Here is a 57,671-nt window from a genome sequence, read left to right as displayed (position 1 = left end):
GGTGGAAAAGGTGGAGCAAGGCTCGGCGCTGGTGCAGCAGGCCGGCAGCACCATGACCGAGGTGGTCAGCTCGGTGAAGCGCGTGACCGACATCATGGCCGAGATCACCGCCGCCAGCACCGAACAGAGTGCCGGCATCGAACAGGTCAGCACCACGGTGATGCAGCTGGACGAAATGACCCAGCAGAACGCCGCGCTGGTGGAAGAAGCCACTGCGGCCGCGCGCAGCCTGGAAGACCAGGCCGCGGATCTGACGCGCGCGGTGGCGGTGTTCCAGCTGGCACCGGCGCAGCCCGGATCGATGCAGCGCCATCGCGTCGAGAAGGCTGCGTAGTGCCGCAGCACCGTCACTTCAATGAGGCCGCCTGGTCATGCAGCAGCTCTACTTCGAGTGGACCGATGAGTGATGTCGCACCACCGCGTCTAGCAGGCTAAATCGTGGCGATGTAGCCGCACGTCGGGCAAAGCCTGGCAGGAATGGTTCGAGGGCGCACATGTCTGACGCGCCCTCATCCGCCCTTCGGGCACCTTCTCCCGAGGGGAGAAGGAACCGCGCCATACGCTTCGCTGTTCAAGCCCCTCTCCCGAGGGGAGAAGGAACTTCGCTGTTCAAGCCCTCTCCCGAGGGCAGTAAGGAACAGCGTCACCCGCTTCACTGTTCAAGCCCCTCTCCCGCCGGGAGAGGGGTTGGGGTGAGGGTGCCCCCGTCGGCCATGACACGTCGACGAAGAACGATGCGCACTGCGAGTCGGCAGAAGTGCGCCGGCAATCGAGAGATCGACAAACACCCTTATCACAGGTGTATCCAAACTCGTTGACCAGCCCTGGCGCAGCCTGCATCGACAGCGCTGCCGCATCGAGCAGACTGCAGTGCGATGCAGCACCACAACTTCGAGCAGGCGCGTCGTGAGGTGGCGCGCCACATGGAGCGAGCCGCGTGCTGCTGCAGCAGCACGTCGGGCAAACCGCAGAGTCATGGCTGGCGGGGCACCTGACCGACGTGCCCTCACCCGCCCTTCGGGCAGCTTCTCCCGTGGTGAGAAGGAAACGCGGTTGCCGCCGACCTCAACGCGCAGCGTCGCGGCGGTTCATTGCGGCGTCCTTGCTGCAGCGCGCGTTCTTTGCGGCGTACATCGCCTCGTCTGCGGCATGCATCAGGCTTGCCGCCTCGGCCTGGTCGCCGTGTTGCCAGGCCACGCCGATGCTGGGTTGGATCGGTAGCCGCTGCTCGCCGAACAGGGCGCCGGCGGAGGCCGCATGGCGGATGCGCTCGGCAACCCGGGCGCAGTCGGCCTTGGGCGTCTGCAGATTGTCCAGCAGCACCACGAATTCGTCGCCGGCCAGACGCGCGACCAGGTAACGGCCTTCCACCGCGCGTTGCAGGCAATGACCGAACTCCACCAGCACCGCGTCGCCGGCGCGGTGGCCGTAGGTGTCGTTGATGCGTTTGAAGCCATCCAGATCCAGAAACATCACCGCCACCGCGCGTTGCAACTGATGCGCCTGCAGCACGGCGTTCTGCAATGCCTCGGTCCAGGCGTGGCGGTTGGGCAGGCCGGTCAGCGCATCGCGGGTGGCGCGCTCGTGCATCAGGCGGTGCAGCGTCTTGTGCGCGGTGACGTCCTGCGCCATCAGGAAAAAACCGTGTGCCTGCCCCGGCAGGCGCCGGTTTTCCGGCACCAGGGTGATCTCCATATCGCGTGCGTTGCCACCCATCTGCAACACGTGCTCGAAGCTGGCGCGCTGCCCTTGGGCCACCTGTGCCAGTGCGGCGCGAGCGGTCGCGCTGAGCGGCGCGCCCAGCAGATGCGTAATCGGCGACCCGACCAGGCTGGCCGGCTCCACGCCCAGCCAATCGCGGTGCGCTTCGTTGGCAAACAGGCAGCGTTGGCCGGCATCGAACTGGCTGACCAGCGCCGGGGTGGCGTCGCTGATGGCGCGCAGCCGCGCTTCGCTCTCGGCCAGGCGTTCGGCGGCGACATGGCGTTCGGTGACGTCCTGGATCTGCGAAACGAAATGCACCGGTGCACCGCTACCGTCGCGCACCAGCGACACCGACAGCTGCGCCCAGATCACTGCGCCTTGCTGGCTGATGTAGCGCTTGGCCAGGCTGTAGCTATCGCGCTTGCCGGCGATCAATTGCTGCACCAGCTGCAGGTCCATTTCCAGATCGTCCGGGTGGGTGATCTGCTGGAAGGTGGTGCGCAGCAATTGCTCGCGCGGGTAGCCGAGGATGCTGCACAAGGACGGATTGACGTCGCGCCAGGCGCCATCCAGCGAGACGATCGCCATGCCCTGCGGTGCGGTTTCGAAGGCGCCGGTGAAGCGTTCGGCGGCCAATTGCGCGGCGGCCTGCGCCTGCAGTTCGGCGGTGACGTCGATGGCCATGGCCAGATAGCCGGCCAGGCCTTGCTGCGCATCGTGGATGACGTTGAAGCACAGCCGCACCCGGCGCAGCTCGCCGTTCTTGCGCACCAGGGTCCACAATTCTTCGGCCAGCACATTGCCGGCGGCGGCCGCAGCCAGTTCCACATACGCCGGTGGCGACAACGCCAGCGTGGCCATGTGACGCTCCAGCTCGGCCTGCAGGTGGAACCGCGACGGAGAGCTGCCCAGCACTTCGTCGGCCGCGTAGCCCAGCAGTTGTTCGGCACCGGGATTGAACAGCTCGATGCGCCCCTGCGGGTCGAAAGCGATGATAGCCACGTCCTGCGAGGCATCCACCAGCGCCTGCAGCCGCGCGCGCTCGGCAGACAAGGCCGCCGACGCGTCCTTGAGCTGGGTGATGTCGTGCATCACGCAGACCGCGCCCAGCGCAGTGCCCTTGTCGCCGACCACCGGATCTGCATTGCACAGCACGCTGCGCGGAGGCTGACCGTTGGCACGGATCACCAGTTCTGCATTGCGCACGTGCTCGCCGCGCCAGGCGCGCAGCAGCGGGATGGCGTCGGTGGGCAGCAGCCGGTTGCCGTCTGCGCTGTACAGGTCGAAATGCTGCGCCCATTGCGCCGGCGGCAGCACGCGCGGGTCGGTGCCATGCCATTGCCGCGCGGCGTGGTTGAACTCGCGCAGCAGACCATCGGTGCCGCAGGCCACCACGCCGTCGGGCATGGCTTCCAGCAACATGCTCAGGGTCTGCCGCTGCGCCTGCGCATCGAGCCGGTCGCGGCGCGCTTCCAGCTGGCTGACCGCCTGCCGCGCCAGGCGGATCAGTGCCTGTTTCTGATCGTCGTCGAGTACGCGCGACTTGGTGCTGAGCGTGCACAAGGTGCCGTAGGCATAGCCTTCGCGGCCGACCAGCGGCACCCCGACATAGGAGCGCACACCCGGCGCGGCGGCCACCAACGGGTTGTTGACGAAGCGTGGGTCGGCCTCGGCGTCGGGCACTTCCATCAACTCGGTCCCCATCACCGCGTGGGAGCAGAACGACACGCTGCGCGGCGTGCCCTCCAGGTCGGTACCGCAGCGCGCCTTGAACCATTGCCGGTCGGCGTCCAGCAGCGACACCAGTGCCATCGGTGCGCCGGTGACATGCGCCGCCAGCCAGGCGATATCGTCGAACTCGGCCTCGGCCTCGGTGTCCAGCACCCCCAGCCGGCGGACCGCGTCCACGCGCAAGGCGTCGTTGGCGGGAATCGGCACGGGCGGCAACAGGGCGGTCATGGGGTGATCGGCGGGCGGCGTATGGCCAAGAAGGTAGGTCGCCCCAAGTAACGGCGAGGCGATGATCAACTTGAGCATGTCCGGCCGGGCCCGCTTACGGCCCGCTCGACCCGTGGCGGCCGGTGCGGGAGGGCCACAGTGGCGGGACGATCGCGCCAGCCTCAGCGACCGCCCGCTACAGCCGCGCGTCGTGCATGTACGCCGTGCCGGCGCGTGGCGGGCCCGGCCACCAGCCCTTGCAGCGCCTCCGCCGGATCCCGGCGCGTCCGTGTACCGATGGCGCGCCGCCTGCGCGGCCCGGGCAAGCCACCCGCCACGCGGGGCTTCCGGCGCACAGCACCTGCAAGACCTTAGTTGCCGGGCCCCAAGCCGGGCAGCTGCCCGCTGCGGCCCGCGCACATCCCATTTCACGGCGCGAACTCAGCCCAGACGAAGTTCTGTCGCCGTTTTTCGGATTTCCGGCAGCGTGCTACTGCCGCCCGCCGCCTCCGTGCCTAACAGCATTTGCGGCCTCGCCAAGCAGCCACTACCCTCGGCCGATTGTCCTGCTCTGGAGTGTCACATGCTGCGTCCGTTGTCCTTGTTGATCGCCGGCGTGCTCGGCGCCGCTGCCGGTACCGTTCCGCCCGCCGCACAGGCCGCCCCGGCCAGCCTGTCCAAGACTACGGACAACAGCGCCATCCCCGACATCGCCTACACCCGCTTTACCCTGCCCAACGGCCTGACCGTGGTGGTGCACGAAGACCACAAGGCGCCGGTGGTGGCGGTAAGCATCTGGTACCACATCGGTTCCGGCGACGAGCCGGCCGGCAAGACCGGCTTTGCCCACCTGTTCGAGCACCTGATGTTCTCCGGTTCGGAAAACAACAAGGGCAGCTTCTTCGCGCCGCTGGAGCAGGTCGGCACCACCGACATGAACGGCACCACCTGGTTCGACCGCACCAATTATTTCGAAACGGTGCCGACCACCGCGCTGGATACCGCGCTGTGGCTGGAATCGGACCGCATGGGCCACCTGCTCGGCGCGATCGGCCAGGAAGAACTCGACACCCAGCGCGGCGTGGTGCAGAACGAAAAGCGCCAGGGCGAAAACCGCCCCTATGGCCGCGTGGACCAGAACATCCTGTCCAACCTGTTCCCGGCCAACCACCCGTACCAGCACGACACCATCGGCTCGATGGAAGATCTGGACGCGGCCTCGCTGGCCGACGTCAAACAGTGGTTCAACGACAACTACGGCGCCGCCAACACCACCCTGGTGCTGGCCGGCGACATCACCGTGGCGCAGGCGCGCGCCAAGGCCGCGCAGTACTTTGGCGATATCCCGTCCGGCAAGCCGGTGGCGCGTCAGCAGCCGTGGGTGACCCCGCTGGCGGCGCAGAAGCGTGGCGTGCAGCACGACCATGTCTCGCAGCCGCGGATCTACCGCACCTGGGCCGCGCCGCAGCTGGGCACCGACGACTTGATCCAGCTGGATCTGGCCACCACCGTGCTGGGCGGCGGCAAGACCTCGCGGCTGTATCAGCGCCTGGTCTACCAGGACAAGCTGGTCGATGACGTGTCCGCCGCGGTGCAGCCGTTCGCGCTGTCCAGCCAGGTGCAGATCCAGGCCGACGTCAAGGACGGTGTGGACCCGGCCAAGGTCGAGGCGGTGATCGACGAAGAGCTCAGGAAATTCATCGCCCAGGGCCCGACCGCCGACGAACTTCAACGGGCCCAGGTGGCCTATCGCGCCGGCTTCGTGCGCGGGCTGGAAAAGGTCGGCGGCTTCACCGGCAAGGCGGTGCTCCTGGCCGAGGGCCAGGTCTATCGCGGCGACCCGGGCGCCTACAAGAAAGACCTGCAGCGCGGCCAGGCCGCCACCGTGGACAGCGTCAGGCAGGCCTCCGCCACCTGGTTCGGCAAGGGCGACTATCTGCTCACCGTGCTGCCGGCCGGCAAGGATTTCGACCCGGCTGCCGAAGACAAGGCAGTGGTCGCACGCGCCGCCGAACCGGGCAAGCCGGCGCCCAAGCTCCCCGCCGCCGGCAAGTACACCGTCGCCGCCTCCAAGGTGGACCGCAGCAAGGGCGTGCCCAAGACCACCCAGTTCCCCGACCTGAGCTTCCCCAAACTGCAGCGCGGCAAGTTGAAGAACGGCATCGAGGTGATCCTGGCCGAGCGCCACACCATCCCGGTCACCCAGGTCGAGCTGCTGTTCGACGCCGGTTATGCCGCCGACCAGGGCAAGAAGCTCGGCACCGCCAGCTTCAGCGCCGCACTGATGAACGAGAGCACCGCCTCGCTGGATTCGGTGGAGGTGGCCCAGCGCAAGCAGCGCCTGGGGGCGATCACCGGCGTCGGCTGCGATCTGGATAGCTGCAGCGCCTCGCTCAATGCCCTCAACGACCAGTTGCAGCCGTCGCTGCACTTGTTCTCCGACATCGTGCGCAACCCGGCGTTCAACGCGTCGGACATCGAACGCATCCGTGGTCAGTGGCTGGCCGGCATCGCGCAGGAAAAGACCAAGCCCACCAGCCTGGGTCTGCGTGCGCTGCCGCCGCTGCTGTACGGCGACAAGCATCCGTACGGCATCCCGCTCACCGGCAGCGGCACCGAGGCAGCGATCAAGAGCCTCGATGCCAAGGACCTGCAGGCCTTCCACAGCCAGTGGCTGCGCCCGGACAACCTGCGCATCCTGGTCGCCGGCGACACCACCCTGGCGCAGATCATCCCGCAGCTGGATGCGGCCTTCGGCGACTGGAAGGCCCCGGCCAGCCCGCTGCCGAAGAAGAACCTGGTCGATGTGGCCGCCCAGCCCAAGCCGCGCGTGTACCTGATCAACCGGCCGGATGCGCCGCAGTCGGTGATCCTGGCGGGCCTGCTCGCACCGTCGACCAAAACGCAGGACAACCTGGCCATCGGCGTGGCCGACGATGCCTTCGGCGGCACCTTCACCTCGCGGTTGAACATGAACCTGCGCGAGAGCAAGCGCTGGGCCTACGGTGCCGGCACCCGCCTGATGGATGCGCAGGGCCAGCGGCCGTATCTGTTCTCCGCACCGGTGCAGACCGACAAGACCGCCGAGTCGGCCAACGAGATCCTCAAGGAGGCCCGCGCCATCGTCGGCGACAAGCCACTGACCGGCGAGGAGATCGAAAAGATCAAGAACCAGAGCATCCGCGCCCTGCCCGGCAGCTACGAAACCACCACCGCCGTGCTCGGTGCGATCGAAGGCATCGTGCAGTTCGACCGCCCTGACGACTACGTGCAGACGCTCAAGCCGCGCCTGGAAGCGATCGACCAGCCGGCCGCGCAGAAGGCCATCGCACAGATCATCAAGCCCGACGCGATGACCTGGGTGATCGTGGGCGACCTGAAGAAGATCGAGGCCCCGGTGCGTGCGCTCAAGCTGGGCGAGGTGCAGGTGCTGGACGCCGACGGCAAGCCGGTCAAGCGCTGACACTCGCCTGATGTCCTGCCCGCCTGCGCGATGCAGGCGGGTGGATGGACAGCGATGCTGCGTTGCCCGGTGCGGGACGGTTTGGGGGATTTGCCGGTTGATCCGGTTGATCGGTTGATGGCCGGCTGTTCCAGTGCTCGATCGAGTGATTGGCGGGCGCGCAGTCCGATCGCGCCGCTACCGGCATCGCGCCACCCCGGCTGCGCGATTGCCGGCGTGTTGCATTGACTGGCGATTGCAGCAGTACACGCCGGGCCGTGGGCGATCATCATTGCACCCCGCACGTCGCTGCATCACTTCGATCTCCAGCGGCGGCGCCCATCCTATCCACGCCACGTTATCGGCCAGTCCTTTAAGGTTGGCCGCTCTCCTCGACAGGTGTTTGGCTGATCCGATGAAAGAGATGCCGACGGCAGATGAAGCCTCCCGCCAGCAGGTCCTCGATGGGTATCGCATCGTCGACAGCCTGCCGGAAGATACGTATCAGGACATCGTGCAGGTGGCCGCATCGCTATGCGATACGCCCATTGCACTGATGTCGCTGGTGGACCGCGACCGTCAGTGGTTCAAGGCCCAACTTGGACTGGGGCTGCAACAGACCGACCGCAGCCAGGCGGTGTGCGACCACGCCATTCGCGACCCGAGCCAGCTGATGGAAGTGCCGGACCTGACCCAGGACCCGCGGTTCCGCGATATTTCCGTGGTCACCGGCGACACCGGCGCACGCTTCTACGCAGGCATGCCGTTGGTGACGCCCGAAGGCGTGGCGCTGGGCACCGTGTGCGTGCTCGATACCGAACCGCGCACGCTCAACGAACACCAGCGTACCGGCCTGCAGGCGCTGGCCCGCGTCACCATGCACCTGCTGGACGCACGCCAGGAGGCGCTGCACCAGGAGCGTGCCGCCATCCTGCAGCCGGCCGCGGCTGCCGCCGCGACCGCGCTGGCTGCCGAGGCGCCCTACCAGCTGGTGATCCTGGAAGTGCAAGAACTGGCCGCATTGGCCGAACGCCAGAGCGAGCGCCTGCTTGGCCGCAACTTGCAACAGCTCGATCAGGCATTCGCCGCACTCGTGCAGGGGCCGGGCAACAGTATCGACCGGGTCACCGACAGCGCGGAATTCATCGCCGTCCTGCGTGGCCCCGATGCCGACCGCACGCTGCAGCAGCTGCGCGACGTCGCGCAGCTGCAACAGGGGCTGGGACTGACGGTCTTGCTCGGCCACGCGCAAGCCACCCGCGCCGACGAGCCGATCGGCCAGGTCTTTTTACGCGCGGAAATTGCGCTGAGCGCAGAGAAGGATCGCTACCGGCAGAGTCTGGCCTAGGCCGCTGCTTCGCTGCCGTAGCCGTAGCCCCACTCCCGGCGGGAGAGGGGCTCACAGTAGCGCTCGGCGGACCGCCGTGGCGCCGTAGCGTTCCGTCGGATTTACGCCGTAGCGCAAACGTCCCACCTACCCCACCGCGCACTGCTTCAATTGCCGGTCGGCATACCACAGCGCGCGACGCGCCAGGTCGTAGGCACTGTCGGCCTGACGTGGCAACAGCTGTGCAGCCATCACCGGGTCGGCGCCATTGTTGAGCGCGTGTTCGGCGCGCTCCAGGTCGGACAGATGCGTGCGGACCGGCGATAGCAGCAATTTGCGCCTGGACCCATCGCAGCGTGCGCTGCGTTGTTCCAGCGTCGCCAATGCCTCGCGGATGCGGCGGCTGGCTTCGCCCTTGAGGTCGGGCAAGGTTTCGTGTGCGATCGGCGCGGCCTTGTACGCATCGCCGGTGGCTTCGCTGCCCATGTCGGCCTGATTTGCGGCCAGCGCCGGATTGAAGCGCACGTCCGGCGGCGGGCGCGCCTTGGCCACCTGCGTCTGCGGCCCGTTGAGCATGTCGTTGAACTTCTTCATGCCGCGATTCATTTCCTGCATCGCCACGTCACCCAGCGTGCCGTCGCTCTTCCAATCCTTGGCAAAGCGCGTGTCCTGGTACTGCACCGGGTTGACCCGCTCCATCACGTTGCGCGCCTTGCCCTGCGCGCGCGCGTCGGTCATCCCCGGCGGCACTGCGCCGCCTTGCGCCATCGGGTCCACCTTGGTGTCGAGCGGCATGCGCAGACGGCCCTCGCGGGTATACAGCTGCGCTGCCATCGATGCATCGGCCGGCGCGTTGGCGGCCGCGACCTGACGCTGCGGCGGCGGGGTGCGCGTGGGCGGCGGCGCACGACGGGCGGCCGATGCGGAAGCGGCGCTGGCGCGTTGTTGCCGCCTGAGCTGCTCCTGCGGCGGCGGCTCGACCGGCGGCGCCGGCGGCGTCACCTGCGGACGCGGCAGGAAATACACCTGCAGGCTTTCATCCTGCTGCACGGCCAGACGCGGAGCCGGCATGTACAGCAACAGGCACGCAAGAAAAAATAGGATGGCGCCCGTGCATGCGGCTGCAGCAACATGCGCGACAAGCGCTTCCTTCCTGCGGGTGATCACAATGCGGGAGACCGATAAGGTAAGAGACGGGCACCGCACCACCAACCCTGGTGCGGAGCGCGCAAATCTAGCGGTCGCGGCGTTTATGCGCGTTTGAAATTCGTTGTCTGCTCGACAGGGACCAGTCGCCATTCACATTGAGCGCAGGCCCCGGCTCTACCGATCACCCATCGCGCAGCCACGGCGCGCTGGCCGGTGCCCGATGATCGGCCGGGCAGTCCCGGGCCCGGCACTGACGCAGACAAGCCGACGTCGGCACCTGCGCGCGCGCAGCGCCATCATCCGCGGGCATGTCGTCGACCTCGGCCATGCGCGCTTGCCGCTTGCCTGTCGTGCGCTGGCGCACTTCTTGCAGCGATGGCATTGGACTCAGCACGCCGGCGCGCCGCTCAAGCTGACTGGATCGGCGCCGATACGCCTGGATTGGCGCACGTTGCGGCGGCGCGCCGGATCACCTTGCTGAATCCCGTTGTCACTGCGCGAAGTCTGCCGGCGTTGCGGCAGCGCACGCGGTCCCGCCTGCCACTTCGGTCGTTTACCATGCCTGACGCCACTGCCCGTTCTGGAGATGCCATGAGTTCTGCCGCGCCCCCGTGCTGCACGTCGCTGCTTGGCCTGTCGCTGAGCATGTTCGTCGCGCCATGCACGCTGACTGCCGCGCCGATGGACACTCCGGTCGTCAATGCGCCTGCGTCCACGCCGCCGACGCCCGATGTGGCCTACCCGGAACTGTTCCAGGCCGTGCAGAGCGGCGAGCTGTTCGACGACCAGAAGCATTTCGTCGACTTCCTGCCGCTGCGCGACCCGGCCCTGATCAATGCCGACTATCTGGCGCAGCACGATCACCCCGGCTTCGATCTGCGCAAGTTCGTGGATGCCAATTTCGAAGAATCGCCGCCGGTGCAGACCGACGCCATCCGCCAGGACACGGCACTGCGCGAACACATCGACCTGTTGTGGCCGAAGCTGGTGCGCAGCCAGACCCACGTGCCACCGCACAGCAGCCTGCTGGCGCTGCCGCACCCGTACGTGGTGCCGGGCGGGCGCTTCCGCGAGGTGTACTACTGGGATTCCTACTTCACCATGCTCGGCCTGGTGAAGAGCGGCGAGACCACGCTCAGCCGTCAGATGCTGGACAACTTCGCCTACCTGATCGATACCTACGGGCATATCCCCAACGGTAACCGCAGCTACTACCTCAGCCGCTCGCAGCCGCCGTTCTTCTCCTACATGGTGGAACTGCAGGCCGGCGTGGAAGGCGAGGCGGTCTATCAGCGGTATCTGCCGCAGCTGCAAAAGGAATACGCGTACTGGATGCAGGGCAGCGACGGGCTCCAGCCCGGCGAAGCCGCGCGCCATGTGGTGCGCCTGGCCGATGGCAGCGTGCTCAACCGCTATTGGGACGAGCGCGACACGCCGCGTCCAGAGGCCTGGCTCCACGACACCCGCACCGCAGCCGAAGTAAAGGACCGTCCCGCCGCCGAGGTTTACCGCGACCTGCGCGCCGGTGCCGAGAGCGGCTGGGACTACACCAGCCGCTGGTTGGCCGATGGGCAGAACCTGCGCACCATCCGCACCACCGCCATCATCCCGATCGATCTCAACAGCCTGCTGTATCACCTGGAGCGCACCCTGGCGCAGGCGTGTACGCAGCCGGGCGCCGAGTGCACGCTCGATTACGCCGCACTGGCGCAGCAACGCAAGCAGGCCATCGAGGCGCATCTGTGGAACGCCGCCGGCTACTACGCCGACTACGACTGGCAGAACCGCACGCTCAGCGACCAGGTCACCGCCGCTGCGTTGTATCCGCTGTTCGCAGGCCTGGCGTCGGATGCCCATGCCAAGCGCACCGCCACCGTGGTGCGCGCGCGTCTGCTACGCCCCGGCGGCCTGGCCACCACCGCGGTGAAGACCGGCCAGCAATGGGACGAGCCCAATGGCTGGGCGCCGCTGCAGTGGGTGGCGGTGGACGGCTTGCGTCGCTACGGCGAAGACGCACTGGCGCGCACCATCGGCGAACGTTTCCTCACCCAGGTGCAGGCGCTGTTCGCGCGCGAGCACAAGCTGGTCGAAAAATACGGCCTGGATGCCGATGCGGCCGGTGGCGGCGGCGGCGAATACGCCTTGCAGGACGGCTTTGGCTGGACCAATGGCGTGACCTTGATGCTGTTGAATCTGTATCCGGACTCAGCGACCCAGGCGGCGCCGGCCAAACGCGTGCGCAAGCCCGAAGCGGCCACGCGCTGAGCGTGCGCCAGCGGATGCCGGGCATTGCTCGGCGGCGCTGGCGGCAGCGTAGTTTCGGCAGTCGGCAGCGCCGGCAGATCACGGCAACACGCATCGCCCGATCGCTGCGCCATTGCAGGGAGCAGCAGCGTGCCCATTGATCGCTGCTACTGCACCACCGGCCATGCACTGCCGTCATACCCCAGCCGATTGATGCCCAGGCGCGCGTCGCCGCGGTCGTCGTAGTAGTGGTAGACCAGGATGTCGCCGTCGCCATCGCGGAACACCGATTGCCCGCCTGGCCCATGCATGCTGCCCAAGCCGGACTGGATCACCGTGCCGCCGCCGTTGCGCATGTCCACACCGGCGCGATCCAGATACGGCCCGGTCACCGAGCGCGCACGCCCCACCGCGATCTTGTAGGTGCTGCTGGCGCCCTTGCAGCACGCATCGAACGACACGAACAGGTAGTACCAGCCATTGGCCTGCTGGATGAACGGTGCCTCCACCGCGCCCGGGGACGGCCGGCTCGCCAGGCTGTAGCGCGTCGTGTTGCCGGACAGCTGCTTGCCGGTGCCCGGATCGAGCTGGATCAGCTTGATGCCCGACCAGAACGAGCCGAACGCCAGCCACCACTTGCCGTTACCGTCCACTACCAGATTGCCGTCGATGGCGTTGTAGTCGTCGCTGCTTTTGGAGGTGTAGACGATGCCTTGATCCTTCCACGAGCCAGGCTTGCCGGTGCTGCTGCTGGCAAGCGCAATCGCCGAGGTGTTGGTGGCGAACTTGGAGGCGGTGTAATACATCAGGTACTTGCCGCCGTGGAAGGACACATCCGGCGCCCACAGCTGGTTGTCCGGGTTGTAGCTGCGCACCCAGCTCGGCATGCTGCTGAAGATCGCACCCGCATTGCTGAACTTGGTCCGGTCGGTACTGGTGACCACGCCGGTGGTGGCATAGATGTAGTAACGCCCATCGCTCAACTTGAGCATCGACGGATCGTGCACGATGGTGTCGCCGCTCACCACACCCGGCCCCACTGCCGCCTGCACGGGTGCGCTGTGCAAGCCGGTCGCAGCAGCGGCCAGGGTCAACAGTGACGCGGTTGCGCCGCCACGCAGCGACATTCCAGACCAGCCCCCATCCACTCCACTGCCACGAACAACGCGCATCGGCCCACTCCTTGAACAACGTAAAGACGTTTTCTGCAGGACCAATCTAGCCAAGCGGCAATGCCACGAATCCGACGCTGATCTCAGAAGCACGGCGCAGGCAACCTGGCAGCGTGTTTTGCGACGCACCTTCAACGCGGAGCGTGCGATGCAGCTGAGTGCCGGGCATGCATGTGGATCCAATCCCGATCGCAGCGACGTCATGCACAGCGGCCTACGCCCCGCATGTGTCACCGATGCGCTGCCTCGTCATCAACGCAAGGCCCTATGCGTCATTCCACCCGCACGCGCAGATCCCGATTGGCGGTCGCCGTGTTGCCGCTGTAATCGCGCGCGGTGATGCGCAGGACGTAGTCGCCCGGCGGCAGCGCACCGGCTTGCCACTGCCCGCTGCCAAGACGGCCATCGCGCACCGTGTTGCCGACCATGTAGCGGAACCGCGTCACCGCGCTGCCATGCACGGTGATACCGCTATCGGGCGCGTAGGCGGTCAAGACGGCATCCGGGTCGCTGGGCATGCGGTCGAACACGATCGTCATGCGCGGCTCCGCTTCGCCGGCCAGCGGCGTGCCCTGCGCATCCAGCACCTGATAACCGAGCGCGTACAGCCCCAGACGACGACGCGGCAAATTGCGATCCACCTGGTCCCACGCCTCGACCACGATCTGCACCCCCGCCGCGCGCGGTACCTGCACCACGCCGTTGGTCACCGGCAATGGCTGTCCCGCAGCATCGAGCAGACTCAGCTTGTCGACATGCGGCGCCACATGATCCGCGTAGCCGACAAACCCCAGCTGCACCGCATTGCGCTCGAAGCCGTTGGCACCAACAGTCAGATGCACATGCGCCATGCCATTGAGCGTGCCCAGTGCATCGCCGGCGCGAAATCGCGCACCGCGCAGTACGCGCATACGCTCGGGTTTGCCGTCGGCGTCGGCCAGCAGATGAAAGCGTTCCGGATCCAGCGGCTTGCCTTGCGCGGTACGGCCCACGCGCAGATGGATGTAGCCGATCGTGTCCAGTGCCAGACCTTCGCTCAATTGCCCCAGCCCCCAACTGGCGTTGGGACTGGACACCTTGGCATCGGCAACCGCAACGACCGTCTGGCCGACGTCGCCGCGGATATCCAGGCCCGCATGCAGATGATCGCGACTGACTCCCTGGTAGTTGCCGCGCACCTCGCCGAGCGTGCCCACCACTTCATGCCAGCCGGTCTGCGGCTGTAACGGCCAGCGGCCCTGGGTGACGGGTAAGGGCTGCGCATCGGCCGGCCCGACCACGGGCGCGGCATCCGCGTTGGCCGCAGTTGCCGGCACCAACCGATGCACGCGCGCGCTGCCCGCGTCGCTGACGTACACCACGCCCTGCGCATCCACCGCCATCCCCGCCGGGCGCGACAGGCGTTGCATCACGTCCTCGCCGCTCATCGTCACCACATGCCCGGCACGCGTCACCTGCAGCACGCGCCCGCTTGCATCGCCCACGTACAGCACGCCGTCATGCGTGATGGCCAGCGCCATCGGCCGATACAGCAGCGGACTGAGGTCGGCAGGATCGCCACCGACCAAGGTGCTGACGCTGCCATCGGGGGCGACACGGCGGATCGCGTCGTTACGCATGTCGGCCACCCACACCACACCGTGCGCATCCACCTCAAGGTCGGTCGGCGTATCCAGGCGCGCCTGATCGCCGACGCCATTGGCCATGCCGGGCAAGGCGCCGCCGGCCAGCGTGCGGACCTGTCCATCGGGCGCGATCACGCGGATGCGATCGTTGTAGGTGTCGGCGACATACACGCGCCCCTGCGCATCCACCGCCACGCCCATCGGCCCATTGAAGCGTGCCTGCGCCGGGGCACCATCGCGAAACCCGGCACGGCCGTCGCCGGCCAGCGTGGTCACTACGCCTTGTGGTGTGCGCTTGCGGATCGCATGATTGCCGGTGTCGGCGATATACAGATTGCCGGCCGTGTCGAAGGCGATCCCCGATGGCGTATTGAACGCCGCGGCCGCGCCCGTGCCATCGGCAAAACCTTCGCGCCCGCCCGCGAGCGTCTGCACGCTGCCGTCGGGAAGCATGGCGCGGATGCGGTTGTTGTCGCCGCCGTCGGCGATGTACAGCGCGCCATCCGCGTCGATCGCCAGGCCGTAGGGGTCGGCAAACTGCGCCTCGGTCGCGCGGCCATCCTGCGCGCCACGCACACCGTTGCCGGCCACCCACTGCAACTGCGCCCGCCATCCCAATGGCGTCGCAGCCGGACCCTGCGCCTGCGGCAAGGCCCTTGGCGCCGGCACCCACCACCATGTCGCCAGCAATGCGGTTGCGGTGGCCACCAGCACCGCACAGATCCACAGCTTGGGTCGTATTGCCATGCAAATCGCGTCTGTTCAGAGGAACCGCACTTTAAACGCGTTCGGCAACGTGCGAGGTTGGGTGTGGCATTGAGACGCCGCGTGCAACGCCGCATCGAGCTGCGGCAAGCGCAAGCTCCTGCGTGCGCAGGCGAGGGCTGCCGACATCCAGGCCGCGTATCATGCGCATTCTTTCACTCCAGGATGGAACGCATGGCCGTACGATCGCTCAACGAATTTCTTGCCCACTCCAAGGAAAAGGACCTCAGCCCGGATCCGTTCGAACTGGAAAACCCGCATCTGCTGGAAGTGCGCCTGGACGGCATGGTGTGGTCCAAGGCCGGCGCCATGGTCGCGCGCACCGGCAACGTCAAGTTCACCCGCGAGGGTCTGCTGGAACAGGGCCTGGGCAACCTGCTGAAGAAGGCCGTCAGCGGCGAAGGCATGCAGCTGATGAAGGCCGAAGGCCAGGGCCGTGTGTATCTGGCCGACCTCGGCAAGCTGGTAACGCTGCTGCGTTTGAATGGCGAGGCGATCTTCGTCAACGGCAACGATGTGCTGGCGTTCGAGTCCGGTGTCGAACACAAGATCACGATGATGCGCAAAGTGGCAGGCATGCTGTCCGGCGGCCTGTTCAACGTGCGCCTGAGCGGCCACGGCATCGTGGCGATCACCTCGCACTATGAGCCGCTGACCCTGCCGGTCACCGCCGCCAGCGGCCCGGTGTTCACCGACCCCAACGCCACCGTGGCCTGGTCGGGCACGCTGACCCCGGAGCTGGTGACCGACGTGTCGATCGGCACGCTGTTTGGCCGCGGCTCGGGCGAAAGCCTGCAGATGCGCTTCGCCGGCGAAGGCTGGGTGGTGGTGCAGCCGTACGAAGAAGCCAGTTTCCAGGCCAAGGGCTGATTCAGGCCACCCGGCAGCAAGAGACAATGCGCATCACACGCTACGCAGCTAGGCAGTTTTCCAGTCACGACGCGGTGCGCAGTGACAGCGGCACATCCCGGCCCACCCTGTAGGAGCGCCCCCGGGCGCGATGTGGCTTTACCGATAACGCCACATCGCGCCCGGGTGCGCTCCTACGGTTTCCTGCGTTCTGTCGCGGGCTGCGCAAATACCGAGCTGCACTGGCTTGGCAGTGCGTAGTCGCGACATCGTGCGCAACAGATGCTTGCGCACGGCAAGTCGTAGGAGCGCCCTTGGGCGCGAGGGACTTACCGGTAATGCCACGTCGCGCCCGGGTGCGCTCCTACGGGTTCCGGTCGTCTGGCGCGTGCTGCGCAGCCACCGAGCTGCACTGGCTTGGCAGTGCGTGGTCGCGACATCGTGTGCATCAGATGCTTGCGCTGGCGGCACGTTGTAGGAGCGCCCCCGGGCGCGAGGGCCTTACCGGTAATGCTACATCGCGCCCAGGTGCGCTCCTACGGTTTCCTGCGTTCTGCCGCGGGCTGCACAGCTTCCGAGTTGCACTGGCTTGGCAGTGCGTGGTCGCGACATCGTGCGCATCAGATGATTGCGCTGGCGGCACGTTGTAGGAGCGCCCTTGGGCGCGAGGACCTTACCGGTAACGCCATATCGCGCCCGGGTGCGCCCCTACGGTTCTCATGGATCACACCCAGCCGCGCTTGCGGAACCATGCCAGCGGAATCACCACGCTCAGCGCGATGACGCCCAGCGCCCAGAAATAGTTGTCGTGCCCCTTCAGTTCGGGCATGTAGGCGAAGTTCATACCCCAGATGCCGACCAGCACGGTGGGCGGGATGCCGACCACCGAGGCCACCGCCATCACCTTCATCACGTTGTTCTGGTCCATGTTGATCATCCCCAGCACGCTGTCGAGCAGGAACTCGATGCGGTCGTCCATGTGCTGCTGGAATTCGCTCAGGGTGGTCAGGTCCTTGTGCAGCATTCCGATACGCTTGGCCGCATCGGCGGCGAACCAGTCCGGGGCAGCGCCATCCAGATAGGTGATCAGGCGCAGCATGCCCTGCCCTGCATTGTGCAGCCCGCCCAGCTGGCGGCCCATGCCGCCGACCTGGTGCAGCATGCGCTCCAGGTCACGGGTTTTGTGCGGCTTGTCGAACACCTGCTGGGTGGTTTCGGTGACCTGGGCTTCGAGCGCCTCCAGCCGGTCTGCCAGGCGCCCGACCAATTGATCGAACATGCGCAGCAGCAAGTCGTCGGAACTGTGGCAGGGCTCGTGCTCCAGCCGCGCGACCAAGGCGTCGAACGAGCCGATGCGCTGCTCGCGCTGGGTCACCAGCATGCTCGGCGATAGCGCAAAGCCCAGCGGCGCGGTCGGACCATCGTCGTCCTGAAAGCGCGGCACGTTGAGGAACAGCACATCGCCCTGGCGGCGCACCCGGCTACTGAATTCGATCTCGCCGATGGCGGCACGATCGGGCAGCGCAAACCCCACCCGCTTGGCGGTGTCGTCCAACTCCTGCGGGGTCGGCTGGCACAGGTCGACCCAGTACCCATGTGCGTGATGGGTTCCGGCAATCGGGTGGATCGTGATCATGCGGCAGGCCGTGGCGGTGGATGGCCGCGAGCATCCGGCCCCGCCTCATCGGCGTCAACGCCAATGCACCAGCACGCTCAGCTGACAGTGGCCTTCATCGCGGCGATGTGCAGCCGCAAACGCATCGTCCGCCCATGCGGAGCCTGCGTTGCAGCACTCGTCGAGCAAGCCCAACTAAAGCGGCGGCGCACATGGCGATATACGGACGGGCAGTGCAGTACCGCGCCGGTCATGCCGGCGGGTCACGCCGTGCCGGCCCTGCCACGCCGACCGCTCAGGCACGGATCTGCCGCTGCTTCACCGCATAGCCGATCGCCAGGATCAGGAACCACACCGGGCTGGCCAGCAAGGCCTGGCGCGTGTCCGCCTGCAGGGTCAGCAGCACCAGAACGAAGGCGAAGAACGCCAGGCACACGTAGCACATCAGTACGCCGCCAGGCATCTTGAATGCCGAAGCGGCATGCTGCTCCGGTCGCTTGCGCCGGTACGCGATGTAGGCGCACAGGATCAGCGACCACACGAACATGAAGAGCACCGCCGACAACGTCGTGACCAGCGTGAACGCAGTGACCAGGTTGGGAATCAGGTACACCAGCATCGCGCCCAGCAGCAGGCACACGCAGGAAAAGAGCAGGCCGCGTGCCGGTACCGCAGCGCGCGAGAGTGTTGCGAACCCCTTTGGCGCATGTCGTTCTTCGGCAAGACCATAGAGCATGCGGCTGGTGGAAAAGATGCCACTGTTTGCCGACGAGGTGGCCGAGGTCAACACCACGAAGTTGATCAGGCTCGCTGCCGCCGGCACGCCGGCCAGCACGAACAACTCCACGAACGGGCTCTTGTCGGCCACCACCTGCCGCCACGGCGTGACCGCCATGATCGCCACCAGCGCCAGCACGTAGAAGATCAAAATGCGGACCGGAATCGAGTTGATCGCCTTGGGCAGATTGCGGCGCGGGTCGGCGGTTTCTGCGGCGGTGGTGCCCACCAGCTCGATACCGACGAAGGCGAACACCGCGATCTGGAAACCGGCAAAAAAGCCGCCGATGCCCATCGGGAACATGCCGCCGTCGTTCCACAGATTGCTCAGTGAGGCCACATTGCCCGACGGCGAGCGGAAACCCCAGGCCACCAGTCCGGCGCCGGTGACGATCAACGCGCAGATGGCGATGATCTTGATCAGCGCAAACCAGAACTCCATCTCGCCGAACAGTTTCACCGTCACCAGATTCAATGCCAGCAGCAACAGCACGCACAGAATCGCCGGAATCCACGGTGCCAGGCCCGGAAACCAGAATTGCGCATACGCGGCAATGGCGATCACATCGGCGATGGCAGTGATGATCCAGCAGAACCAGTACGTCCATCCGCAGAAGAACCCGGCCCACGGCCCGAGCAGGTCGGTGGAGAAATCGATGAACGACTTGTAGTCCAGGTTAGACAGCAGCAGCTCGCCCATCGCGCGCATCACGAAGAACAGCATCGCGCCGATGATCAGGTAGACGAACAGGATCGACGGCCCGGCCAGACTGATCGTCTTGCCCGAGCCCATGAACAAGCCGGTACCGATCGCCCCACCGATCGCGATCAACTGCAGGTGGCGATTGGACAAGCTGCGTTGCAACTGATCGGGTGCGGACGGATCGGACATTGGCACGGCACCGGCAAGTGAACAAGTCGTCAAAAATACGAGATCGCGCCCGCCGGCACCAGCGTTTGATGCAGCTGCCGTTCGCACGACCGAAGTCGCCACAGCAGGGGAGTACCCGCCCCAACATGGTGCGTTGATCGTCGCCGTCACGCAGCCACCGGCCGCTGGCCATCTGCGAGTGCATCGGTAGGTCAGGTCTGCTGCGTGGCACTTGTCGGCGGCACGCTGCGATCCAAGCATGCATGGCGTCCATTGCATTGAAGTGCGCCGCGGCTGCAATGCGCTGCCAGTCCATCTGTCCACGGACTGTCATCCACACAGTGCAGCGTGTGGTTGTCATGCACCGACCAGCAGCCAGCGGCACACTCGCCATCCGGGACGACTATGCCGAGCCATATGACATTCGTGCGGCATCTCGCACAAACAGCGATCCCCATTCCAGTGCGGCAGTCTGCTTACGGTGCTGCGCACACTCCCGCCCGCTTCCTTGACTGCGCGCACGGACCGCATGCGGCAATAGCTGGTCTGCTGCGTAGCCGCCACCCAGGAGACTTCCATGCAATCGCGCACCCATCTATTGCTCGCCCTCGCGTTGCTCGCCCCCGTGAACGCACCGGCGGTGCAAGTCGATCCGCAGGGCCGACTCGTCGATGCGCACGGCCAGGCGCTGCAAATCCGCGGGGTAACCTGGCCCGGCTTTGATCGCACTGCGCTGGCCGCTGCCGGTTTGCGCGACAGCACGCTGACGCAGGTTCTGGATCAGATGCAGGCTGCCGATATCAATACCGTGCGTGTGCCGGTGTGCGCAGCGGCGCTGCAGGCCAGACCAGTGGCGGCGGCAGAGGTTGCCGGCGACCCGGCATTGCGTGGGCTGGATGCATCGCAGTTGCTCGATGCGGTGGTGCGTGCCGCCACCGGACGCGGGCTGCAGGTGATATTCGCATTTGCCGATGGCCGCTGCGATGACAGTGCACCGCAACTGGGCACGCAGCAGCAGACATGGATGCGCGGTCTGACCGGCCTTGCACATCGCTACCGCGACACCACCGGTGTCATCGGCATCGATCTTGGCAGCAGCGGATATCGCAATGCCAGTTGGGCAGGAAATGCCGCGGAGGCGGACTGGAATCGCATCGCATCGCGCGCGGCCGCCAGCGTGCTTGCCCAGGCACCACGCTGGGTGGTGGGCGTGGAAGGCGTAGGGAGCAACGTGGTGTGCAGCGACCCTGCACGCAAGGCCGCTGGCAGCAATCTGCAGCCGCTGGCCTGCGTGCCGCTACGTATCGCAGCGCGACATCTGGTGTTGATGCCGAAGCTGGCCGGCCCGGATCGCGACACGGTCGACGCGTTTGCAGCGCCGGACTTTGCGCAGCGGTTGCCTGCCACCTGGCAACGCGACTTCGGACAATTTGCGCGCGACCACGCCGTGGTCCCGGTCAGCATTGGCGGCGGTCTGGGCGATGGCGATCCGCGCGACCCGGCATGGCAAACCGCACTGAGCGCCTATCTTGCCAACACCGGATTGCGCAGCGCGGTTCTCGGCAGCTGGGAGGTGGGCAATGCCAACAACGGCGGCCTGCTGGCGCCAGACGGCAGCCCGCGCGCTGACAAGTTGCAGGTGCTGCACCAGGCCTGGGGCATCGCGCCGCCAGCCTTTATCGCCCCATCTGCAAAAAGTGCTGGTGCAAAGGACGTCAGCAAGGCCACGACCTGGGACAGCACCTTCACCGGCATCGCGACGTATACCGGCTCCGGATATTCCGGCGGTGCGCTGCTGCTGGATCCGATCCCGAGCACCGCGTTCATCACCGCACTCAACCCAACGCAGCTGAACTTCGGCGGGGTCAAGGCCGCGATGGCTGGCGCCTATCTGGAAGTGACCGGCCCCAAAGGCAAGACCACCGTGTATGTCACCGACCTGTATCCGGAAGGCGCGTCCGGTGGTCTGGACCTGTCGCATAACGCGTTCGCGGCGATCGGCAACATGGTGGACGGGCGCATCCCGATCAGCTGGAAGGTTGTGCGCGCACCGGTCACCGGCAATGTGCAGTACCGCATCAAGGAGGGCAGCTCACGCTGGTGGGCCGCGATCCAGGTACGCAACCATGCCTACCCGGTGGTCAAGTTCGAAGTAAAGCAAGGCACCACCTGGAAGAGCCTGCAGAAGATGGATTACAACCATTTCCTCGGCGAACAACTGGGCAACCAACCGCTGTCCATCCGCATCACCGATATCCGCGGCAAGGCGATCCTGGACACGATTCCGGCACTCTACGAAGACGGCAGCCACCCTGCGTATTTCCAGCCTGGCAGTGTGCAGTTTCCGTGATTCGGGATTTTGGATTCGGGATTCGCAGTGGCGTAATGCGTCGCTGGCACATCGGTCACGCGCAAGCGAGGAACTCAACGCGGTCTACGCTAGGCGAAACGATCAACGCCCCTCTCCTGTCGAGGCGAGGGCGTTGCTTGCGTCATTCGACCGGCAAGCCCTGAAGTGCCCGCGCCGCTGGCGCAGGCCCGAACGCCGAGTGGGGTTGTGAGTAAGAGAAAGGCGCAGAGCCTCGGCATGTGCATCGTCGGCCGGAGGCATTCATCTCTTCACGACGTCGTCTTTCAGGCAATGCGCCTTGAGCCAGCAACGTTGCAAACAGCGTCGCTGTACGGCATTCGTCTCCAGACAAGACACAGCTCGCTCGCCTCATGCAAACAGCACGACTGCGCAACTTGCCATTACGCCCTCACCCGCCGGCAAGACCACCGCCGACACGCCCCGGCAAGGCCTGATCGTCTTCCTCGTCGAGATTGCCCACCTCCTCGCGCAGGCCGCCTTGTTGCGGCACCTCCTCGACGGGGATCTCGTCGCCGTTCGTATCCGGATCCGGGGTGCCATGGACCGACATGGCAGCAGCAAAGCTGCTCATGGGGCGTGCAATGCGAGAGGTAAGGTGCATGACTGAGTCCGTGCGTTCGGGTGATGCGGCGACGCTAGGCCGGAAGGCGCTACCGGGTTGTGAGCCGGGCGGCGGGAGCCGTAACGCCATGTTGACGTCGCTCCGCGACGAGGCGCGGCGGCCACGCGTGGCACACGGAGCACCGCGTCGCCTATCGTTCATGTCAACACCGCTGTGACCGACAGCACGCAGCGCACCGGCACGGGGGCACCGCCTGCCACCGGCGACATCGCAACGGTCCAGCGCCGCCCGCCCGACCATCGCTATCATGCGTCCTCATCCCCGAGACCATGCCATGCGCTGTCGCATCCTGCTCGCACTTCTGCTGACCTGTGGTACCGCGCACGCTGCCACGCCGGTGTCTCGGCTGGATGCGGTGCTGCACGCCGGCGTCTTGCGTGTATGCACCACCGGCGACTATCGCCCCTATACGTTGTTGCGCGCCGACGGCAGCTTTGAAGGCAGCGATATCGCGCTGGCGCAATCGCTGGCCGATAGTCTCGGCGTGCGGACCAGTTTTGTGCGCACCAGCTGGCCGCAGCTGCTGCCCGACCTGCTGGCCGACCGGTGCGAGATTGCCGTTGGCGGTATTTCGGTGACCTTGCAACGGCAGCGCCAGGCCAGCTTCAGCGCGGTGCTGGATGTGGACGGCAAGATCCCGCTGGTGCGCTGCGCCGACCAGGCACGCTATCGCAGCGTTGCCCAGCTCAATCGCCCCGAAGTGCGCGTGATAGAACCGCCGGGCGGCACCAACGAAGCCTTCGCACGGCGCGAATTGCCGCGCGCGCAGCTGCGGCTGTTTGCCGACAACACCACCATCTTTGAGGAGCTGCTGGAGCGACGCGCCGATGTCATGATCACCGACGCATCCGAAGCTGTGTACCAACAGGCTCGCCTGCCTGGCCTATGTGCCATCGCACCCGAGCAGCCGCTGCAATACAGCGAGAAAGCCTTCCTGCTGCCACGCGATGACACCGCATGGAAAGCCTATGTGGACCAGTGGCTGCACCTGAGCAAGGCCAGCGGCGAGTATGTTCGTATTGTCGAGGCCTGGCGCAGGCCTTGATTCGGGATTCGGGATTCGGGAGTCGCAACAGCGCTGCTGCGCTCATGTCGCGACGCGCTGAAGCGCTTGCTCTTGTTCTTGCGAATCCCAGATCCCAAATCCCGAGGCGCACAGCGCCTGCCTAAACGATCTTGGTTCGCCGCCACCAGCGCGATACCTGTTCTTCGCGGATCAAGGTAAACAGGCCGGCGCCCAGGATCAGCGCGATGCCCACGCCCATCGGCCAGTCCAGATGGTCGTGGAACAGCAGGTAGCCGAACGCGATCGCCCATAGCATCTGGCTGTATTGCGTGGGCGCCACCACGCTGACCGGCGCCAGCCGCGTGGCGTACATCATGCAAATGGCCGCCAGCCCCGCAAGCAGGCCGTAACCGGCCAGCAGGCCCCATTGGTAAAGCGACGGCCAGACGAAGCTCGGCAGCATCAGGATGCCGCCCATCACCAACGGCCCGATCACGCCGGCCCCGTACAGCGTCAACCGTTTTTCGCTATGCCCGGCCATGCGCAGGGCGATCACCGAGATCGCACCGACCAGGCCGCACACGATCGCCGCCACATGGCCATGGGTGAGATGCCGAAACCCGGGGCGCAGTACGATCAGCACACCGATAAAGCCGACGATCACCGCCGTCCAGCGCCGCCAGCGCACTTCCTCTTTCAGAAACACCACCGACAGCACGGTGACGAAGATCGGCATCAGGAAGATCAGCGCAAACGCTTCGGCCATCGGCAAGGTGGTGAAGGCAATCACCGAGGTGAGATTACCGATGGCGCCGGTGAGCGCGCGCAGCAGCCACAATGCCGGCTGCTTAGCCACGACCAGTTCGCGCAGCTGGTCGTCGGGCTTCTTCAGGAACGGCACCGCCAACAGCATCAGCAAGGCACCGAGAAACAGCACCTCGTACACGGGCAGCGTCCCTTCGAGCAGCTTGACGAAGGCATCGCTGATCGAATAGGCCGCATAACACGCAAAACCGAGCAGCACACCTTTGAGCATCACGCGCCTCGTGCCTTCGATGACGCCCCACGCGGAAGGAGCGCGGGGAACGCAGCCATTATGCAGTGTGCGTGCGGCCTGCTGGCCGGATGATCCCGCTATTTCGTCCCAAGGCGCCCATGCCAGATCGTGCGAAGACGCCTGCCCTGAGCGCCTGGCCGTGGACCGTCGCCAGGCGTGCAGGGGCGCTCGCGCAAGACCGTACGTGAGCGAACCTGGGCGGAGCTCGCGCAAGGGCCGGCAGTCGTGGGGGCCTGGCGCGTCATCCCCGTCGTCGCAGGCCAGGCCCATCATCCCTGGGCAGGCACCGCGTGCAAGTCGCGCCGTTCCCCGCCAGAGCCAGCAAACGCTGCAATGTATCGCGCATGCATCACCACGTTTTTAACTCGTCGCCTCGTCGGTTACGATGCCGCCAAGCTCTTCCCCTGCGACCACGTGACCCACTACTCCGGACCGTTGCTCACCCTTCCCGATGCCCAGGCGCTGCTGGCCGCACGCAGCGCCGGCCTTGCCTCCTGGACCGGGTCGCTGGATCTGGGCCGCGGCAGCGATACCGTGCAGCTCGATGCACAGACATGGCAGTGGCGGGGCATGGGCTTTCCCTATCCGGGCAAGCTCAAGGACCGCACGGTGTATTTCTGGGGTGGCGACGATTTTGCGCCGATCTCGCGCTTCGGCAGTGCACTGATCAAACTGGTACCGACCGAATGGGGCGCGCCCACCTTCGAGATCGATGGCATCAAGATGCTGCCGTCTGCACAGATATCGCCGTTCGAAGATGCGCGCCGCAAGGTGGCGCTGGTGAACCCACGCGGCAAGATCGTGCTGGACACCTGCGGCGGCCTGGGGTATTTCGCGGCCTGCGCGCTGGAAGACGGCGTGGCGCAGTTGCTCTCCTTCGAAAAGAACGCGGACGTGCTGTGGCTGCGCACCCTCAACCCGTGGTCGCCGAATCCGGAGGCGGCCGATGCCGGCGGGCGCCTGCACCTCACCCATGCCGACGTATCGCAGCAGATCGCCACGCTGGCGGACGATTCGGTCGACGCCATCCTGCATGACCCGCCACGTTTCGGTATCGCCGGCGAGCTGTATTCGCAGGTGTTCTACGACCAACTGGCGCGCGTCCTGCGCCGCGGCGGGCGGCTGTTTCATTACACCGGCGCGCCCAACAGACTCACCAGCGGCCGCGATGTGCCCAATGAAGTGGCCAAGCGCCTGACCAAGGCCGGCTTTACCGCCCAGCTCGCGCTGGATGGCGTGCTCGCCACGCTGCCTGTGCGGCGCTAGTTTTCTGGCCCGGCCATGCCGCCGGGCCGATCTGCGATACTGCACCGCCCTCGACACGGACGTTGCATGCGCACGCATCTGGCCACCTTTTCTTTAGCTGCGTCGTTGATGGCGCTGTGCGCCCCGGCACGCGCGCAGACCGCGCCGGCACAGCCGATGTCGGAAGTCACCGCGCGGTATCCGGTAACCACCGCAACGCTGGCCGGGCGCCTGATCCGGCTGGGCGAACGCGATGGCAAATGCGCGGTCTTGCGCGACAACGAGGTGCTGCCACTGGGTGTGCATGCCCCCTGCTACTTCAGCATCGACCGCGAGCACGGCGCGCAGGTACATCACTTCAATGGCAGCGACATCGTGTTGGTGCAGCATGCGCATCCCACCGCGCGCGCAGATTGGGACGTCGCCCGCTATGGGCCGATCTGCGCGTTCGAATCGCAGTCGGTGCGCGAGGTCGACGGGGTGCTGGAGCCCGGCACCGTTGCCAGCTCCTGGCAGTGCGATCCCACCGCCGGCGCCGACCAGAAACAGTTCGTCTATAGCTACGACACCTGGCCCAAACGCAACCTGCAAAAGCCTGCGCGCAAGCAACGCACGCCATAACGACGACGGCATGCACGCGTACGGTGCGGCAGCGCGGCTGCCGCGTTCGCGTGCTGCATCGGTGAACAGCGTCCGCTCAACACATGCCTGCCTGCAGGCATGGACGAACGCACCACATCAAGCGCAGGCGACTATTTTCCGGACGACCACAGCGCTCACCGGCGCCTGCGGCGACACGCGCTCCACTCGGCGTAAGCGAACCAGACGATGAGGGCCAACAGCGTGCAGGTCAGTGCGGCATCCCAGCCGATGGAAATCCAGAACCGCTGCGGGTCGCTGTCGGCATGGAAGATCCTGGCCGGGCGGCCGCGGATGACGCTGACATAGCGCTGTCGGGCGATCGCCTCCAGCAGCAGCCATAGCCGTCCACAACATGCGATTGTCACCACCAGTACCACCGCGCGCACCAACCATGTCTGGAGGGCACGGTGCCCACGCGTGCGCGCCGGCGGAGAGACAGTGCGGGGCTTTTTCACCCGGGTGTCCAGGCAGCTGCGGGGCGCGCAGTGTACGTGAGCGATCGCGCGCGACACAGGCGTTGAGGGTTGTCTGCGCGGATTGAAGGCGATCGCACCGCCACTGAGCTGGTGTTGCAACGCATGGACAAGACGTGCGGCTATACTGCCGGCGCAGCGTACGCAACTGCGTGCATGGAAGGCTTCACGCTGCATTCGTCTCAAGGAAGATGGCCTGCACAACGCGATACCGATGTCCGGACGCTTCCTTGAGTTCCTGCGGGTTCGCCACTCGATGGCAACCGCGTTGTATCAAGGATCTCACTTTGAAGACGTTCACCACCCTGTTGCTGGTCTCCCTCAGCCTGTTGCTCTCTGCGTGCGGGGGCGGCGTCACGTCCGGCGCATCCAAGCTGTCTTCCAGCGATTACCTGCTGCACAACGTGTCGGTCTGGAATGGCGCGGTGACCATCATCGACCCGTGGGTGTCGGGCGAGCGCGGGCAGAGCCTGATCGCCGATGCCGTCGCGCACAAACCGCTGGGTGGGTACAAGACGGCGCTGGGCAGCCAACGCAAGGCATTGGCGGCCAATACGCAGGCCAATACCGCGGTGGCCTCGGGCGTGCCGGACAACGCCAAGGACCTGGACACCAAACTGTCGGCCTACCTCAAGAGCGCCGATACGATGATGGCCGCGCTGGAACGCGTCGCCTCCCTGCCCGATGGCTACACCAATGCCGAGCTGGAGCCCTTGGCCAAGGATCTGGAATCGGTCTCCAACCAGCTCAATACCGACATGGAAGCCTTGAATACCGCACAGCGCGCATATTCCGCCGAGCACAAGATTCCGCTGCAGCAAGCCCGCCAGTAACATCTGCGGCCATCGCTCGCCCGCTCAGGCCATGCCGACCTGTCCGGGCGACCGAGTTAGCAACGGGCCGGTCCCGGTCCGTGGGGTGATGCGCGGGTCCGGCACGAACGCCGGCCGCGTGCACCACTCACCGAGCGCATCGCGCCTGCAGCGCCGCTCACAGACTGCCCGTCGCATGCCAGCGGCTCAGCACACCGCCCATTGATCGCGCCCTGCAGTCTTGGCGGCGTACAGGGCCAGATCGGCCTGGCTCAACAGCACGTCCAGTCCTGCCGCCGGGGTCACGCTCACCGCGCCCATGCAAAAGCGCACCGGCCGCTGTGCGGGCAAGCCGGGAATCTCGATCGCCGCCACCGCATTGCGCAACCGGGCAAACACCGCTGGAATTTCGTCCACACCGCAGCCCGGCAGCACCAGCAGGAATTCTTCGCCGCCCAGTCGGCCCAGGCGGTCGTGGCCGCGCAACGCCAGCTGCGAGGCGCTGGCCAGCGCCTTGAGCACCGCATCGCCACTGGCATGGCCGTGCACATCGTTGATCAGCTTGAAGTGATCCAGGTCGATCAAGGCCAGCATGCAGGGCGTGTGGGTGCGCAAGGCATGGTCGATCTGTTGCTGCGCCTCGGCGCGAATGGCGCGGCGGTTGGGCAGGCCGGTGAGTTCGTCGCGCATGGCCAGCCGCGAGAGTTGCCGGCGATGGCGTGCGACAAATGCCAGCACGATCAGCGCGCCCACCAGCAGCAGGCAGGCGGCACAGAGCGCGATCCACAAGGCGCGCTGGCCGGCTTCGCGTGCCTCCAGCGCCAGCTGCGCGGTTTCGCTGCGACGGCGCAACTCGGCGTTTTCCGCTTCGCGCCGGGCATCTTCATAGCGCGCCTGCAGCCGCAGCATCACTGTATCGCGCTGGCGGTCCAGGTTCTGCGCGCGCAGCGCGTTGGCGCGCTGCAGCTGCTGGTAGGCCTCGGCATGGCGCCCTTCCACCGCCAGCGCCTGGGCGATGGCATCGACCAGCTCCGCACGTCCACTCAAGCTCAGGTTCGGGTCGTCGGCCGCCTCGGCCGCGACGATCGCGCTGCCGAGACTGGGCGATTTCAGTGCGGTCAAGGCCTGCAACAGGATCGCGTGGCAGGCGGCGACCCGGCCGATATTTCCCTGCGCCTGCATCAACGGCAGCGCCTCGCGCGCCATGGCCAGCGCCGCCGCTGCATCGCCGGTCTTGATCAAGGCTTCGCTGGTGCTGGTCAGCGCTGCGGCCACGCCGGCCTGATCCCCCAGCTCGCGGCTGAGCGCCAGCGCGCGCCGGAAGTGCAGCAAGGCGGCGGACGGTTGCTGCAGTGCCAGCGCGCTGCCGTATTCGTATTCGATCAAGCTGCGCTGAAAGCGTGCCGGCTGGTCGTGCAGGCGCGCCAGGGCACGTTGCAGATAATCCTGGGCGTCGTTGTCGTCGACCACCCGGCCTGCGACGCGGCTGGCCAGCGACCCCAGCTGGGTCAGGCCATCCAGCTCCAGGCCAAGCAAGTGTTCGCGCGCGGCGCATTGGTAACTGGCCTGCGCCGCACTCCATGCCTCGTCGCTGCTCCCGGAGGCCAGCATGCTCCACATGTCGACCGCTTCGATCTCGCACAACAGATCGCTGCGCCCCAGCGCGCGCGCCTGCTGACGCAAGCCGTTCAGCCGCGCCACCATGCTGCGGTTGGGGTTTTCGCGCACGTCGCTGAGCGCCTGCACGATGTCCAGCCATAGCCGCGCCTGCGCCGCATTGCCATGCAACTGGTCCAGCAGGCCGTGGGCCTGGGTGAGCGCGGCCTGGCGCGCATCGCTGTCTTCCAGCGAGATCAGCACGCGCGCCTGCGCCAGCAGCGCCCAGAACTGCGCATCGCGGTCGCCATCGGCGCGGGCCTGCTGCAACGCACGCTGGGCGATCCGCAACGCCTGCATCGGGTCGTCGAGCGTGGCCGATTCGATGGTCTTCCAGGGCTGCGGCTGCGCCCAGGCCGTAGCGCTCACCAACAGCAACAGGCAGGCAGCGAGCAGGCGGCGCCAGGCGATCGCAGGCATGCTCAGCGCCCCCTCACTGCGAGGGGGGGCCACACCGCATGCACACGCTTGCCACCGCACTGCACCTGACCTGGCCGGGGCTGGCTGTTTGCTGCGGCATCTGAAGGCACTCCCGTGGTCGGACAGCGGTGGAATCGCGCGAGCTGCACGGCAATGCGCGTGCTCGATGGCATACGGCTGCAAGGATGACCTGTGGAAGCGGCCGAGGCCGTGACAAGCTTTCATGGTCGAGCCCGTTATCGGCCGGAATATGCAAGTCTTGAATCGGGTGGATGAAGCGGTTGGCCGCGCCGGGTTGTCTGCATGCGGGGCCAGCAGGCCGTCGCGTCTCATGACGCGGCGGCTTTGCGGATCGGCGGGCGGTGGACGACGCTTGCTCGCGTCGCCTCGCTCTGCGGCGCCGCGTGGCGTGTAGCGGAGGCCGGTCACGTGCTGTCGATCGATGCGGGCTTGCCGCAGCACCCAGCGCACAGACACTTCGAGCGCCAGCACCACGCCACCGCCGTATCGCCGCGATCGGGATATGCGCGGCGCAAACCTGCCTTGCCCGACCGCCCATGACGGACGCCACGGCGCAGCCACGTAAACTTCGGCACGGCAGCTGCCGCCCCTGATCGTCTGGAGAAGCCGTGACCTTGCCCCTGCACCGCCTGCTCACCCTGATGGCCGTCGCGCTGCTGTCGGCCTGTGCCACCCAGGCACCGCGCGCGCCGCAACGCTCGCCGGAGGCAGTCAAGGCCGATATCGCGCGGCGCCTGCCGGCCAGCCTGCCCGACCGCACGGGCTGGGCCAACGATGTCTACGTCGCGCTGTCGTCGCAGGCATTGGACACCAGCGCCGATCACATCTGTGCCGTGCTGGCGGTGACCGAGCAGGAGTCGACCTACCAGGCGAACCCGGTCGTGCCCAATCTCGGCAGGATTTCGCGCGCGGAGATCGACCGCCGCGCCAGCGCGCACCACATCCCGGGCTTCATGGTCGATGCCGCCCTGCGCATCCCCTCGCCGGATGGCCGCAGTTATGCCACCCGTATCGCCGCAGCGCGCACCGAGCAGGAGCTGAGCCGCATCTTCGAAGACTTCACCGGCAGCGTGCCGCTGGGCGCGCGGCTGTTCGACGGGCTCAATCCGGTGCACACCGCCGGGCCGATGCAGGTGAGCATCGCGTTTGCCGAACAACATGCCGCGCGCTACCCGTACCCGCCCGACAGCTCGATCCGCCACGAGGTGTTCAGCCGCCGCGGCGGGTTGTGGTTCGGCACCACCCATCTGCTGGGCTACCCCGCCAGCTACGACGCGCTGCTGTACCGCTTTGCCGACTTCAACGCAGGTTGGTACGCCAGTCGCAATGCCGCCTTCCAGGCCGCGCTGAGCAAGGCCAGCGGGATCGCGCTTGCGCTGGACGGCGACCTGCTCACGCCCGGCGCCAGCCTGGAGGCACCCGGCGGCACCGAACGCGCCGCACGTGCGCTGGGCAGCCAGCTGGCGATGAGCGACCGGCAGCTGCGCCGCGCCCTGGAAGCCGGCAACGCGGCCGATTTCGAAGACACCGAGCTGTATCGCCAGGTATTCGCACTGGCCGAGCGCAGTGCCGGCAAGCCGCTACCGCGTGCCGTGCTGCCCGGCATCACCCTGGACAGCCCCAAGATCACCCGCACGCTGACCACTGCCTGGTTTGCGCAGCGGGTCAACGAGCGCTGGAAGCGCTGCATGGGCAAGTAGCCGCGGGTGCCGCGGGCCGCGCGGCAACGACGGCACCACGCCTGACACCTTCGTTCCGCAGCAAGGCACGACGTTTGGCAGGGTCGCTTGCCCTGCCCGCACACGTAGCATGCGAGGTTGCACCGCCGTTGTCGGCGCGCACCCTTTTGATGAGGTCCACATGCCTACACCGTTGCCGTTGCGCCACCTGCTCCCCGCCCTGATGACCGCCCTGCTGCCCGCCGTGGCCAGCGCGCAGGCAGCGGGCGTGACCGAAGCCGATTACGCGCGTGCCGAGCGCCTGATCTACTACGCCGCGCAGCCGCTGGTGGACCACGCCGCCACCCGCATCGACTGGCTGGACGCCACGCATATGGTCTATGTCGATCACGATGCCAAGGGCAACCGGCTGCTGCAGCTGGATACCACCACCGGCAAGACCGCACCGATCTTCAAGCAGTCCGCGCTGGTCGCCTCGCTCAATACGCTCCTGAAGACCGGCGACAAGCCGCTCAAGGCCGACACCTTCGCGCCGGTGGTCAAGGTCACCGCCGATGGCCGCTACCGCCTCAACGTGCGCGATACCGCCGTGGTCTGCGACGCGCGTGCGCGCTGCAGCAAGCTGTATGCGCAGGACAAGCCCGAACCGGGCGTGCTGTCGCCGGACAAGCGCAGCGAGGCCTTCATCCGCAACTGGAACCTGTGGGTGCGCGATCTTGCCAGCGGCCAGGAGACCCAGCTCACCCGCGACGGCGTGGAAAATTTCGGCTATGCCACCGACAACGCCGGCTGGCAGCACAGCGACAACGCCATCGTTGCGTGGTCGCCGGACTCGCGCAAGATCGCCACCTTCCAGCAGGACCAGCGCAAGACCGGCGACATGTACCTGGTCAGCACCAAGCTCGGGCATCCGGAACTGCAGGCGTGGAAATACCCGCTGGCCGGCGACAAGGACGTGACCATGATCGAGCGCGTGATCATCGACGTGCCCAGTGCCAGCGTGGTGCGGCTGAAGATGCCAGCGGACCAGCACCGCTCCACGCTGTGCGACGACGTCAGCTGCTCGCCGGGTCTGTGGGATGACGTGAAATGGGCGCCGGACAGCAAGACCCTGGCGTTCGCCTCGACCTCGCGCTTCCACAAGCAGGTCTGGCTGCGTATCGCCGATGCCGGCACCGGCGCGGTCCGCACCGCCTTCGACGAAACCGCCAAGACCTACTACGAGAGCGGCCAGGTCGCCGCCAACTGGGCCTACCTGCCCGGCAGCAACGAGGCGGTGTGGTTCTCCGAGCGTAGCGACTGGGGCCAGCTGTATCTCTACGACCTGGCCACCGGCAAACCCAAGCGCGCCATCACCACCGGCGAAGGCAATGTCACCGAATTGCTGCGCGTGGACCCGGTGACGCGCACGGCGTGGTTCGTCGGCGTCGGCCGCACGCCGGGCGTGGACCCGTACTACCAGCAGCTGTGGAAGGTGAGCCTGGACGGTGGCGAGCCGGTGCTGCTCACGCCCGAGGTCGCCGACCACAGCATCGCGCTATCGCCCGATGGCGCCCGCTTCGTCGATACCTATTCCACCTCGGTCACGCCGCCGGTGAGCGTGCTGCGCGATGCCGCCGACGGGCGCACGCTCAGCACCATCGCCACCGCCGACATCTCCCGCCTCAAGGCCGCCGGCTGGGTACCGCCGGAGCCGATCACGGTCAAGGCGCGCGACGGCAAGACCACGCTATACGGGCTGATGTTCAAGCCCAGCAACTTCGACCCGGCACGCAAGTACCCGGTCATCGATTACGTCTATCCCGGCCCGCAGACCGGCTCGATCCGCAGCCGCAGTTTCCTTGCCGGCCATGGCGACAATCAATCGCTGGCGGAGCTGGGCTTCATCGTGGTCGCCATCGACGGCATGGGCACGCCTTGGCGCTCCAAAACCTTCCACGACACCTGGTACGCCAACATGGGCGACAACACCCTGCCCGACCAGGTGGCGGCGGTGAAGGAACTCGGCCAGCGCTACCCGTGGTTCGACACCAGCCGCGTCGGCATCTGGGGGCATTCGGGCGGCGGCAATGCGTCCACTGCCGCGATGCTGCGCTACCCGGAGCTGTTCAAGGTGGCCTGGTCGGAAAGCGGCAACCACGACAACCGCGGCTACGAGGACGACTGGGCCGAGAAGTATCACGGCGAACACATCGTCAACAAGGATGGCAGCTCCAACTACGACGACCAGGCCAACGCCACCCACGCCAGCAAGCTCAAAGGCAAGCTGATGCTGGTGCACGGCACGCTGGACGACAACGTGCCGCCGTACCTGACCTTGCTGGTCGCCGATGCGCTGATCAAGGCCAACAAGGACTTCGACATGCTGATGCTGCCCAACGCCAAGCACGGCTACGGCGAGCTCACTCCCTACGTCGCCCGCCGCCGCTGGGACTACTTCGTGCAGCACCTGCTCGGCGCCACCCCACCGGCGCAGTATCAAATGAAGCCGATGCCGGAGAAGTAAGCGACGCTGCAAGCGGCATCGTCGGCCATCGACGGTGCCGCGCTATCGATCAGTTGAACCGGGAGTGCGGAGAAAGCGGCGATGCAGCTGGCCTGCGCCGTCGTGCAGCATCGGTCCCGGGCAACACCAGACCCCCCAAGAACCGTAGGAGCGGACCCGGCCGCGACGCCTTACCCGCGCACGCAAACGCCGCAACACCGCATAGCAAGAGCTGCAGGCGCGCGCACACCGCGATTGACGCATCAAGCTGCATGCACCATCACCGCAGGCACGCTCCGATCACACATTCCATTAGGCAACACCTGATGGAACGCCAACCCCTTACTTCGCAGTCCCGCCCCCCAGCTGCTTGCTCAAGAACGCCAGCAAGTGCGTGTAATACTCGCGCCGATGCGCCTCGGTATAGAAGCCGTGGCCCTCGTTGGGGAAGTACAGCGACTCCACCGGCACACCGGCCCCCTTCAACGCGCGCTCCATGGCCTTGGTATGTTCGATCGGTGCGCGCTCGTCCTTGCCGCCGGCCGCCAGAAACACCGGCACCTTGATCTGCCGTGCCAGCGTCACCGGCGAGCGCGCGGCCAGGGTGTCGCGTGCGCCCAGCCAATCGACCGTCCAGTTCCTGGCCCAGCGCGCGGAGCGCCCGGTATCGCGCGCCATCATGTCCAGATCGTAGACACCCACATAGCCGGCCGCGCAGCGATACAGCGCCGGCTCCTTGGCCACGCCCATCAGCGCCGCATACCCGCCGTAGCTGGCGCCATAGATGCAGATGCGCGATGCGTCGGCAATGCCTTCGCCGATGGCCCAGCGGGTGGCATCGGTGACATCGTCCTGCATGCGTCCGCCCCACTCTTTGGCACCGGCCTGGGTGAACGCGTAGCCGTAGTTCGCCGAGCCACGGTAGTTGACGCGCAGCACCGCGTAACCGGCTGCCGCCAGCAGCTGGGTGTCGTCGTCGAATTCCCACTTGTCGAAGATCCCGAACGGACCACCATGCGGCATCACGATCAACGGTCGCCGCGTGCCGGCTTGCGCATGCAATGGCTGGGTGAGATAGCCATGCAGCAACAGGCCATCGCGCGCCTTGAAGCTCACCTGCCTGGTCGCCGGCACGCCATCGGGCGCAAACCATTCGCGGCGGCTGAATACCCGGTCGGCCTTCTTGCTGACCGTGTCGAACAGATAATAATCACCGTTGTTGCGATCGCTCCACACATACACCAGCACCAGGCGGCGGTCGCTGGTGGCCGAGGTGATATAGACCGCGTTGCCGTCGAAGGCCTTTTCCAGACTGCGGTACAACCTGGCGGTAGGCGACGTCTCGTCGAAGAAACGATTGCGCACGCGATCGCTCATGTACGACGCACCGATCGGCGTGGTGCCATCCAGATCGCGCAGGATGCGGTATGGGTCCACGGTATCGTCGTGCAACAGCGGTGTCGTCTTGCTGGTTGCCGGGTCCCACGCTACCAGCACGTCTGTACCGGCCGCCTGCTCCACCTGCAGATACGCACGGCTGCCATCGGCGGAAAACCCCAGCGGAAACTGGCGCTGTTTGCTGCTGGCCGCATCGTTGATCAGCCGCCACGGCGCATCGTCGCTGTCGCGGTAATACAGCTTGCTGACATTGCTGATGTCCAGGCCGTTGGCAAAGCGGATACGCCCTTGCTGATCGGTCACAAATCCTGCCCGGCGTACCGGCGAGGTGGCCACGGTCGTGCGCCGGCCGCTCTGGATGTCCAGCTTGTCGATGCGGACGTTGGGATCGCCCACGAACGGAACCGCCGACACCAGGATGTTGCGCGCGTCGCCCGGCAAGGTATCCAGCATGTAGGTGGCCGGGTCCAGGTCCATCTTCAACTGTGCGCCGTTGATGTCCGGGTTGGTGCCGTACGGGCTGGCCAGCAGACGAGCATTCTTCCCGTCGGCATCGATGGCATGCAGCTGGCCGATTGCCACCGGCTCGTCGCGCGAGCCCAGCCGCTGCGCCATCGACACCACGATGCGCTCATCGCTGGCCCACCAGAAATCGTCCACCACGCTGTTGACGCCGCCGGTGACCTTGGCCGTGGCTACCTTGCCCTCGCGCCGCACGATGCCCAGCACGGTGCGATCTTCCAGCGGCATGGTCAGTGCGAAGTACGCACCGGACAGCGAAATCTTGATCCGCTCGAACTGATCGCTCTTGAGATACGGCACCAGATCCACGCTCTCCGGCGCGCCCTGCGCGTATCCCGGGCTCGCCACTCCCCACGCCAGCACACTCAGCACGCCCATCATCCAGTCACGCATATCGCCCCTACGATCTGTCCTTGAGAGGCGCATGGTGGCAAACGAGCGCTGCCGCGTCCATGGCCCCAATCATCGCAATCGGCGATGGGGCATGCCTGCGATTGGCTGGCGTGATGCGCTCGACCCTGCTGTGGCCGATGCGCATGCACCACCTCAACCCACGGACGGCGACCGCGGGCCAAGCAAACCGATGCGCCGGAACCATAGTTCCAGCGGCACCGTCACCAGCGGCGGCAGCGCGGCCAACAGGCTCAGCGCCCACGCCCACCAGGGCCAGCGCAGCCGCAACGCGGCAAGCACGCTGACCGCCACATAGAACAGGAAGGCCGCGCCATGCAGGCGCCCGAACAGCCACACCACCAGCTCGGTGGTATGGGTGCCGTACTTGAGCAACATGCCGAGCAACAGCCCGGCCCAGGTCAGCCCTTCGAAAAAGGCGGCGGCGGCAAACAGCCGGCCAATCGGCGACAACGCAGAAGAAGCACGCATGCAACACTCCAGACGGACAGGGATTGCCGCGACGCGATGGCGGCGGCGACGCCCGCTGGCCACCGCATTCTACAGAGCGCATCGCGCACCAGCCGCCCGCTGTCGTTCCTGGCGATAATGGTGGCCCCCTGCACCACCTGCCAGCCTTCCATGCGCATCCTCCTTTTGCTCGCCGTAGTTGCCTTGGCGCTGCTGCCAGCAACGTCCATCGCCGTCCAGCTCCAGGACGGCGACCTGTTGTTCGTCACCGCCGCCCGCACCGGCCTGAGCGGCGCCATCGACGATGCCACCGCCAAACAGGACGCACCCAGCTTCGATCACGTGGCGCTACTCGCCCATGACGGCACGCAACAGGTGCTGCTGCACGCAGACGAACAAGGCTCGCGACAGCAGCCCCTGCAGGCATTTGTCGAAGACGCCAACGCCAAGCATCGGCAGATCCATGTGTACCGGCTGGACGCAGCACAGCGCAGTGCGATCCCCGGTGCCATCGCGCAGGCACGGCGCATGCTGGGGAAGCCTTACAACCAGACCTACGTGCAGGACGACAACAGCTACTACTGCTCGGACTTCATCGAACGCGCCTTTCGCGCACAGCACGTCTTCGCACTGCAACCGATGAACTTCAAGAACCTGCAGACCGGAAAGATCTCGCAGTACTGGACCGACTTCTACCGCAGCAAGGGCATGGACGTGCCGCAAGGCCTGCCCGGCACCAACCCCAACGATATGGCGGCCGCTCCCGTGCTGGCGTATGTCGGCCGTTTGAATTGATGCGCGGAAATGCCGACGAAAACAGGCGCCTGTTTCGCCAGTAACCTGGTGCAGGCGCTGCATGCAAGACGGTATCCGTCGCTGCAGCTGGAGGTGCTCAACGACGAAGATCACCTGAGCGCGGCATCCCCCATGGGCCGACGTTCCTGTTGGGCACCAAGATCTCCTGAGTGCAGTGCCGCTCGCCTGGCTGCGCGGCGCAAGCCGATGCCTCCCCGGCGGCGCATCGCGCAGGCGTATCCAGCGCCCGCCAATGCACCGCATGCACAAGCTCTTGCCAACGCCCATACATGCGCCGTCCTAGTGTGTGCACATCCATACAGCGTGCCGCACGCAGCGCATTCCGCCTGCGATGGGTGAGCACATGCAGAGGTGTACATGGCCTTGATTCATTCCATCCTGATGAGCGCCGTCGCCGGCATGCGCTCGATGACCCCGCTGGCCGCAGTGGCCAACGCTGCGCGTACCGGCAAGCTGCCTGCCGACAACGGCGCACCGGCGCTGCTGGCCAATCCGCTGGCATCGGCCGGCATGCTGGCGCTGGCCGGTGGCGAGCTGGCAGGCGACAAGATGAAGACCGCGCCCGACCGTATCGTGCTGCCCGGCATGATTGCGCGCATCGCGACCGGCGTCATCGTCGGCACTGCGCTGGCTCCGCGCCATCAGCGCGGCGTGGCGGCACTACTTGGCGCGACCACCGCAGTGGCGGCCGCCTATCTCACGTTCAACGTCCGCATGCGTGCGATTGAGCGCTACGGCCAGACCAGCACCGGCGTGGTCGAGGACGCGATCACGGTGGGCGCGGCGACGCTGATCATGCGCGACGCGGCCAAGCACTAGCGCGACACTCCGGAGTCTGGCCCCATCAGCTAACGCAGCCGCGTCGCCCGCGCCGCGGCAACCGCCATTCCACTGTCGCCACTGCGCAGCAAAAGGACGGCGCCTGGTCGCGCTGCGGCGTATCGCAACAGCGCAGTGATCACAACTTACGCAGGCCGATAGATCGCACAGAGCTTGTTGCCATCCGGGTCGCGCACGTAGGCCAGCCAGACCGGCCCCATGCGACTGTCACGCACGCCTGGTGGCTGCTCGATGGACACGCCGCCTGCCGCCACGGCGGCATCGTGAAAGGCCTGTACTTGCTCGGGCGAACTGCAGGTAAACCCGACAGTGGCACCATTGCCACTGGTGGCCGGCGCATCGTTGATCGGCTCGCTGACGGCGAAGGTACTGCCGGCGTGGCGGTAGAACAGGCGCACATGACCGGAGCCGGCGGGGTTGACCAATGGCTCGGCGGCACCGAGGACGCCGCCGAGCACCGCGTCGTAGAACTGCCTGGATCGCGCAATATCGTTCGATCCCACCATCACATGATTCAGCACTTACCGCTCCTGTTCGTATCGAAGGCGCCCAGCTTAGTCCATGCCCTGCGGCAGCGTGCCTCAGCGCTGCCGCAAGCGGCGGGCAATTGCATCAGCCACCACGCCCATGCGGCGCCTGCAGATCCAGCAGCGGCCCCAGCGGCACGATGCCGGTGGGGTTGATCATGTCGTGGCTCTGGTAGTAATGGTGCTTGATGTGCTGGAAATTCACCGTCTCTGCGATCCCCGGCATCTGGTACAACTCACGCAGGTAGCCGGACAGCTGCGGATAGTCGGCAATGCGCCGCAGGTTGCATTTGAAGTGGCCCACGTAGACTGCGTCGAATCGCACCAGCGTGGTGAACAGACGCCAGTCCGCTTCGGTGAGCTGATCGCCGCATAGATAACGCTGCCGGCCCAGACGTGCATCGAGCCAATCCAGGCTTGCGAACAACGGCAGCACCGCCTCTTCGTACGCCGCCTGCGTGGTGGCAAAACCTGCCTTGTACACTCCGTTGTTGACGGTGTCGTACACGCGCGCGTTGATCTCATCGATCTGCTCGCGCAGCGGTGCCGGGTAGAAATCGCCGGCCGCAGCACCGACCGCGTCGAAGGCGCTGTTGAACATGCGGATGATGTCCGCCGACTCGTTGCTGACCACCGTGTTGCGCTCGCGATCCCACAGCACCGGCACCGTCACGCGCCCGGTGTAACGCGGATCGGCGTTGAGATACACCTCGTACAGGCGCTTGGCGTGGTGAATCGGATCGGCTATCACGCCCGGGGCAGGGTCGAACGTCCAGCCCTGATCGCGCATCAACCAGTTCACCACCGACACGTCGATCATCGACTCCAGCCCTTTCAGGCGCCGGAAGATCAGCGTGCGATGCGCCCACGGGCAGGCCAGCGACACGTACAGGTGATAACGCCCGGGAGCCGCCTGAAAGCCGCCCTCCCCGTGCGGGCCGGGGCTGCCATCGCGCGTCACCCAATTGCGGAACTGCGATTGCGAGCGCTCGAAACGCCCGCCGCTCTTGTCGGTGTCGTACCAACTGTCCTGCCACTTGCCGTCGACCAACAGGCCCATGCTGCATTCTCCGCTACACCAGTAGGCCGCAACCCTAGCCCAGCCGATTTGGAGAGTGCGTGAGTGGGCCTGTTGGGTGAGCAACCGCGATCAGCCATCTGCGCTGCAAGATCGGAGATCAACGACTGCAAGGCAACAGCGGCATCCTGCACTGCATGCGGCCAGCAACGCGCGCTATCTGGCAATCACCGAAGTGCCGGAAGGCACCATGTAGCAGGCCTGCGCTTTCTTGCACGCCTCTGCATTGAGTTCGGCGATCTGGCTGGCCAGATATTGTTCCGGGGTCAGCCCCATGCGATTGCGGTACGCATTGTCGGCATCGGCCTTGGCGACCTGCTCCTGTTCACGCTGCCGCTCGGCCGTGGTGGCCTCGACGAGCGTCTTGACCCGCTGCTGCTGGGCGGCGGTCAGGTTCATCTGCTGCAGGACATCCGGGTTGGGACGCGCGCGACCCAAGGTGATGTTCTGGATCTCGATCGGCAGCTGCTGCTCCTTGACCAGGGCGCGAACGTTCTGCGTCACCGAATCGTCGATTTTTCTGGCGGTATCGGGATCGCTCATCATCTTGGTCATGTCATAGCGCTTGACCTGGTCGCGCACGATGGATGCGTATTGGCTGGCGACATTGTTCTTGAACCAATCCTGCCCGAAGCCGGACAACAACACTGCCGGTGCGGTGATCCGGTACTGAATCTGCGTGGAGAAATCCAGCAGGATATTGTCGCTGGACGAAAAGTCGTCGAAGGCCACCTGCACGGTCTGCGGCGTCACATCCACATAGGTGGCGGATGTAGTCAGCCACGCATACGTCCGACCCGGGTCACGCACGTCGTCAAGGCGGATTCCGCCTTTACCGAACAGCATCGGCTTATCCACCAACACCGCTTTCTGACCCGGGTCGGGCGACACCACCGTACACGCACACAGCAAGCCGGCCAGCCCACTGGCAAGCATGGAAGTCTTCATCGATGTCCCCTGAATGTCCGGGCGCCTATGCGCCCGGTGGGTGAAAGACTACCCAATCGTCCAGGCGATCGCACCCCTGCGCTCGGCATGGGATCTGCTCAAAGAGCAGATCCCCGTAACCGGCTCACCCTCACCTCGTTCCATCAATCGCGGCGGCCGCCTTGCCAGAAGAACCCGTCTCACGTCATCCGGTGCTGCGGTGCAATCGCTTGCTCCCGCAGTTGCTCCTGCTGCTGTGACTGCTGCTGCGTTTCGCCCAAGGACTGCAGCTGCGCCAAGGAGTGGGCGACGGGCTGCGCGATCGCATCACCGGTTCTCATGTGCGCCATCTTGTGCGCTGGATCGTTCAGAGCTCCCTCCACAACAAACACGTTCTCGCCTTGCCGCGCCGTAGCCGTGTTTTCGCTCAATACAACATGATCGATCCGCGACAGCCCGTGCTCCCTGGCCAAGGACGCGGAGCTGGCCGCCAGGCGTGCGCTATTTTCGTCGTACTCCCTGCCAAGCCCTTGCTCAAGGCGGCGCACTGCCTCCTCGGCCTGGCGATGCAGCGGGTCTATCGGCTTGCCATCAGCAATCAGGCGACCGGTATCGGCCTGTGTCTGGTTATCGGACAAGATGAGTTGCCACAGGTCCCGCTCAGGCTTGGGGTGTCGCACCTCCCTGTTCAACTCACTCTCCGGAAACGGCGCCTTGAGATTCTGAATTTCAGGCTCGTTATGCAGCACCTTCGGCTCGCCTTCATAGCCTTTGATGCCTCCGAGAACGGTCTGGCGATAAAGGCCAGCATGATTCAATGCGGCCCAGCTGAAGTCGACACACGAGTTGGAAAACGTGTCGTATCTCATGTCGAAGCCGTGCTTTGCAGGGTCGACTGCAAACTCTCGGATCCTGTCGTACTGATCCTTGCTGATTTCCATCGTTCTTGCGTAATAAGGATCTTTATAAGACTCAACGTCTTCCGCTGAAACTCTGCCAACGCCGCTCTTCTGGAAGTCGTGGCGAGGTTCAAACCCGAAACTATTAAAGTTATCTTTACCTATATCATTGGTTGCAAGAAACATGTGGCCGGTAAACGATGTTCCGCCAGCTTTCAGCGGCGTCCCTGGCGAAGCCAGATAGATCGTTAATGTATAGCGCTCTTTTTCTTCCATGTTATTTCGCCTTACTTGCATAAGCGAGCAGCAGCTCAACAGTTCGACCCTTGAAATGCGGGTGATCTTCAAGAAGCTCAAGTGTCAATCGATAGTGACCGGGTGCAGGATGATGTGCTTCTGCTAGCAAAAGCACACTGTAGTACTTTCCATCCCGCATAAGCCCAGCGTCGCGAAGCATTGACTCATCAACGCCGCTCCAGGTCACGCCAGCCACATGCCCGTCCGCATCCAGGGGGACATCGGTTCCAGGACGGGGCCCGTTACGATAAAGGGGTATTCGCGCCCAACTGCTGCCGTTTAGAGCGTGAAGGGTCGCTCGAGCGGAAAGTTTTGCTTCCACCAACTGATCAGATGGTTCAAGTAGCGCAGCACCTTCATCGGCCTGCAAGCGAATTGCCACCTTAAGCAATGGCGAAGCTCCGAGGCGAGGCGGCGGAAGATCAAACTCCAGATCCGCGATCGTGCCGGCCTTGTCCAGGGCAACGGAGCGCGTTAGTGGGACCACAGTTCGCTTCGCGGCCGCTTCGCGGCTGATCGGGGGCGCCGGATTCGACTGCTCTGGAGCAGCGCCGCACGCAGCCAATCCCGTCATCGCCGCGACAAGGGCAAACCGACAAAAATACTGAAGCGCAAATGCTGGCATGGCGGGTCCTTCCTGTCTGGACGTGGTGTGGGTCTCCCACAGAACCGTGTTGCCGGCCCCATGTCCGGCCGATTCTAAAGGGTGCCAGCGCGCCGATGAGGGAAACCAGGCACCCGCATGCGGCATCAATACACCTGGTTGGCAGCAACAGCCGGCCCCTGCACCTCCGGGGCTATCGTTGCCACCCGTTGCTCTGGCGTCGCGGCGGCAACTCGGCCCCTACACCCCCATCGATTGGCGCCACGGCCCCACAATCGGCGAAAATGCCTGCGCTGCGGCCGATCGCTTGCCCAGCCGGCAGCCTGCCACCGTTTTCGCCGGCCCCCTTCCCGCTTTCTGGCAGCCGGCCGCCCCCGCCACGCCCCTGTACCGCTTCTTTCCGGATCTAGCTTGAACACCACTGCCCCGCCCTTGCCCGCCAACGACGACCTGCCGCTCACCGACCGCCTGCGCGCGGCGCTGGATCTGCTGGAGGCCATCGAGGCCGACCGCAGCGTGCTCGACACCCTGCCCGAGGCCGACCGCGTGCGCCTGCACCAGGTAGTGGCCAAGGTCTATCACCCCGAGCCCAAGGCGCGGCGGCAGTTGCTCAAGCAACGCGAGCGCGAGCGGCATCAGGAAAAGGTGCGCAAGGCCGAGGCGCTTCTCGAGCAGCGCGGCATCCGCGCGTTGCGGCGCAAGCCGGTGTTCAGCACGCCAAACTTTTTCCCGCCGCATGCTGCCGGTCTGCACGACGCGCATAACGGCCAGAACGCATCCGCGACGCCGGAGCCGCTGCATTCGCCCGAACTGCGGCACTGCTACGTGTGCAAGCAGAAGTTCACCCAGCTGCATCACTTCTACGATCAGATGTGTCCGGCTTGCGCCGAGCTGAATTTCTTCAAGCGCACCGAAACCGCCGACCTGCGCGGTCGCGTGGCGTTGCTGACCGGTGGACGGGTCAAGATCGGCTATCAAGCGGGCCTGAAGCTGTTGCGCGCCGGTGCCGAGCTGATCGTCACCACGCGCTTCCCACGCGATTCGGCCGCGCGCTACGCGCAAGAGCCGGATTTTGCGCAGTGGGGCCATCGCTTGCAGGTCTTCGGCCTGGATCTGCGCCACACCCCCAGCGTGGAGGCGTTCTGCAGCCAGTTGCTGGCCACGCGCGAACGGTTGGATTTCATCATCAACAACGCCTGCCAGACCGTGCGCCGCCCGCCGCAGTTCTACGCGCACATGATGGCCAACGAAACCGCCGCGCTGGATGCACTGCCGGACACCGTCCAAAAGCTCGTTGGCCATTACGAAGGCCTGCGCACGCCCGAGCCATTGCGCGACGCCTCGGCCACCGCACTGCCGGCCGTACACGGGCGCGGCCTTGCCGATGCCGATGGCCTTACCCGCGCCGCCGAGCTGTCGCAGGTCGCGCTGCTGGACGACGAGCTGGTCGGGCAGGAGCACCTGTTCCCCGAAGGCCGTCTCGATCAGGATCTGCAGCAGGTCGACTTGCGCGGTCGTAATTCCTGGCGCCTGCTGATGGCCGAAGTGCCATCGGTCGAGTTGCTGGAAACGCAGCTGGTCAACGCCATCGCGCCGTTCATCATCAACGCACGCCTCAAGCCGCTGATGCTGCGCACACCCGAGCGCGACAAGCACATCGTCAACGTCTCGGCGATGGAAGGCCAGTTCTACCGCAACTTCAAGACCACCCGTCACCCGCATACCAACATGGCCAAGGCCGCGTTGAACATGATGACGCGCACCTCGGCGGCCGATTATCAAAACGACGGCATTCACATGAACAGCGTCGACACCGGGTGGGTCACCGACGAAGATCCGGCCGACATCGCCGCGCTCAAGGTGCAGCAGGAGCGTTTTCACCCGCCGCTGGACATCGTCGACGGCGCTGCCCGCATCGTCGACCCCATCATCCACGGCTTCAATACCGGCGAGCACGTGTGGGGGCAGTTCCTGAAGGATTACGCGCCGACGGATTGGTGAGCGGTTCGACTGCCGGCACGCGTCGCGTCGATGCGATGCGATGCGATGCGTGCCGGCACACCACATCAACAGACGCCGATTGGAAATGAGAAGTCGTATTGCTTGGGGGGATGGGCATCCACCGCAATATGCAGTTGCGACACGCGGCCGTCGTCAGTGCGCCCTGCCCGCTCGCCGACAGGGAATCCGCCACGGCAGCATGGTGAGGGCACACCGACGATGCCGGCTTCAAGACGAACGCCTTATGCCGAAGACTGGCGCAATCGCAGGCCTGCAGGACCAACGGAGCGCCGAGGGACGCGCAGCAACTGCGCTACCGCTCACATCGCATGCGCCCAACCGGCAGCGCTCAGCGACGCAACCGCAGCGCATCCTTGTTGGCCTGCGCCCTCGCAAGCACATTGGCCGCCACGATGACCTCAGGCAGCTCCTGTCGGAATGCGTCAACCTGCTCGGCAGGCACCTCGCCTGCAAAGCTGCCCCCGTCGAAGACCGGCCTGGCCTTCATGAAGAACCCGTCGCGCCCTTGTACGACGAAGTTGAAGCAAGCCTGCCACCGCGGATCGGGATTGCCCGTCAACTCGACAATCACCTTGATGCTGGAGCGCCCCGTGCTACCGGGCGCGACGGAGACGGCTCGCGCCGTGATCTGGTTCCCACTGTTCATGGCCGCGATGATCGGCCCCGGCCTGTCGGTGCACCGTGATCCACTAAACCGCTCAAGTACCGAAAGAGCACCTTTGCTCGCCTGCCGACCGCTCACGAACCCGGCATTGACGCCGGACGTCAGCCTGGATCGCCACTCTCGCGCAGCGCTGGCTCAATAGCGCAGCGCCTCCGCCGGTGGTGCCACCGGCGCAAACCGCGCCTTGCTGAAGTCATGCAGCAGCCGAGCCGCCTGCTCGCCCTCCTCGGGACAGCGCCGGAAATCGCTTTTGCACAATCGATACAGGCAGCCGCCCCGCGCGTACACCAGGTCGCCGCCGTCCCAGTCGGCCCAGTCGGTCCCGGGCAGGTCCACCAGCACGACGCCCTCGCGATCCAGTACGCGGTGATCCAGCGCATACCAGGCGTCGTTGCGGGTCCCCACCGCATGCAACGCCGATTGCAGTCGGCGCCCGCCACTGCCGTCCTTCTCCCACACGCGTGGCCGCGCAAAGCGATAAAGCACTCCGCTTCGCAAACCGCCGCGTTGGCCCTCACCGGTGTCGATCGTTCGCCAGCCATCGCGCTGCCGCAACATGCTGTCGATCGGCTCGTCTTCGCCACCGCCCGACCATTGCCCGACTGGCCGCACCGTCATCCCGTGCTTCAGACCGAAGCCGGTCGGCAACGGAAACGGCTCGCGGCCTGCCTGCGGGCGATGATTCAACAGCAGCGTCTGCTCGTCCTCGAACACGCCGCCACCACCCCACGCGTCCCCTTTAGGCCACAGCGCCAGCGCGGTGAAGAACGGCGGGCGCGACAGCGCAGTCCAGGTTCCGAAATCGCCCTTGTGCTTGGCCGCGAAATACACCAACAGCCGCCCCGACGGCGACAGATCGCAACGCCGTTCGTAGATACGGCCCTTGAACCATTGCCCGTGGGCAAACGTATCGGTACGCAAGTCCCAGGCGATCAACTGCACCTGCTTGCTGGGCCCGCGCCGGAAGATCACACCGCTTCCCCCGTCGCGCGCCAGTAGGGCATACAGCCGCGTAGCCGGGGTGAACCTGTCTTCCATCTGCGATGTCGATGGCATCTGCATCCTCCGTGGATTGACGTTGCTCCCGCACCGGTGCAGTTCAGCCACATCTGGCTGCAGGCAGCATGTATCGCAGCCGCCGCACGGTGTCGTGCCGATTATCGAGCCCAGGCAACAGAGCGCAAGGTCTGCGCTGCAGGCATTCCGGGGGCGCGTCCTGGTGTACCGCTCGCGCTTTGCTGCTGCCGGGCGCTGATCCCCTCGCGGGTTATCCTTTGCCCCGCACGCAGCTGTCTCTTCCGCCTTCTGCGAGGAACCGCACCTGAGCAAGGTCACCCGTCGTCAGTTTCTCGAAGCCGGCCTCCTCGCCGTGGCCACAGCGGGCGTACTCGGCGCCTGCGCCAAGCAGGACACCGCCCTGCACACACGCTGGACCCAGTGGCAGGCGAAATGGCGCTGGATGGAAGCCATCGCCCGCAAACGCCACTGGCAGGTGACGCCGTTGCGGATCGCCCCGCCTGCGACCGAGCGGCAGCTGGTCGCGCTAGAACGCCGCCACCGCATGCCGATCCCCGCACAACTGCGCCATGTCCTGCGCGAGCTGTCGGCGCAAGTGAGCTTCGGCTGGTCTGTGCCCTCGCACCTGCGCGCGATGGAACAACAAGACCTGCCGTCGATGAGCTGCAACCGCGACGCGGTGTGGAGCCTGACGCATATCGATACGATGGCCCTGCCGGTGTTTCTGGACTGGAAGCGGGAACTGGCCACGCGCGACCTGTCCGAGGCACCCAACAGCCCCGCACTGTGGGAACACCAGTTCGCCTTCTACACCCTCATCAACGGCGACTGGCTGACCATCGACACCACGCATGCGGATCCGGCCAGGCAACCGGTGCGCTATTTCTCGCACGAGCTGGAGATGCTGCACGGCCTGGCGCTGGCGCCGGACTTGTTTACCTTCATCACCCAGATGTCGGCGCTAGGCATGGCCGGCACCGAATGGGCCTCGTGGATGCGCTTTGGCATCGGCCAGAAGAACGACACCTTCTACCTCGACGCCGGCAACGAGGGCGCCAAGGCGTGGCTGGCCTGGCTGCAGCGCGACCCGGCACAGCCCGACAACGACACGCCGCAGTTGCCGGTGGTGGAGCGCAGCGCGGCCGATCGCGCATTGCTGGATGCGGCACGTGCCGATTCGCTCGTCGGTATCGAGGCGGCCTTGCTGGCAGGCGCCGTCCCCGACTGCACGCCGGACAGCGACTGGCTGAGCGAGCACATCGCCACCGATCAGGAATTTGCCACCGCTATCAATTACGCCACCCGGCACGACAACACGGCCATGATCGAGCGCCTGCTCAAGGCCGGCGCAACGCTCAATACACGGCTGCTGCCGCTCAATACCGCGGTCAAGCACAGCACGCTGGCCACCGTGCGCTGGCTCATCGCGCACGGCGCACGCGTCAACGGCTGGACCAATCAGCGCTACTGGCCGCTGCACGACCTGGTGGTCACCCGCGGGCCTATCGCCGCGATGACCCGCGCGCAATACCGCCAGCACCTGATCGACAGCACCAGCATCGGCAGCCTCGACTCACTGGATGCCATGATCGCCCAAGCCAAGGACGCACAGACCCGCGCGCGCTATCGCGCCGCCAGACGCGCCCTGCAGCAGGCCAGCCAGGAGGCGGTGAAAGACGTCGACAACAAGCTGCGCAACCACCTCAGCCTGCAGGACTATCTGGAGATGCTGGAAGCGCTGCTGGACGCCGGCGCAGACCCGGACGCACGCTGGGACAACGGCACCACCATGCTCGGCTGGGGCGGCGTGGCCACCGCACGCGTGCTGCTGGCGCACGGCGCCGATCCCAATGCGCGCGACATCCACGGCACCACGCCGCTGCACACCGCCAGCACCGGCGAAAAGGTGCGCGTGCTGGTCGCCGGCGGCGCCGACATCAACGCACAGGCCATCGCGCAAAACCCTGACGACTCCCTGCACTACACCCCGCTGCAATCGGCGCTGCTGTCCCACACGCTAGCCGGCGACAGCCCCATCACCGCGCTGCTGGAACTGGGCGCCGATGCCACCCGCAACGCGGCCGATGGGCGCTCATCGCTGGCCTATTGCTTCCAGCCGGACCTGGTGCGCCTGATCATGAGCAAGGGGCTGGACCCGCAGGCCCTGCAACCGGGCGAGCAAACCCTGTTGCATAACCTCACCGCCCGTCACTGGCTACCGCGCCACACCTTCCCGAAGGAAGTGGCCTTTCTCGATTTTCTGCTGAGCCTGGGGATCGACATCAACGCGCGCGACGCCAGGGGCCGCACCCTGCTGCACTACGCCGCCGAACAGGAAAGCAACGATGAGAGCACGCCCAACTACGCGCTTGTCCTGGCCAGGGGTGCTGACAAGACCATCAAGGACAACGAGGGAAAGCGCGCCGTCGACCTGTTTGCCGATTCGTTGCAGGCGGCGCGTGCGGCATTGCGGTGAGCGTCACGCGTTGACCATTACCGGGACCAGACATCACGCGTCAACAGGCGCGCGCCGGCCTTCCCTTGATGACTGAGCCGTCGAAGGCATCACGTCGGCAGCACCTACCACCAGCCTCCCACTGAGCCGCCTAGCGTCCAGGCGCAGGTGTTTGTTGTGCAGCCTGTGATTGCGCTTGGTCGTAGGCCTGGACGGCATTGTGCTGATCGGCGGTGTAAACACTCTGCCGCATATCAGGTGCCGGAGTGGTCGCGTCTACCTGCGCACGAAATCCCGGCGTCTTGCCAGACACGAAGATGTGGTCGTCACGCAGGACGGCGCCTGCGAGCTGGTCGACCCGTTCCACACCCGCCTGCTTTGCGGCAATCATGACCTCGGCAACCTTGGTATCGGAAACGGATGCCGGCAGCTGCCCACGCAGCGTATTGAAATACGCACGATCCGGATGCTTGTCTGGGAACCTGTCATGCGCCTGGTCCTGCAGGCGCGATACATCCTTGTTGATCCGGTCAACATCGCCGCTGGTCACAAGATCACGCTGAGGATCTCCCTGGGGCCGCGCCAGGCGTGGATCGTCGGGAAACAGCTGCCTGAGCCGCGGATCGTTCAAACCGGTCGCAAGATCGCCCTGGCGCAGCGCAGCGTAGGCCTGTCGCGCCAGCTCATCCTGCCCTGAGGTCTGATCGCCAAGCCGGCGACCGGCTTCGTTGTTCCATAGATCCATGCGATGTTCGTAGGGATCATTTGGATGGGCCGGCCCGATCTCGGCATCATCACCGAACTTGCGCGCGATCCACTGCTGACCTAATGCAAGCTGGGTGACACGGCCGCTCGTATACGCATGCCGGAAGGCGTCGAGCTCGTCGTTGTGCCCCTGCGACTGGAATGTGCCATCGGGGCGCTTTGCCAAGGTGATGCCGCTCAGCTGTTCGTAGTGCCGATACGCTTCCTGCTCGATCTCACGCTTCGCGCCCTTCGGATCGGTGATATCGACCATGGCTCAGCCTCCCTGCGCTGCCTTCTGAAACTCGATAGGCCCTTGATAGCCCGGATACTTCTTCTTGATCAGGATGCGATCGGATGGCGTCACACAGCTATCCTCGAGGGAATTGGCCACATGTGCCTCATCCACGAAGAACTCTTCATAAGGCAGCGGCAGCACGGATGTCTCCCCGCCCTGATCGAACTTGAGCAACAAACTGTCGTCGCGCTCGAAGCACAACGTCTTCCAGGCGAAATCAGTCAGCGTCCCGGCCTCAACCACAGCCGAGTCCTTGCCGGCCAGCAGCGTCACAACATGCTCGGAGAACTGTTTTTTTGAGATTGGCGGCTCGGTCATGGCGCATCCTGCAAAGGTGGCAACGACCACTGCGGCCGATGCCGAAACGTAAGAACGGAAGATAGCGAATGACATACGGCGCGGCTCCTTCCTGCGGTAGAGCGATGTTTTACCAGAAGCACAAAGCGCACGCATCCTTACAGGAATAGCGACGCCCCCATCTAACGAATTCCGGCCCACGCCTGCCGAGGAAGTCCTGGAGATTTCGATCAGACAACTACATTGGATTTTGAGGAGTCGCCCATCTGATTACAGCTCTGTGAAGGTGGATCAACGACACAATAAACAAGTCAGTCGCACACAGTGACAGCAATACCAACGACATGGAATGTCTCAGCGCGCTATTGATGGTCCTGTCTGAGTAACAGCTTGCTGCGACTGCTCCAGCGCCTGCTGCTGTTCGCGTGCCTGGGCCTGAGTCTGGTTGATTGCCTGCAGGCGATCGAACGACTGGTTCTCTGGTGCCTGCACGGCGTCCACCGTCGGCATGTGCGCGCGCTGGTGTGCTGGGTCGTTGAGGGCGCCCTGGACGACAAAGACCTTCTCGCCGCCGGCCAGCTGACCTGTTGGGTTGTTGAGCACTACATGATCCACCCGCGACAACCCTTCCTCTTTTGCCAGCGCGAGCAGGCTGGCAGTCATGCGCTGACTTGCCCCGTCCCACTCTTTGCCGTGCTGGGCGTCGAGCTGCGTCACGCCACCCTTGATCTGCTGGTAAAGCGCGTGGTCCGCATGGCCTAGCTGTGAGGGCAACAACGCGGTCTTCGGTGATGCCGGATGTGATTCGGGTCCAAGTCCACCCTGCTTCACATCAGAAGTAGTGATGTCGCCAACGGCTCCGGGCTCCGGCCGCCCCTGTTTAAGCTTCCAGGGGACGATGTGTTTGTCGTAGTAATCGCCATAATATTGTTCGTAGGTCTTACTTGGAGCGACCGAAGGTTGTTCCGTCTTGAAGACTTGGGCAATCTGGTTCAATGCAGCATCGCGTGTGATGCGACCTGCCATTTGCTGATCTGCAATTGCCTCGTACTGCTGCGGCCTCGTGCCGCTTCCAGAAATACCGATATCCGGCCCCTGATGATTCAGAATCTCACGTCGGACTAGTGCGTTACTGAGCGTTGCAGCTGCTTCGCCGCGCAGCATGTTGTTCACATAAGCTTGCTTGGAAGAATAATCTTTAGGCTCAGCGAAACCATGGTGTCCAATCTCATGCGATAGTGATCTGGCGATCCGTTCGCCTTTGCCAGCTGCGTCCTGGTCAATCACTACTTTTTTACCTGGATCCAGGTAAGTACCTCCACCCGCGCTGCCCCAATCAACGCCTATGCCATCGCGTTTGAACTGAGAAAGGCCTGCTTGGAGTGTAGGCGAAGAGCTAATTAGAGGCGCTAATGCTGGATCCTTCAGCGGAGAAGCCGGCAGCGCGCCATTGGATGGTGCACCTACCTGTTTCGGCTGTGGAAATTTTTGTTCTTCATTACTTTCCATCACGCATTTCCCTTGCTTGATTCATCAAACTTTATCTCAAAGTTTGCTGATCGAGATATAACTTAGGTGTGACTGGTCTTCCGTCAGACCAAAGATGACCTTAGTGCCTTTAACTGTCATCTCCCAATAGGCCCTGGAATCTCGCGCATCTGGACGAGGTGGGTAAGGAATAGCGTCTACCCAGGGAGACTCCATAAAACCCGGACCAGGTGGCGAGAAATCGATAACCAACTTCCCACGCGATGGATCATCTGTTGCACTAATGAACTCAACATGCTGCACCTTTTCACCTGCCAGCACGCCTTGCTCGCTTACCCGAAGCTCTCTTTCTCCGTCTAAGTGCCGTGGTCCAAATTGAGCTTGGAGCTGAGTACTGACGGCGGCGACATCCTGGAAGTCTGTTGCGATCAAACGATCGACGTCTTGTTTAAGGCGCTCCGTCACGTCTTTGCTCCTGGTTTCAGCGGAGGGCTTTGCAGCCGCTATGGCTAACTGATCGCGTGGAGTGCTCGGGGCACATCCCGCATGAAGGGTGCATAGTGCCAGCAGCGCACTCGCTAACAACGTTGCCCGAGGTGAGTCACTACGTCCGTTGTTGCCTTGCCTGCCAAGGGATTCCCCAAGGTGAAGGGCCATCTCTCTGGTCCTGCGCTAAGAGTGTCGCTGAAATCTAACACGTCAATGATCTTGGATCAGGCATAGGCAGCAATCACCGCAAGTCGTTCTTGGACCGCACGATTGACGAACCGCGCACCGACTGAACATGAATGCGGCAGGCGGCCCTAAGCGACACGCGATAGGTCACTTTGCCGGCGTTCCCACCGGCGGCAACACCTCCATCAACAGCTGCCCCGCGCTGGCGGTGATACGCAGCTTGGTGCCGATGGCAAAGCCCAGTTGTTCCAGCCATAGGCCGCTGAGGCGGACGTGGGGCACGTGCTGGTCGCCGGCGTGGTCGTGGGCGCCGGGGTAATGGGTGTAGCTGACGGTGCATTGGCGCGGGCGGCGGGCGCGGCGGGGTGCGCGTAGCGTGCCGGGGCCTTGCGGCGAGGCGTCCGGGTCGGGCGGCAGCATCGGTGGCAGCTTGCTGCGGTCGGGTTCCACAACGACCCACTGCACCCGCTTGGGCGGTGTGGAACGCGCACGTGTGCGGGTGGGCCGTGCGCTGGCAGATGCCGTGGGTGGGCGGCGGCGTGTCATGGTGCCTCCGGGTGGCGGAGATTGATGGGTGCGGCGACGCACTGCTGCAGCGCCACGGCACTGCGTGCGGGCCGGCGGCGCAAGGTGTGCGGCAACACAGCGGGCTGGCAACTCAGCGGATGCGCGGATTGGGCGCTCGCCTGCTCAACAGCTGCGCGTGCGGCGCGCCGGCGCAGCACCTCGCCCACATCCCAATGCAGGCGGTGAGCAGAGGCTGGCGATTGATCAACCGACACAGATGCCGGCCTGGATGATGTGGTAGACATGGCAACGCCCTCCTGGAACAACCCAAGAACCGCCGCCAACGGCGACGGGATGTCGGGAGGTTCGAAACCGCAGAGAGCCGGCGGGCGTATTTCCCTTGCGGGTGTTGTATTAGCCGCCCTCCCGACGCAGGCATTGCGTCGGCTTGTCCCTGCAGGATGCAGGCACAAAAAACCCACCGGTTTGACGGAGGTGGGAACCGCTCTCTGAGGAGTTTCGACGCTCCTTGTGTCTAGATTGCTAGTGCAAGGTGTGGCGTGTCAATAGCCACACAATGCCTTTGCCTGACTCCGCGCCCATAGGGAAAGCCCGTCTCAAATGCTTGGCATCGATCGCCCAGCCAGTGACTCGTATCGCAAAACCGAAGATCTGTTCTCAAGGAGTTGTGCATTGCGACCGATGCAATGGTTTGCTGCTTTCGGTATACCGCGCTCCGCTCCACTTGAAGGAACGACATGTCAATCTTGCGAAGAATTTCTGAGTCAATTGTAGGTACCAAGGAGGCAATCAAGGAGAAAGGCGATATCGGGGAGACGGATCTCTGCAAGTGGCTTGGCGACTCTGGCCTGTCCTACGTTGCGGTCTGCCAAGCAAGGGAAAGCTTCGCCCCGCTCTTCACAGGCGAGATCAAGCGACCGGATTTCATGGTCCTGCTCGACTCCATCGGACTGATTGCCGTAGACGCCAAAAACTTCGACTTGAAGGAGTGGGACGGCTCGCCCTGCTTCACGCTAAGCCTGCAGAAAGAGCTGCTGAAAGCCGTCGCGTTCGAGCGCATGTTCCGTATCCCGCTCTGGTACGCCTACAGAGGCGAGGACAATGACAACGTCTCCTGGTATTGGATCAGCGCGCTCAAGGCCGTTGAAGTGGGAATCAAGCGCGATGGCCGCCATGGTGATTTCCTGACCATCGGCCTCGAGCACTTTGCACATGTGGTCAACCCCGATGACATGGCCAAGCTCTATACACAGCGACTGCCTGGTGTCTCCAGGATCGCGGCCCTTCCGGTCACGAACTGAACGCGGAGTCGGCATCTGCAGACGCGACGTCAGCTTGCGATCTTGCGTCCGCACCTTCGCCGACCATCGTGGTCTTCACGCTCATTGAGGAGGGGTGAATGTTCAAGGATATGATCGCTGCCGGCGGCCCTGGCCTACTCATCCCAATCGTGTTGTTCGCGCTCATCATTTATGCAACGCGCGGCCTGTTCGATCTTCATGGCAGACGAAGTCAACATCGACGGGAATTCCTTGAGCATTGGGACCCCAAACGCGCAGATGACAACTTGTGGCTTGAGGTCACCGTTCGCCATCTCTATGGACAACCGCTACCTGCTCATGTCATCCGCACCGCTCTGAGCCACCCACACTGCAGCCAGGCATTGATGGACCTTTCGGAGATCTGGGAGTTCTACCATTACGACTCAGACACCCAAATGGTGCGCTGGGCTCACACTCGGCACAAGCGCGCAGTTCGCAGATGGCTGAATCACCGCTGGTCTTTGGTGCGCTATTTCCTGCTTGCATCCATGGCAATGGGCGCAATCTATGTCGCGGCCCACGCTAGCGGACTCTTGCAATGGCTCTACGCAACTGCGGCAGCACTGTGCGGGATTGGTGCGTTCATTAGCTTGTGGCGCTGCGATGCAGAGAAAAAGGCAGCCGATGCCGGCGAGATTTGGATCAAGCGCATCAATGATTCCCTAAAGTCGCCCGACGATACAAACGACCTAATTCCTTGTGAAACCTTCTCGATGCCACGTTAATAGATGCCGGCCAATCTAATTAATCTAAGTAGATCAGCACACATGGCAACGCGCATAGCCACAGATTTTAAAGATAACCCCAACGAACCAAATTCACCCTATCCACACTTATTTACCCGGGATTAGCAGATGGGCATAAAAATGAGCACAGCCTTCGACCAGAACAACAAAAAATGGGAGGCAAGCAATTATCAAAAAGGGCTAGGTGCAGAGCCTTTACATTGTGAGTACTGCAAAATTCCCGTTACGCACAACCCCCCACACACAAGGGAAATGCATGACAAATCCGTGTTTGTTCAAGGCTACTTTCGCCTGCTTCCCAAGGGAATACACACACCGCCCTGTCCATATGGTGTGGACGAAGAAATTAAGAATTTAGCGATGACATCTGAAGGTCTGGTTGAGAGTCTTCTCAACAATAGATTTCGCATGCGACTCGTCATGATCAAAGAAGCTATCGAAGCGCTTAGCTCGTCAGATTTTAGCAGACCTAATGCTCAAGGGATTGCTCGAAGCAAATCCTTCGTATCCCGACCCAACCGGCTGCCAGCTTATATAAATTCTGCCCGGAGAGTTTTAAAACTCAGATCCTTATGCGCAAGTGACCAAGACATTGAGCAACACCTAGAACTGGTTTTTGAGGGGAACGTGAAGATCTCTTGGAGCCAGTTTTATTATGAGACAGAGCGACACTTGGATGCATTCAACGCGATAACAAGAAACACCATTCAACATCCGCTGGCAATTCATGGGCAAGTCAGTACTGTTCGCCTCGCAATCAACGGCGACCCCTCAAAAAATGTAATTAACCTTCGAATGAATCGATACAAGCCCGATCCTAATGACGACACGCATGGAGTGGGCCTGGAAGTGAGCATTTGGATTCCAGATCAGAATTGGTTAAGGAGCATAAAAGAGGATGACCGAATTATCGCCCTCGGCATGTGGAAATCGAAAACTGCGGCACCTAGACCTGCCGCCAAAGAAGGTCGATTCAAGAATTTCACAATGTTAAAACTTTATCTGAATATCGCTCTCGCTGCACAGATCATTGAGTCTCCAGCTTAGAGCACGCGGTGCCGCCCAGCGATAGACGCATTTAAGGCTGAAAGACGGCATGAATTTTCTTAAAGTGGACTTAGCCGCCATTACCGCTTGTCTATCATCACCTAGACAATCGCCTGGCCGCAAGCTTGCGATGTGGCTAGACTTCCGCGTATCAAACTATCCTTGGATATGAACATGGATACAAAAATTAGGCTCATCTCTGCTACGGCATTACTCGCACTATTAACCTTTACTGTTTGCGCAGCAGGAAACAGGCGCTCTGATTACAAGAAGAATGACGTCCAGCCGGTCAAGATCGAAAAAGCAGAGGGCAACTCACTTCAAATCACTTATCACATGCCTGCCGAAAGTCTCTTTTATTCTCCGGGTGTCGATTTTACGAATGACCACGGCGTATTACGTATCGCCATTCGCAGATGCGGCATCAACGAAAAATGTGATGCCATGGCGAAAGCTGCCATGCCACCATCTGAGCCATGGACACCGAAGGTCACCGTACCGTATGCAGGGGGAAAGGTCGTACTGGTCTACGCAGACACCGAAGAGACGTTGACCTTTTAGTTCAATCATAAGAACGATATAACCGTAATCCGCCATTATTCAGGTCCGCAGCGCAGGCCCAGCTATGTTTTCCTCCACGCGACGCTCAAAGCAAGGGCCTGCTGATTCGCCTACGCTAACAGCGATAACGGGGTCAGGTTTACTTCCTACGCAAATTTCAGGCTGCGGCCTTACCTTTGGGGAGGGTGTCCTCGCTGTCAGAACCAATACCTTGCTGCGAGTCTTCCCAGGTGGCCAGACTTCCGCGTATCGACCTTGCCGACATCCCGCAGCACATCGTGCAGCGTGGGAACAACCGCTTGCCGTGCTTTCTGGATGATGGCGACCGATTGCGCTACCTGCACCTGCTGCATGAGGCCCTGCGCGCCACAGGCTGTCAGCTGCATGCTTATGTATTGATGGACAACCATGTGCAGTTGCTGATCACGCCACCTGCAGCGGGACGGATCGGGCAACTGATGCAAAGGCTTGGGCGCAACTACGTCGCGCTGTTCAATGGCCGCCACGGGCGCACCGGTACGCTATGGGAGGGACGCTAAAAAGCCTGCCTCGTGGACAGTACTGACTACGTGCTTCGCTGCTATCGCTACATCGAGCTCAACCCAGTGCGCGCTCGCCTGACCGACGATCCTGCGTCGTATCGTTGGTCCAGCTGCCCGGCCAATCTAGGCCAGCGCGGGCACTCCGCACTGACGCCACACCCCTGCTGGCTTGCGCTTGGCAACGACCCGACTGAGCGATCCAACGCTTACCGCGCCCTGCTCGATGAAGCCTTACCCGACGAACTGCTCGCCAGCACCCGCCTTCATCTGCAGCAGCAGCGAGCCCTGGGCCATGACGTCTTCCGTACGATGGTCGAAGCCAAGACCCGCCGCTTTGCGAGCGTCAGGCCCGCGCATCGGCCACGCAAGCCGAGCGCCGTCGATTGATAAGTAAACCTGACCCCGTTACTCTTCTCACCAGCATTCGCCTTCACCTACAGCAGCAGCGAGCCCTGGGCCACGACGCCTTCCGCGCAATGGTCGAAGCCAAGACCCACCGCTTTGCAGGCGTCAGGCCCGCTCATCGGCC

The 57,671-nt window shown here is 64.5% G+C and carries 46 protein-coding genes (1 of these 46 cut by a window edge); 22 read left to right on the top strand and 24 right to left on the bottom strand.

The features are described 5' to 3' along the window. A protein-coding gene (locus tag FHY19_RS17845) for a methyl-accepting chemotaxis protein (RefSeq protein ID WP_259167719.1) crosses the window boundary here: on the top strand, nucleotides 1–334 show its final stretch. 1,799 nt of this gene lie to the left of the window's left edge; only the last 334 of its 2,133 coding nucleotides appear in the window; the start codon falls outside the window, past its left edge; the stop codon is at nucleotides 332–334. Nucleotides 335–1,065: 731 nt separating this feature from the next. Here the strand turns inward: FHY19_RS17845 and FHY19_RS17840 are convergent. Further along, entirely contained in the window at nucleotides 1,066–3,741 is a 2,676-nt protein-coding gene (locus FHY19_RS17840; protein ID WP_259167536.1) for a PAS domain S-box protein, read from the bottom strand. Nucleotides 3,742–4,225: 484 nt separating this feature from the next. On the opposite strand from FHY19_RS17840, the gene FHY19_RS17835 reads away from it, so the two are divergent. Continuing rightward, nucleotides 4,226–7,105 carry a pitrilysin family protein gene (locus FHY19_RS17835; RefSeq protein ID WP_259167535.1) on the top strand — a complete coding sequence of 960 codons (2,880 nt, stop codon included), beginning with the start codon at nucleotides 4,226–4,228 and terminating at the stop codon, nucleotides 7,103–7,105. A 358-nt stretch (nucleotides 7,106–7,463) separates the two neighbouring features. Then, nucleotides 7,464–8,432 carry a GAF domain-containing protein gene (locus FHY19_RS17830; RefSeq protein WP_326521151.1) on the top strand — a complete coding sequence of 323 codons (969 nt, stop codon included), beginning with the start codon at nucleotides 7,464–7,466 and terminating at the stop codon, nucleotides 8,430–8,432. Between the two features lie 126 nt (nucleotides 8,433–8,558). Here FHY19_RS17830 and FHY19_RS17825 read toward each other — a convergent pair whose 3' ends face one another. After that, entirely contained in the window at nucleotides 8,559–9,578 is a 1,020-nt protein-coding gene (locus FHY19_RS17825; protein WP_259167533.1) for a hypothetical protein, read from the bottom strand. A 573-nt stretch (nucleotides 9,579–10,151) separates the two neighbouring features. Here FHY19_RS17825 and treA point away from each other — a divergent pair. Further along, entirely contained in the window at nucleotides 10,152–11,825 is a 1,674-nt protein-coding gene (gene treA, locus FHY19_RS17820; RefSeq protein ID WP_259155420.1) for an alpha,alpha-trehalase TreA, read from the top strand. A 146-nt stretch (nucleotides 11,826–11,971) separates the two neighbouring features. Here treA and FHY19_RS17815 read toward each other — a convergent pair whose 3' ends face one another. Both FHY19_RS17815 and FHY19_RS17810 read right to left on the bottom strand, forming a co-directional pair. After that, a complete protein-coding gene (locus FHY19_RS17815) occupies nucleotides 11,972–12,976 on the bottom strand; it encodes an arabinan endo-1,5-alpha-L-arabinosidase (RefSeq protein ID WP_259167532.1) in 1,005 nt (334 codons plus the stop codon). Between the two features lie 272 nt (nucleotides 12,977–13,248). Beyond that, nucleotides 13,249–15,348, bottom strand: coding sequence for an NHL repeat-containing protein (locus FHY19_RS17810; RefSeq protein ID WP_259167531.1), 2,100 nt, complete (start codon nucleotides 15,346–15,348; stop codon nucleotides 13,249–13,251). A gap of 192 nt (nucleotides 15,349–15,540) precedes the next feature. On the opposite strand from FHY19_RS17810, the gene FHY19_RS17805 reads away from it, so the two are divergent. Then, the gene (locus tag FHY19_RS17805; protein WP_046964488.1) at nucleotides 15,541–16,236 is read left to right on the top strand and encodes an AIM24 family protein; all 696 of its coding nucleotides are present in this window, start codon (nucleotides 15,541–15,543) and stop codon (nucleotides 16,234–16,236) included. 703 nt (nucleotides 16,237–16,939) lie between these two features. On the opposite strand, the gene FHY19_RS17800 is transcribed toward FHY19_RS17805, so the two are convergent. Both FHY19_RS17800 and cycA read right to left on the bottom strand, forming a co-directional pair. Next, complete coding sequence (locus FHY19_RS17800) at nucleotides 16,940–17,851, bottom strand: CorA family divalent cation transporter (protein ID WP_259167530.1); 912 nt, start codon at nucleotides 17,849–17,851, stop codon at nucleotides 16,940–16,942. 274 nt (nucleotides 17,852–18,125) lie between these two features. Beyond that, nucleotides 18,126–19,499 (bottom strand): D-serine/D-alanine/glycine transporter, encoded by a 1,374-nt coding sequence (gene cycA / locus FHY19_RS17795; protein ID WP_259155425.1) that lies wholly within the window; start codon nucleotides 19,497–19,499, stop codon nucleotides 18,126–18,128. 556 nt (nucleotides 19,500–20,055) lie between these two features. Between cycA and FHY19_RS17790 the strand changes: the two genes are divergently transcribed. Further along, entirely contained in the window at nucleotides 20,056–21,828 is a 1,773-nt protein-coding gene (locus FHY19_RS17790; RefSeq protein WP_259167529.1) for an expansin EXLX1 family cellulose-binding protein, read from the top strand. Between the two features lie 409 nt (nucleotides 21,829–22,237). Here the strand turns inward: FHY19_RS17790 and FHY19_RS17785 are convergent, their stop codons facing one another. After that, nucleotides 22,238–22,450, bottom strand: coding sequence for a hypothetical protein (locus FHY19_RS17785; protein ID WP_259167528.1), 213 nt, complete (start codon nucleotides 22,448–22,450; stop codon nucleotides 22,238–22,240). 295 nt (nucleotides 22,451–22,745) lie between these two features. On the opposite strand from FHY19_RS17785, the gene FHY19_RS17780 reads away from it, so the two are divergent. Then, entirely contained in the window at nucleotides 22,746–23,516 is a 771-nt protein-coding gene (locus FHY19_RS17780) for a transporter substrate-binding domain-containing protein (RefSeq protein WP_259167527.1), read from the top strand. Nucleotides 23,517–23,637: 121 nt separating this feature from the next. Here the strand turns inward: FHY19_RS17780 and FHY19_RS17775 are convergent, their stop codons facing one another. Next, nucleotides 23,638–24,513 carry a DMT family transporter gene (locus FHY19_RS17775; RefSeq protein ID WP_259167526.1) on the bottom strand — a complete coding sequence of 292 codons (876 nt, stop codon included), beginning with the start codon at nucleotides 24,511–24,513 and terminating at the stop codon, nucleotides 23,638–23,640. A 435-nt stretch (nucleotides 24,514–24,948) separates the two neighbouring features. Between FHY19_RS17775 and FHY19_RS17770 the strand changes: the two genes are divergently transcribed. Together FHY19_RS17770 and FHY19_RS17765 are read left to right on the top strand one after the other, a co-directional pair. Beyond that, nucleotides 24,949–25,800, top strand: coding sequence for an MnmC family methyltransferase (locus tag FHY19_RS17770; RefSeq protein ID WP_259167525.1), 852 nt, complete (start codon nucleotides 24,949–24,951; stop codon nucleotides 25,798–25,800). A gap of 66 nt (nucleotides 25,801–25,866) precedes the next feature. After that, nucleotides 25,867–26,400 (top strand): hypothetical protein, encoded by a 534-nt coding sequence (locus FHY19_RS17765; protein ID WP_259155430.1) that lies wholly within the window; start codon nucleotides 25,867–25,869, stop codon nucleotides 26,398–26,400. A 155-nt stretch (nucleotides 26,401–26,555) separates the two neighbouring features. On the opposite strand, the gene FHY19_RS17760 is transcribed toward FHY19_RS17765, so the two are convergent. Next, complete coding sequence (locus FHY19_RS17760) at nucleotides 26,556–26,876, bottom strand: hypothetical protein (protein WP_259155431.1); 321 nt, start codon at nucleotides 26,874–26,876, stop codon at nucleotides 26,556–26,558. Nucleotides 26,877–27,181: 305 nt separating this feature from the next. On the opposite strand from FHY19_RS17760, the gene FHY19_RS17755 reads away from it, so the two are divergent. Then, nucleotides 27,182–27,727: a hypothetical protein gene (locus FHY19_RS17755; RefSeq protein WP_259155432.1), complete on the top strand. Its 546-nt coding sequence runs from the start codon at nucleotides 27,182–27,184 to the stop codon at nucleotides 27,725–27,727. Between the two features lie 186 nt (nucleotides 27,728–27,913). On the opposite strand, the gene FHY19_RS17750 is transcribed toward FHY19_RS17755, so the two are convergent. Further along, nucleotides 27,914–29,788: a GGDEF domain-containing protein gene (locus FHY19_RS17750; RefSeq protein ID WP_259167717.1), complete on the bottom strand. Its 1,875-nt coding sequence runs from the start codon at nucleotides 29,786–29,788 to the stop codon at nucleotides 27,914–27,916. Nucleotides 29,789–30,444: 656 nt separating this feature from the next. On the opposite strand from FHY19_RS17750, the gene FHY19_RS17745 reads away from it, so the two are divergent. Both FHY19_RS17745 and FHY19_RS17740 read left to right on the top strand, forming a co-directional pair. Next, nucleotides 30,445–31,503, top strand: a complete 1,059-nt coding sequence (locus FHY19_RS17745; protein WP_259167715.1) for a DUF1615 domain-containing protein — start codon at nucleotides 30,445–30,447, stop codon at nucleotides 31,501–31,503. A 160-nt stretch (nucleotides 31,504–31,663) separates the two neighbouring features. Next, nucleotides 31,664–33,988, top strand: coding sequence for a S9 family peptidase (locus FHY19_RS17740; RefSeq protein WP_259167524.1), 2,325 nt, complete (start codon nucleotides 31,664–31,666; stop codon nucleotides 33,986–33,988). Between the two features lie 321 nt (nucleotides 33,989–34,309). Here FHY19_RS17740 and FHY19_RS17735 read toward each other — a convergent pair whose 3' ends face one another. Continuing rightward, the gene (locus FHY19_RS17735; RefSeq protein WP_259167523.1) at nucleotides 34,310–36,280 is read right to left on the bottom strand and encodes a S9 family peptidase; all 1,971 of its coding nucleotides are present in this window, start codon (nucleotides 36,278–36,280) and stop codon (nucleotides 34,310–34,312) included. A gap of 153 nt (nucleotides 36,281–36,433) precedes the next feature. Then, nucleotides 36,434–36,769: a DUF3817 domain-containing protein gene (locus FHY19_RS17730; RefSeq protein WP_259155438.1), complete on the bottom strand. Its 336-nt coding sequence runs from the start codon at nucleotides 36,767–36,769 to the stop codon at nucleotides 36,434–36,436. A gap of 150 nt (nucleotides 36,770–36,919) precedes the next feature. Between FHY19_RS17730 and FHY19_RS17725 the strand changes: the two genes are divergently transcribed. After that, entirely contained in the window at nucleotides 36,920–37,543 is a 624-nt protein-coding gene (locus tag FHY19_RS17725) for a YiiX/YebB-like N1pC/P60 family cysteine hydrolase (RefSeq protein WP_259167522.1), read from the top strand. Nucleotides 37,544–37,921: 378 nt separating this feature from the next. Continuing rightward, nucleotides 37,922–38,383, top strand: a complete 462-nt coding sequence (locus tag FHY19_RS17720) for a DUF4126 family protein (protein ID WP_205393628.1) — start codon at nucleotides 37,922–37,924, stop codon at nucleotides 38,381–38,383. Nucleotides 38,384–38,529: 146 nt separating this feature from the next. Here the strand turns inward: FHY19_RS17720 and FHY19_RS17715 are convergent, their stop codons facing one another. The 5 genes from FHY19_RS17715 to FHY19_RS17695 form a co-directional block, all read right to left on the bottom strand. Continuing rightward, the gene (locus FHY19_RS17715; protein ID WP_259167520.1) at nucleotides 38,530–38,925 is read right to left on the bottom strand and encodes a VOC family protein; all 396 of its coding nucleotides are present in this window, start codon (nucleotides 38,923–38,925) and stop codon (nucleotides 38,530–38,532) included. Nucleotides 38,926–39,016: 91 nt separating this feature from the next. Beyond that, nucleotides 39,017–39,991 (bottom strand): glutathione S-transferase family protein, encoded by a 975-nt coding sequence (locus FHY19_RS17710; RefSeq protein ID WP_259167519.1) that lies wholly within the window; start codon nucleotides 39,989–39,991, stop codon nucleotides 39,017–39,019. Between the two features lie 174 nt (nucleotides 39,992–40,165). Next, nucleotides 40,166–40,945 carry an SPFH domain-containing protein gene (locus tag FHY19_RS17705; protein ID WP_259155976.1) on the bottom strand — a complete coding sequence of 260 codons (780 nt, stop codon included), beginning with the start codon at nucleotides 40,943–40,945 and terminating at the stop codon, nucleotides 40,166–40,168. Nucleotides 40,946–41,136: 191 nt separating this feature from the next. Beyond that, nucleotides 41,137–42,111 carry an XVIPCD domain-containing protein gene (locus FHY19_RS17700; protein WP_259167518.1) on the bottom strand — a complete coding sequence of 325 codons (975 nt, stop codon included), beginning with the start codon at nucleotides 42,109–42,111 and terminating at the stop codon, nucleotides 41,137–41,139. A 1-nt stretch (nucleotide 42,112) separates the two neighbouring features. Further along, entirely contained in the window at nucleotides 42,113–42,757 is a 645-nt protein-coding gene (locus tag FHY19_RS17695; protein ID WP_259155457.1) for a hypothetical protein, read from the bottom strand. A gap of 390 nt (nucleotides 42,758–43,147) precedes the next feature. Between FHY19_RS17695 and FHY19_RS17690 the strand changes: the two genes are divergently transcribed. Continuing rightward, nucleotides 43,148–44,737 (top strand): SDR family oxidoreductase, encoded by a 1,590-nt coding sequence (locus FHY19_RS17690; RefSeq protein ID WP_259155461.1) that lies wholly within the window; start codon nucleotides 43,148–43,150, stop codon nucleotides 44,735–44,737. Between the two features lie 349 nt (nucleotides 44,738–45,086). Here FHY19_RS17690 and FHY19_RS17685 read toward each other — a convergent pair whose 3' ends face one another. After that, nucleotides 45,087–45,404 carry a hypothetical protein gene (locus FHY19_RS17685; RefSeq protein ID WP_259167517.1) on the bottom strand — a complete coding sequence of 106 codons (318 nt, stop codon included), beginning with the start codon at nucleotides 45,402–45,404 and terminating at the stop codon, nucleotides 45,087–45,089. Nucleotides 45,405–45,557: 153 nt separating this feature from the next. Next, the gene (locus FHY19_RS17680; protein ID WP_259167516.1) at nucleotides 45,558–46,478 is read right to left on the bottom strand and encodes a hypothetical protein; all 921 of its coding nucleotides are present in this window, start codon (nucleotides 46,476–46,478) and stop codon (nucleotides 45,558–45,560) included. 313 nt (nucleotides 46,479–46,791) lie between these two features. Here FHY19_RS17680 and FHY19_RS22395 point away from each other — a divergent pair, with 313 nt between their 5' ends. Next, complete coding sequence (locus FHY19_RS22395) at nucleotides 46,792–48,915, top strand: ankyrin repeat domain-containing protein (protein ID WP_259167515.1); 2,124 nt, start codon at nucleotides 46,792–46,794, stop codon at nucleotides 48,913–48,915. A gap of 130 nt (nucleotides 48,916–49,045) precedes the next feature. Here FHY19_RS22395 and FHY19_RS17670 read toward each other — a convergent pair whose 3' ends face one another. The 5 genes from FHY19_RS17670 to FHY19_RS17650 form a co-directional block, all read right to left on the bottom strand. Next, nucleotides 49,046–49,912: a hypothetical protein gene (locus FHY19_RS17670; RefSeq protein WP_259167514.1), complete on the bottom strand. Its 867-nt coding sequence runs from the start codon at nucleotides 49,910–49,912 to the stop codon at nucleotides 49,046–49,048. 3 nt (nucleotides 49,913–49,915) lie between these two features. Continuing rightward, nucleotides 49,916–50,329 (bottom strand): hypothetical protein, encoded by a 414-nt coding sequence (locus FHY19_RS17665; RefSeq protein ID WP_259167513.1) that lies wholly within the window; start codon nucleotides 50,327–50,329, stop codon nucleotides 49,916–49,918. Between the two features lie 258 nt (nucleotides 50,330–50,587). Then, nucleotides 50,588–51,742 carry an XVIPCD domain-containing protein gene (locus FHY19_RS17660; RefSeq protein ID WP_259167510.1) on the bottom strand — a complete coding sequence of 385 codons (1,155 nt, stop codon included), beginning with the start codon at nucleotides 51,740–51,742 and terminating at the stop codon, nucleotides 50,588–50,590. 36 nt (nucleotides 51,743–51,778) lie between these two features. Next, nucleotides 51,779–52,186, bottom strand: a complete 408-nt coding sequence (locus tag FHY19_RS17655) for a hypothetical protein (protein ID WP_126970062.1) — start codon at nucleotides 52,184–52,186, stop codon at nucleotides 51,779–51,781. 357 nt (nucleotides 52,187–52,543) lie between these two features. After that, entirely contained in the window at nucleotides 52,544–52,942 is a 399-nt protein-coding gene (locus tag FHY19_RS17650; protein WP_259167507.1) for a type I toxin-antitoxin system SymE family toxin, read from the bottom strand. Nucleotides 52,943–53,661: 719 nt separating this feature from the next. Between FHY19_RS17650 and FHY19_RS17645 the strand changes: the two genes are divergently transcribed. From FHY19_RS17645 to FHY19_RS17620, 6 genes are all read left to right on the top strand, one after another. Continuing rightward, on the top strand, nucleotides 53,662–54,225 hold the full coding sequence (locus tag FHY19_RS17645; RefSeq protein ID WP_047128025.1) for a hypothetical protein: 564 nt from the start codon (nucleotides 53,662–53,664) through the stop codon (nucleotides 54,223–54,225). Between the two features lie 98 nt (nucleotides 54,226–54,323). After that, complete coding sequence (locus FHY19_RS17640) at nucleotides 54,324–54,971, top strand: hypothetical protein (RefSeq protein ID WP_259167506.1); 648 nt, start codon at nucleotides 54,324–54,326, stop codon at nucleotides 54,969–54,971. 141 nt (nucleotides 54,972–55,112) lie between these two features. After that, the gene (locus FHY19_RS17635) at nucleotides 55,113–56,039 is read left to right on the top strand and encodes a hypothetical protein (RefSeq protein ID WP_259167505.1); all 927 of its coding nucleotides are present in this window, start codon (nucleotides 55,113–55,115) and stop codon (nucleotides 56,037–56,039) included. Between the two features lie 174 nt (nucleotides 56,040–56,213). Continuing rightward, nucleotides 56,214–56,600, top strand: a complete 387-nt coding sequence (locus FHY19_RS17630; RefSeq protein WP_259167504.1) for a hypothetical protein — start codon at nucleotides 56,214–56,216, stop codon at nucleotides 56,598–56,600. A 230-nt stretch (nucleotides 56,601–56,830) separates the two neighbouring features. After that, nucleotides 56,831–57,139, top strand: a complete 309-nt coding sequence (locus tag FHY19_RS17625) for a transposase (RefSeq protein WP_259167502.1) — start codon at nucleotides 56,831–56,833, stop codon at nucleotides 57,137–57,139. A gap of 12 nt (nucleotides 57,140–57,151) precedes the next feature. Then, nucleotides 57,152–57,529: a transposase gene (locus tag FHY19_RS17620; protein WP_259167501.1), complete on the top strand. Its 378-nt coding sequence runs from the start codon at nucleotides 57,152–57,154 to the stop codon at nucleotides 57,527–57,529. The last annotated feature ends 142 nt before the right edge of the window (nucleotides 57,530–57,671 follow it).

Source organism: Xanthomonas sp. 4461 (genome assembly GCF_024806475.1).
Classification (GTDB): domain Bacteria; phylum Pseudomonadota; class Gammaproteobacteria; order Xanthomonadales; family Xanthomonadaceae; genus Xanthomonas; species Xanthomonas arboricola_F.
The sequence above is the reverse complement of the archived record's forward strand: the minus strand, read 5'-3'. Positions and strand labels throughout refer to the sequence as shown.

Coding starts and splice junctions, on each gene's coding strand:
- FHY19_RS17700 (WP_259167518.1), bottom strand. CDS start 42,111: ATGGAAGAAAAAGAGCGCTATACATTAACGATCTATCTGGCTTCGCCA.
- FHY19_RS17680 (WP_259167516.1), bottom strand. CDS start 46,478: ATGCCATCGACATCGCAGATGGAAGACAGGTTCACCCCGGCTACGCGG.
- FHY19_RS17695 (WP_259155457.1), bottom strand. CDS start 42,757: ATGCCAGCATTTGCGCTTCAGTATTTTTGTCGGTTTGCCCTTGTCGCG.
- FHY19_RS17765 (WP_259155430.1), top strand. CDS start 25,867: ATGCGCACGCATCTGGCCACCTTTTCTTTAGCTGCGTCGTTGATGGCG.
- FHY19_RS17815 (WP_259167532.1), bottom strand. CDS start 12,976: ATGCGCGTTGTTCGTGGCAGTGGAGTGGATGGGGGCTGGTCTGGAATG.
- FHY19_RS17835 (WP_259167535.1), top strand. CDS start 4,226: ATGCTGCGTCCGTTGTCCTTGTTGATCGCCGGCGTGCTCGGCGCCGCT.
- FHY19_RS17685 (WP_259167517.1), bottom strand. CDS start 45,404: ATGAACAGTGGGAACCAGATCACGGCGCGAGCCGTCTCCGTCGCGCCC.
- FHY19_RS17805 (WP_046964488.1), top strand. CDS start 15,541: ATGGCCGTACGATCGCTCAACGAATTTCTTGCCCACTCCAAGGAAAAG.
- FHY19_RS17735 (WP_259167523.1), bottom strand. CDS start 36,280: ATGCGTGACTGGATGATGGGCGTGCTGAGTGTGCTGGCGTGGGGAGTG.
- FHY19_RS17740 (WP_259167524.1), top strand. CDS start 31,664: ATGCCTACACCGTTGCCGTTGCGCCACCTGCTCCCCGCCCTGATGACC.
- FHY19_RS17670 (WP_259167514.1), bottom strand. CDS start 49,912: ATGGTCGATATCACCGATCCGAAGGGCGCGAAGCGTGAGATCGAGCAG.
- FHY19_RS17745 (WP_259167715.1), top strand. CDS start 30,445: ATGGCCGTCGCGCTGCTGTCGGCCTGTGCCACCCAGGCACCGCGCGCG.
- FHY19_RS17720 (WP_205393628.1), top strand. CDS start 37,922: ATGGCCTTGATTCATTCCATCCTGATGAGCGCCGTCGCCGGCATGCGC.
- FHY19_RS17780 (WP_259167527.1), top strand. CDS start 22,746: ATGCGCTGTCGCATCCTGCTCGCACTTCTGCTGACCTGTGGTACCGCG.
- FHY19_RS17730 (WP_259155438.1), bottom strand. CDS start 36,769: ATGCGTGCTTCTTCTGCGTTGTCGCCGATTGGCCGGCTGTTTGCCGCC.
- FHY19_RS17635 (WP_259167505.1), top strand. CDS start 55,113: ATGAGCACAGCCTTCGACCAGAACAACAAAAAATGGGAGGCAAGCAAT.
- FHY19_RS17705 (WP_259155976.1), bottom strand. CDS start 40,945: ATGCTTGCCAGTGGGCTGGCCGGCTTGCTGTGTGCGTGTACGGTGGTG.
- FHY19_RS17725 (WP_259167522.1), top strand. CDS start 36,920: ATGCGCATCCTCCTTTTGCTCGCCGTAGTTGCCTTGGCGCTGCTGCCA.
- treA (WP_259155420.1), top strand. CDS start 10,152: ATGAGTTCTGCCGCGCCCCCGTGCTGCACGTCGCTGCTTGGCCTGTCG.
- FHY19_RS17775 (WP_259167526.1), bottom strand. CDS start 24,513: ATGCTCAAAGGTGTGCTGCTCGGTTTTGCGTGTTATGCGGCCTATTCG.
- FHY19_RS17785 (WP_259167528.1), bottom strand. CDS start 22,450: ATGCACCTTACCTCTCGCATTGCACGCCCCATGAGCAGCTTTGCTGCT.
- FHY19_RS17810 (WP_259167531.1), bottom strand. CDS start 15,348: ATGGCAATACGACCCAAGCTGTGGATCTGTGCGGTGCTGGTGGCCACC.
- FHY19_RS17650 (WP_259167507.1), bottom strand. CDS start 52,942: ATGACACGCCGCCGCCCACCCACGGCATCTGCCAGCGCACGGCCCACC.
- cycA (WP_259155425.1), bottom strand. CDS start 19,499: ATGTCCGATCCGTCCGCACCCGATCAGTTGCAACGCAGCTTGTCCAAT.
- FHY19_RS17790 (WP_259167529.1), top strand. CDS start 20,056: ATGCAATCGCGCACCCATCTATTGCTCGCCCTCGCGTTGCTCGCCCCC.
- FHY19_RS17660 (WP_259167510.1), bottom strand. CDS start 51,742: ATGGAAAGTAATGAAGAACAAAAATTTCCACAGCCGAAACAGGTAGGT.
- FHY19_RS17640 (WP_259167506.1), top strand. CDS start 54,324: ATGTTCAAGGATATGATCGCTGCCGGCGGCCCTGGCCTACTCATCCCA.
- FHY19_RS17645 (WP_047128025.1), top strand. CDS start 53,662: ATGTCAATCTTGCGAAGAATTTCTGAGTCAATTGTAGGTACCAAGGAG.
- FHY19_RS17710 (WP_259167519.1), bottom strand. CDS start 39,991: ATGGGCCTGTTGGTCGACGGCAAGTGGCAGGACAGTTGGTACGACACC.
- FHY19_RS17840 (WP_259167536.1), bottom strand. CDS start 3,741: ATGCTCAAGTTGATCATCGCCTCGCCGTTACTTGGGGCGACCTACCTT.
- FHY19_RS17800 (WP_259167530.1), bottom strand. CDS start 17,851: ATGATCACGATCCACCCGATTGCCGGAACCCATCACGCACATGGGTAC.
- FHY19_RS17665 (WP_259167513.1), bottom strand. CDS start 50,329: ATGTCATTCGCTATCTTCCGTTCTTACGTTTCGGCATCGGCCGCAGTG.
- FHY19_RS17630 (WP_259167504.1), top strand. CDS start 56,214: ATGGATACAAAAATTAGGCTCATCTCTGCTACGGCATTACTCGCACTA.